Origin of the sequence: Paenibacillus lutrae, from assembly GCF_009757775.1 — a bacterium.
GTDB lineage: Bacteria > Bacillota > Bacilli > Paenibacillales > NBRC-103111 > Paenibacillus_F > Paenibacillus_F lutrae.
Window position 1 is genome coordinate 1 of the sequence record NZ_RHLK01000018.1, and the last position, 57671, is coordinate 57671.

A 57671-nucleotide genomic window follows, 5' to 3' on the forward strand; every position below is an offset into this window, starting at 1 on the left:
AACTTGAAAGCGACCTTCGTTATTGCTCTTACTCAGCATTTTTTACACCTCGGCTCACCGTTTTACTTACTAATTCGATAAAAAAGCCTGTAGACCCTGCTCCTTACGGAACTTTGTCTACAGGCTGTTTGACTGATAATATCAGTCAACGTCCTCTCTCGTCCTAGGTAAAAGCGAGTTTTCTTTTCGTTAAACTTTTCTTTTATGCAAAACTCAGCTTCCTTTTTCAGACACTCTAGCAGTTTCGCCTTGTCAACATACATTTGAACACTGATCTCCCTTCTGGCGAACAATCGTATTCATTTTGTTGTATCATTTCCGCATAGTCTGAACATGTGCTTGAATCTTTTTCGCTATCTGCTCGATTTCTACAGCGTGTTTTCCTATGTTCTCTAGTCGATTAGATGGACGTTTCCCCGATCTATTCCGGTTAATAGCATAGTGGTCTATTGACTCTTTATGTTGATCCAGGGCGTCCATTAATTCAAAAAGCTCTATGTTTTTCTTATTAGCCATGAACTCACCCTATTTCATTTTGTTGTATAACCCAACACTTTTGCGAAAGACTCTGTGACCATGATTTTTTTAGAGCCGTTGCAAAGTTTACATTTCACGGGGTCGTCGCCTTTGCAGTTATAGCAAACGATCTCTATCTTCTTGCTCATGTAAAGCCTCCTATTCATGGAATCACTTCGTCTCTGCCTCTTTGTAGTATTGAGCATGTTTTAGATAAACAGAATCTGGATTAAGCCTACTGAGAACAGATTTCGCCCCGCGAATACGCTCCTTATCAGTACTGTAAGCATCGCCTCGTAATATCCTCATACTTGCCATTGTAATTAAATCCTCAAGAGCAGTTTCGAGTGCTGCACGTTCTTCCACGTTGAATAACTCATGTTTAATTTTGTTCAAATCTAGCAAACTGCCTCACCCTTTCTATGAAGATTTGTATTCATTATGTTGCCTTACCATTTTCAAAAGCTTCTCTGATAAATCTCACTATGTGTTGGCAAGTATCTGATTCGCCAGCAGATAACCCGTTCATCGTGCGAGCTTCCGTCTTTGTAAGTTTACGCCCCATGCAACTTTCTGCAGTTTCGACTAAATCTCGATACCTTGGTATTTGCCATTCTTCCAGCTCAAAGCCTTCAAATGGACGTAATTCATCATAATAATCCTTGTCAATCCATATAACACGTTTCCGATGGTTAAGTCCTTTGTACTCCAAGTTCACCCAATACACACTCCCTTATTCATCGAATTACTTGGCTACTATAGTCTTTTTGTTATCTTAGGCATTGACAATTTCACAATATCATTAGGATCCACACCACTTGTATATACTCGGCTATAATGAAGACTACAGTAACCCCTTGCGGCGTACTTGTTTTCGCAGCCGGGAACAGAGCAAGATTTCTGTGGTACCTTGACAAGCTTACGATTGGAAGCACGACGCTGTGCGTAATGGCTTCGACATAAACCATCACTAAAAATTGGATAGTCCATTTTCTTTTCAAATAGACAAATACGACAAATACTTCCTGTCGCTATAGTGTTTAGCTTTTTAATGGCTTCAAGCTTTTCAACATCTGATAGACATGATTCTAAAATCAATGACAATTCGGCAGAAAGTGAGGAAAACCGTTTTTCAGTCTTGAATTTTTTTTTTATTTTTTTCTCATTCAATTGTTTCATTGCTCCCTCAGACCTACTTTACGTGCAACTTTTCATTCTTTTTAACCTGCCGTTTTTTCATATATTCCGCCTCCATTATCGGATGAACCGATCTGTTCATTATGATTCTTCATCGAATAACTCCACTTTAACATCACGTCCGAAAATTAGCCGCATCTTGTGCATGATCTCCGATTCGTGGCAAGAAAGTTTAAGTACAGCTCTCTCATTACCTTCTAGTTCAAATTCGTGTGTATAGGGCAAACTACTAATCATGATCCATTTCATCATGCACACTCCCTTATCCATTAACTATGCACGCTCCTTCATGCTAGTCGGGACTCAAAGGCCCCCGCCGAAATGTAACCTTACCATCAAGATGAATGTTTATATAATAAACAATCCCATATCGACAATAGTTGTATACTAGAAATTCGTTGTAGTAGTAACCCGCGCGACCAAAGAATTCTAATTCCCCTTCTGCTGCTAGGTATGCTTTGGCCTCTTGCCAGGATTTGAAATCCGGAAGATGCAACGTGTTGATTCTCATCCCCTCCTATTTAACGGAATAACTTTCACTTATAAATAAAATTTCTTTGCTTCATCTACTGTCTTTTCGTCAAACTCGCTTTTAATTGCAAGGAGAAGTTTGTTGATTTGCTCTTCTGTTAATCCTGCACGTTTTCCCCCTAGAATTGCATAGCCAAGGCAAGCATGGTTACTCCATTCGCCTGACCACATATCCCGGTTGATGAGATTACGAAGGTACTGAGATCGATTTCCATTTGCTTCTTCATCAACGTGTTTCCACAAGTCTTCAGGAAGAGTGAGCGATACTTTTTTTGTAACTCCGCCTGAAGGTCTTCCCTTCGATCCTACATTCTTCATAAGTTCACCTCTGCTCAGTTCCGATCGACACGGAGCGCATAAGGCGATCTCTACTCCATTTTTGAAAAAGTCCATGACATCATTCTTACCACCACAATTCATACAATTCATAAGTAATCACCTGAAGTTATAGGCAGGTCATAGTTCATTGGAACATGCCTCCGATATATATTTTAAGTTACTTAAATTATATCATTTAAGTAACTTAAAATATATATCCTGGCTAGTCCTTATACATAAAAATTCCATTAAATTTTTCACATAAGGCAGTAAAAAAGCGAGCATGTAAAAAAGAACCGACAGCTGCCGGTTCACTCTTAATAACGCGAAAGCGTACGTATACATCTTGCAAGATAAGGACAAAACTTAAATGTGATGAAGAGTTATCCAGTATAAAAATGTTATCAAACAAAAAAGCTGGCTTCCGATCCAAAAGCAATTTTCCAGTAACCCAACTGATCTCATCTTTCCTGCTGGCTTTTTGAATTTGGAAGTAAATTGTTCACGCTCATAGTTATTATCCATCTGTTATACCTATCTCCTTCCCGATCAATTAAACAAAATATGTAAATAATATATCATTCTGTACTTAAAAGTACAACAAAGTTTGAACTTATATTATTCTGCTATACATCTCAAGCTTGGCCTACACTTGTTATGAACGAGGTGTGAGCATATGAAATCCAGTATAACGAAATTGGTAGGTAATAAAATCAGACACTATAGACTTCAGATGAAAATGACACAAGACCAACTCGCGGAAGCTATTGATACATCTGGTACATATATAGGACGCCTGGAGCGCGGGGAACAAAATATGCAGTTACTGACACTCGAAAAAATCGCCTCCGCCTTACATATCAATGTTTCAGCTCTTTTCGACATCCAAGAATCACAAACAAGTGATCAATTTTTCGATGCAAAAGATAATCAGGTACTCTGGAATATCATTCTCCTGTTAGAAAAACATAGTAAATCCGATCAGCAACGCGCTTATCGTGTCCTCAAAGAAATGTTTACTCCGTAACGCTTGTTAACCCCTACTTACCATCTCCTTGACTTGATTCCATGGCTTCTTGTGTTTTATTTACAAGGAACCCAAGTTACAAATCCTACTCTCGTTTTACCTTTTTCTTCCCTCCCCTTTTACACAACCAAGCTTAAATGAGGCTTTAATTCCGGAAATTTGTAAAAAAATAGGTTACGATAAAAAAAGAGTCGAATCGAATATAGGGAAACGGCCTCATGGACAATCTCCTAAATAATGGATATCTTTATATGCAGCTGGCCAGCTAGTGTTGCATAATTCCTCAAATTAAAGGAGCGTTACTTCGATGAGATCGTTTAAAGTAATTAGCACTTCCGTTCTTGCACTTACTATGGCATTTACAGGTACAATTGTTTCGGCCGCAGACGCCAGCCCTGATATTCCAGTACATTTCGCTAATGGTGTGAAGAACGATTTGTCTCCGCAAGAACTTAAATCACTCACAAAAAACTTGCCTCCGACCGCGACAAACGTGACGATAATGGAATCAACGTCAAGAGTAGATAAAAAGGTATCGTCCAAAATTGCACCTTCCGGAAACGCATGTGAGCCTGGTTATTCTTATACCGACACAACTAAAACAGGCTCTTATGTTTTCAAATTAGCGGAAGCCGGTTCCCGTTATATTAATAGAACTGGATCTAACATAACCTTTACTTCAACTATCGGGACAGCAAAAACGATATCTGGAGAAGGCAGCGCAAAGGGAGAATTCGATTGGAAAGTTATTGAAGCTGAAGTGGGATTTAAAATTTCAGGATCTTACACTTGGACAACATCAGAAGGTATCTCTGTTACGGTACGTCCCCAATATCAAGGTTGGATTGATTACGGAACATCAAATGATTATTGGTCAGGTTATTATACGTACGTTAGATCAGATTGCACAGAGGGTAGCAGTTTCTTCTTAAAAGTCAATGGACCACGGTATAAAGCGACTGTAGCTCACGAAACGCGGGTTTACTAAATGATTGAAGAGACTTATTCACTCTAGTGATATAAGTCTCTTTACATCCATATTCCCAAATAATAAGGATGGTACCCGATGAAGCATGTATTACACAAACTTGTTTTTCTCCTCGCTGTATTTCTTGTTGTTTTACAAGGCTGTTATGAACCTGGTAATGAGGTCGCCCCGGTAACTCCTAATGCTACCGTGGCTCCAATACAATCTGTAATTCCTTCTCCGGAGGGCACAACTCTAAAGGAACTTGTGATAAAAGATGGATCGGCCGGTCACAACATCCTGGATACTGCATTGGAGCAAGTCGAATGGAAATTAACCAATGGAGAAGATGTTCGTCCATCTAAAGCCGATCTATTACTGCATACCGAAATCGGATCTCAGGGGATCGTAGCTTTAAAAATTCCTAAGAGTGGTCAGACCCAATACAACGTTGTAGCTCTTGCAAAGACTGACTCAAAATGGACCATTACAAGCGTCCTGGATATACCCGTTTTTAATCTTCAGAAAAATAAACAAGGATTAGCACTTCCGTTCGATCAGTTTGAAATAGGAAAGCAAAAAATTGCGGATTCGGATATCTGGGCTTTTGCTAGTGATACTAAGCTTGTTTTAATTGGTTTGTATCCAGCAAAAATATTCACTACTCCTGAAGGAGCAGAGAATATAGCAGTCAATAATCACAACGCATGGCTAACAACGACGACTGAAGGAGTCCCGGCGATTTATTATATTGAGAATGAAAAATTAGTGGGTATAACTGGAAATCTCTCTGAAGTAGAACTGAAGAAATTAGCTATGTCTCTACCATCGGCAAACGCAGCCTCTTTCCCGGCCGTTAATCCATAGAACTATTGCTTGCTACTTTCATTTCAAAAAAAATATACGATGCCTAAATCATTATCTTTAGGCATCGTATATTTTTTGGGTATTTGGAGTTTGTTGTGGAATAGCTGTAAAAGATTTTTTGAAGGTGAAAAATGCTCACACTATGGAGAAACAAGTTTGAGAAGAAATTCCTCCCCAAATAACAAAAGCCTCCATCCGAGGACAGAGGCATTTGCAAGTAACCATTTAAGGTTATTTCAATCCACGCTCTCACAAGGAAAGCGACTTTGATTTAATTATAAGGGGTTCTGGGTGGATTTGGCAAGAGGGGATTAATTAATCTTTTAAATAGAGAACAGTCATGGGGGATTTGTCGCCCGAGAAAATAGTTGCGGGTTCCCCGTGAGTCAATCCTTCCGTTTTTATTACAGACGCTGATATCTGTGTCTGTGAAATAAACTCCATGACCTTATCATAAAGCTGGTCATCTACTTTTATGGTGACCCTATGGTGAGTACGATCTTTAAAATGAAGTATGTAATCTAATACATCACCTGTAAAATCTAATTTTTCAGTTAGGTATTCGCCCTGCTCGTCAAGGCTTATACTAGGCGCAGCCGACAGAAGAGTTAAAATATTCCATCCATTGGTGTAGTCATCATATTTATGACAACTCCATCTACTTAATCGTCTGAATCGAAGTTTGTCATAAATGTCAACTTGGTAATCCATGAGCGATGATTCAGTGCCATCTATCCATGTGATTTGTGTACTCTCATCTGCGTAAGAGCCGAGTTTTATCCCGGAGAGTACTTCATGGGCTGCTGTTTTCGACCCATTAAAATCAATTGTGATTGTAAATCTCATGGATTCGTCCTCATCCTCAGAAATAGTTATAACTCGCTCTGAGGTAGGTGTAACGAACTGAATTTCCTTTATATATTCGTTCCCTTCTTCATCTTTGCCAGTAGAGTAAGTCACCTCTGCTGGCATCCAGTTGTAGTCATATTCGCCGCGTTCCCGAGCATTGTCAGCCAAGTATTGGCGGAAACGGGTTAAGTCTGTTCCGTATAATGCGCCATACATCGCTTCCTCCGCTGGGAGGCTTTCAAAAACCTTTGCGATTGCGCGGAAACAACCAGCAATTGCTATAGTTTTAACTTTTAATATTTTCATTATTCTTCATCCTTTTGGTCCTCATCCGCTGTCTGCGGCTTGTTGGATAAAGCGGGGGGGACTACTCCCCCAAGAAGAATTCCTTGCGGCGCTCAAATCGGTCCGGATCAGTAACGATAAGTTCACCATCTTGATAATAGGCAAGGACTTCCCCCATTTTCTCAGCTGCAAGTGCAATTTCCTTATTAAGTTCTTCCCAGGAATCTGTGCCATGCCAGCCGGAGAAGTATTTTCCGGCGTCAGTATCGATATAGTCCCTAAAAACGTCCTTACTAACCTGCAACCAAAACCCGTATCGCAGGAGGATGGCGTCATATCCGTTATTGCTAACATAGAAAGCATCTTTCATTATTTTTCATCCTTTCGGGCCTCATCCGCTGTCTGCGGCTTGTTGGCTGCAAGATTAACCCCTTGGGGTTGAACTGATCAGGCTAGCACCCACTCGTGTTGACACTTTTTATTGTCTGCGCTGGAAGTCCATCGTTGTAGGCAATGTTTGCAATAACGTGTATTGTCGACTGTCATTTCGATTTCATGTGGCTCAAACATATTGAAGACGTTCCAATGAACTTGGTATACATTTCCTTCTTTATCGGTAGCACCCGCATAGTAACGGAGTGCACCAGCAGAAGGTGCAAACTCAACTGGACGATTGATAATCGTTAATGCTTGCCCATTAAATTCAACCTCGCGGTCATAAGGTGCAAATTTGGTGCCGCTGAAGTAATCAATAACACTTTGCTTGCGATCATCGGCGATCTTCGAAACTGCGTGCGGGCTTGGCCACTCGAATGTCCCGGTGGATTCACTTGCAAGGAACTCGTTGAAATCCCACGTTACTGAGAAGTGATTTGGTGATTGGCTAACAGGAACTTGATTGACGTAAAACAGCGATACCTTATTATTATTCTTATCGTAGTTTTTATCACCGCCATAGCCTGCATGCGTGAGCGTCATGCCTTTGTAGTAGACTTCTTTAATACTTTCCCAACTTTTCATAATCATCGCTCCTTCATTATTTTGTGGCACTTTAATAAGCCAAGTTCCATGTTCGAGTTCAGCATCGAGATCGCCACGCTCGCATTGACGTTGTATTTTTCGTATCACCGCTCGATCTGACGGATCGAGGCCGAGGAATATGGCGTACCCGCGAACGGTTGTCACTTTGTTGAGAATAGAAATCTTGACCACTCCTTAATTGTCGCAATTGCGACTTATTAATTTAATAATATCACAATGTCGCAATTGCGTCAATATATAAATGGAAATTATTTGCGTTTCCACCAAAATCAGAAGAGCCTCTTCTCTTTCTTTTCTTTCCATTTAACCACTAGACAAGGCGAGCTCATACTGACCATTCACTTTCCAGCACGCAGTTATAGAATCCGTACGGGATTGTGCGCAAAGTTCTGGAAGATTCGATTTTACTAGATGATAAGGGATAACAGGGGAAACCGAGTTCCCACAACGTGCAACCTGGGAAGCCTTCGAGTATGCTTTTTTGCCGTTATTTACCCGGTCAATGATATAACCCTTCGGAAATCCCTGGGCCGCGAAAAGTTCGTAAGGCTCCAGCATCCGCATGCCGATGTCTACGATCTGATAAAGAACGCCATCAATAGTGATCAGACCCAGGGTTTCATCCGGCTGGCTCTCGCTGCCATACGCTTTTAAGAAGGTGCGAACCTCTCCAAAATGATTGCCTCCGGCAGTAATCGTGTGAAGAGGCTCCGTTACAGCATGTCCTAAGTTTGTTCCCCGCATTTTAATAATGTGGCTTGCTGCTAGAATATCGTCTTCAGCTGGGGCAAGCCTTGCCTCTGCAACGGCAAACTTGTTGCCACCTGCCGTAATTGTACCAATGGGTTGATGTATATCTAAAACTCGGGGCTTCTGGCCATTGGCTTCGCCGTAACCCATCTGTATAAGGGTAGGAGCAGCTAAGGTTTGACTAACCTGGGACAAGTAAGGCTGAACTAACCCCCACCCATTTTTTGTTGTAATCGTCTGTATGGGCTGGTCGATCGGTTGGCCACGGAATTGTTTGCCTCCGTGATTGACCTTTATGATAAAGGGCTTGTCATTTTTTAGAACAAAACGTTCGATTCCGTAAGCAATCCGCCGCATCGTATTTTGAGAAAGGGGCTTTTTTCTTTTGAAAATGCTCTGGCAGGGACGCGTAAAATCAAGAATTTCAGCAGCTGTTCGGTAGGGCTGCAGCTTGCCTGACTGTACAGCAAGCGAGTCCTTTTTGCCGTGCGTAGCTTTTGGCCAGGCAATCGCTTTGCCATCAGAACGAGCAATGAGGAAAAAGCGTTTGCGTGTTGTCGGTGCCCCATAATCACAGGCTTTTAATTCGCGCCATTCCACTTCATAGCCGTGAAGTTTAAGAGCATTTACAAAAGATCGGAACGTTCGGCCTTTTTGCTTGGGATCCGGTTTACCATTGGCCAGGAGTGGCCCCCATTCCTTAAATTCTTCTACATTTTCTAGCATAATGACCCGCGGTCTTACCGTTGCTGCCCATCGAACAGCTACCCACGCTAGGCCCCGTATATGCTTCTCACGGGGTTTGTCACCCTTCGCCTTACTAAAGTGCTTACAGTCAGGAGAAAACCAGCACAAAGCGATTTTTCGCCCTGCGGTTGCTTCGTAAGGATCTACTTCCCAGACCGATTCACAATAGTGCTTCGTATCCGGATAATTTTCGATATGAAGCACTAAAGCATCTTCATCATGGTTCACCGCAATATCTACGGGGCGTCCGGTAGCCATCTGGACACCTGTCGCCACGCCACCACCACCAGCAAAATGATCAACAATAAGTTCACCCGTATGTAACAATTTCACCAATTAGAAAAACCTCCCGGATATCTATATGTCATATGAACACCGTGTTCATCGGTTTGCTGCCTCCATTCGCCAGGTGTGAGAGGGGATGATGAAGCAATCACCATCCCCTCTCGCCTATCCTTCCAGCCCTAAAATAAAGAGAGCTGACCATAAGAAAATAATCAAGAACACCAGGAGCGCAAGGTACATTTCGTTTCGTTCATGTTTATTCATTCGGAGATTCCACAGGAAGAATTGTAATAAAAGGCTTTAGCAGATATCGGGTAGTAGTCAACCAGTCGATCTTTAACGAGTTCAAATCCTGAAATTTCTCTTGTACTTCTTCCGAGAATCCTACAATGACATGCTCTGGAATTTCATCGTACGTGTACATGTGCCGGATCTTATAGGACTCTTCGAAAATGTAGTCATAGAGCTCTTGGAATCTTTTTTTGATATTATCTTGGCCACACTCATCGCAATAAACGACAAGCCCTTCATGTTCTCCAATTACCTTATTTTCTTTTTTGAGTTCCGGTTCCCATTCGTCATACTGTTCTCTCGGCTCGACATAATAGCGCTTGTCTTGCCAATCCCTGATAATGCCACCTGCTAATCCGTAATCTTCATAGAGTAGAAGGTTTTTGGCGGGGATTCCCGTAAGAAAGGCAACAGCAAGTATCAATCGCGATTCCTTTTCTTCGGTTTCTTGCTCTTGCACAGAAACGGATTCTTCCTCCTGGGTAGGATCTAAAGGCTCCAGGTAATATTCAGCAAGTGATCTCCAATTCAGTAAATTGATGATTTCTTTCTGTACACTATTATCTAGGACTTCCTCCCCCTCAGTGCTGTAGTTCACAACTTCACGTTGAATATCTCGGGTAAAATCTTGTACAACGAACTCTGGTATGTTTTCATATCCATAGCGCTTCCGGAGTTTACTTGCTTTCTCCATGATGAAATCATAAAGATCTTGATTTTCGTTAATCCAATTTTTAATATGGTTGTTCATGCCCTCATCACCTTGACCTTTTCGAATGATTTTAGCGGCCGTCTATGCTTGCCACCTGGCGCAAGCGCACCATATCGAATAAGCTACGGAGGATTACTTCGCGCCCTAGTTCCTCCGGAGGCTCCGCAAAGCCGGGAACCGGCTGCCGGAGTGGAGGAACTTCCCTGTCAAAAGGAAACTGGAATACCGCACAACAAAAAGAGGCTGTTAGGCAGCGTTGTTTGCTGCCTTACAGCCTCTTTTGGTGGAGGATATGCCGGGAAAACTTTTGACGGGGATGGGCGCTATGGTAAGCTGGTACAAGGTGGCACTGTGCCAACCAGGCCGCAAGCTTCCGGCTTGCCGGAAGGTTTCCATCTTCCCTTGAAAAGCAATCAAAGAGCTTCTTTGCGAAGCCCGTTAGAAATTCAATGGAATGCCGGCTTTGGATTGCCTGGGCAAGCCAGGGCCGGTAGTCGCTTGAATTTTAGGGCTGATGAACCGGGGGATCCAAAACCACTTTATTTAAAGCAGTTACATTTTCTTCTGCCGCTTTCCGTTGCCCTAACAAAGCCTTCAAATACAAGAGCCCCGGACCGCCCGGCTAATTTACGGCCATACTCACAACGGTCATCGTGAAATACACGCGATTCCGGACTGGAATAAAAAGTGGCATGTTCACTATACACCCCTGATTGCTTAGCCTTGTTGTACTGGTACATATTTTCGATTAGTTTCTCACGGTCCCACAATTCGATGCCCAGCTGCTCAGCTGTTTCTTTTACCTGTTTGGTAAATCCGCGATTGGTAATGATCCATGCTTTATCACAGCCCCATAGCGTTTTAGCCGTAAAGATTTGCTGGACGGCCTCAAATGTTACATTCTTACTCCAACATTTTGCCTGTACGCAAATACGCATACCGGTAGAAGGTTCGATTAAAATTTTGTCAGCTCCTCTATCCCCTTTACCGCCGGTGTCTTCGACTCGATAATTCAGATCCTCGAAAAAAACCGTTAAATAGTTCTCGAATTCTGATCCCGTCATCCGATCAATCGTATAAATGCCCGACATACGTAGCTGCTTCTTTCTACGAGCTTGCTTGATACGATTCTTTATCGGGGACCAGGCAAAATAAAGGACCAACAATAGACATGGAACTAAGAAAAAAGAGCCACTTAATCGATTCAAGATTGGAAGAGACGACCCTGGATTGATTTGAGGCTGATCGACATTGTTCAGAACAGAAATAAAGAAAAGAAGAACAAGGAGAATAACATAGGTGTGATTTTTCTTCCTCTGTTTGTAAAACTTTCGTTTACTCATAGAAGCCCCCTGATCACAAATACAAATAGCCCAAGAAAATTATCGTTCATAATCGATACCTTTAGCCATCGGCTCAATTTTCCGTTGATTGGACTGATAGCATTTACTCAGATTTTCCAAGTCCTGGCCGTTTGTTTCCAGCGCTTTTTTTAAAGCACTTGAGACAGAATGAAGACGAGGAAATTCACGCTGCGCTGCCTCAATTTGGCCAGCTGAAGGCATGGAGAGCTGTTTCATTTGTATATCCGCATGCTTGATCTCTTCCCGCATCCCTTCAAGCACTTTCTTATGTAAGGATGAAAATTTTTCCAACCAGGATTTAGGCTTCATTTCTTCAAGATCATTGTTCAATTGAAAGATTTTTTCTTTCAACTGGTTAAACTGCTCCACAGGCTGCAGAATCTCCTTCGCCTTGACTAGCTCCTGATCTATGACTTTGAGTTCTTTGTAATACCGGCTTTGATCTTGCTTCAGCGTCTGGATCTGGTTTTTCTGCTCATGCACCCAACTACGAGCAATATCATTTACCCATTTAGGCAGCTGGGGCGCTGCAAAAATGATTTTCCCCTTATCGAACTCCATCATCATCTTATATCCCGTGCTATTGTCAAAAATGAAAGAACGATCCGCAAGAGAAATGGCCTTTGGCACATTCTGAAGAGATCGATCGTACCGCCGGCGAATATCTTCTTCCGGAATATGATGGCCACCTTCTTCAACGCGGCGCGCCACACGTTCAACATGGAAATCCACATTTTTAAGCCCTACATAGAACATCGTAATCGCATAACCGGATTGGGCTGCCCGTTGCATTTGCCTCATGACATTTCCGCCGGCTAATGTTGTCTCGATTGAAAAATCTCTTTTGTGATCGATACAGTTTTGTACGCGTTTGAGCGCTTCACGACCGGCAGCAATCGAAACACTTTCCGGATTCGCAGGATTCATTTGTTTGGCGATCGCATCAGCATCGATGACTTCGCCCACCCGGTCTGCAGCTACCATAACGTCTGTAAGAGTACTTTTTCCGGCTCCGTTTGTTCCCGCGAAAACCGTCATTTTGGGTTTATCGATCGAATTCAATTTCGGAACGCCGTCCTTGTTCATCGCGAACTACCTGTTTTTTAACCCCATAGGCATATTCGCGGATCATCTTTCCATCTTCTTCGTAAATCAAAGAGGTGCCGGCAGCTTTTGCCTTATTTCTCGCGTGCTGGGTTGCTTTTTGGAGGATGTGTTTAAGCTCGTCACGAGTTACGTCCTTCAAGATATTCACTCCCTTAAATCCATTTTAAATAGGCCCTGGATCTCTTCTGAACAAGTCTTTCTGTACTTGTAATTATATCACATCTAAGAAACAGCTTGGATAAGATCCGGACGCGCGCCTAGCGAGTCTGGATCCGAAAATACGTTCAAAATCAAAGACTCGTCTTTGATATCCTTTTCCGGCAGCATTTCAGTTTTCAGCCGGTGGAATACAAAAAGGCCCGAACTTTCGTCCGGGTCCCTCTTTGCTTACAACATTACGACCGACAGTGTTCAGAAACGATGGAGCCACTACGAAGATGCTGTGGCACCCAGTGTCCCCCTCTGTGATGGCCGCGTACCCAGTGGGGGCTGCGTGTATGTTCACACACATGCGTACCCTTCGGGTAACTACAAGATAGCTCATTCATTGAGGTGTCCTCCTTTTACCTTTGTAGGCTAAAGGAGGTTGAGCAGTTAATCATGTTGGTTATGTATTTTGAACGAGCCTTACCTTCAATATTCGTTCCTTTTGGAGGGCAACTTTCAATGAGGAAAGAATGAAACCTTAACTTCTTGTTGCGTTTCCCCCCTGTTATTGGTAGAATAGTGATTGTCGAAATCAATTCAGATACACGCCATCATATGATTTGCGAGATCATATTTTGGATACCAAGAGATTAAAAGCAAACGCTCCCCTAACCTCAAACCCTAGTATAGGGTTTATTTGTCATTCTGTCAACTATTATTTTGAAATAAATCACAATATACGGACAAAATTTCCTTCAATTATGACCATACATACAATATATAGTGTTTAGTGGTTTATCTTTTTCCTTCTAGTGTGTGAGTACATACCGTTTTTTTCTAATATAATATTACATTTTTCTCGTTCATCCTTCCTTCCTCTTATTTTAAGGTTCATCACTAGATATAGATTAAAAAATATTTAGCCCTGGGAACCGAATTCGGTTTCCAAGGCTTTTTTTGTGAAAATTCAAGCTGTTCTACCAATCATAAAACGGTAGTTCATTCAATAGTCTGGCGTCCCGGTCAAGACGTACCCAGTCGCATTCTTTCGCCTGGGCCAGCGTAAGAATTTCCTTCAAGTCTTCAGGAATGTTCATTAGCACAGACTCATGGCCTTCTATATCCTGCGGTACATGGATGAAATATCCGTAAGTATACCCATAGGAAGACAGCTGGCCTTTCAGTAGATCATTTGAAGCCAACCAGTTATTCGTTTCTAACGTAATATGGGCCGTAGAGATATCGAGTAATTGTAAGACAGGACTTCGGGTCTTAGTCATGGTGATTGCCTCTTTAGTCTCTCTTCGCGGTAATTCCGGATCGTTAACGCCATAAAAAAATTTTTCAGATCTGACGGCGGCAGAAAAGTCTTTACAAGAAATAGGTTTCCTTCTCTTCCATTTGGTTAACAAGTGCGTTGAATATATAAAATTCTCTGTGAGAATAGCACCCCAGGTCTTTGCTTTCTTTGTTACTCCCGGTAATACGGGCTTTGGATCACTTACATTAAAATTCATAGGAAGATTGCTGAAATCCTTGCATTCATTTTGGTTTTCAGTACCGGATGTATCATCTTCAAGATCGATTTCACCTTTTTCAGCTAAGTACCGATATTCTGCTTCAGCTTCATGTAAACAGCACCCAGGGAGAAGCCTTAAATTGGCTAAAGCTTCCCCGACTTCATCGGTCCAGCAATTGCTAAGGTCATAAAAAGCGTGACTAATTTTTTCCATAGCACTTCTTTGTTCAGCGGTCAATGTTACCTTTCTCATTTGAACAGCCCCTTTATTATGTTTATTAACTGCGCCTCGGCTGGGAGAAAATTAAAGTATGATCTTGGTAAAGCTCTATCAGATGATAGCTATTAATTCTTTAGGAGGTTATTCGGATTATCGTGTTGAACGCCGAATAACCGTTCTAAATTAGATTCACTGTTATTTGTCGAAAACGAAAAACATCCTTGAAATCTAGCCTATTCGCTCATTTGTTTTTCGTATTCAAGGATGCCTTCATACGTCAGCCATTCCGGTTTTTGCCCTTCAGGGAACGAATTGTGAAGCTCCTTCATCTTCTCAATATGCTCCTTTACGCTCTCGCCGCAAAGACGAGATATATTTCGGTTCCCATACCCAAGGTAATAGTCACAATCGCTTCGTAGCCTGCCCAGCATCATGTAGTTAAACCTAAATGGGTTCTCTTCGTGCTTCGTCTTGAAGGTTACAACCAAGTCGCTCTTGATAGGTGAACAAGGTTCGCCGTCGAAGTCGTTCCCGCAGCTATACAATAGAGGGTTATCGCTTCCCAGCGTTACGTCCTTCCACAACACCCCAGTTTCGATACACTTATAAACGGGTCTGTCCCAGTCGTCAACTCCGACATATTCCATCGTTCTTACATTTTCATTGGTTTCCATATCTCCAGCTCCATTCGTTTGTTTTAGGGGTAGGCTCCCCAATGCGATCAAACCTTTAGTTACTTGCATCCTGAATGATCTCAAGGTGATATATCATCGTTCCGGCGTAGTCCTCCCCTAAAATTTGATCGTGCGCTTCACCAGACTCCAGGCGTTCGTCAAAAAAGAGATAGTCTACATCCGTATAAATCTTAAATTGTTCTCGGGCCATTTCTTCAGCTCGTTTTCCTTCGTAAACCAAAATGTCAGAGACGACATCCTGGAACATCATAACCAGTACGTAAACTTTCATTGTTTAAACCATCCTTTCATGAGTCACAATGGAATGAATCTCTATTGCCTGTACATAGGGTCCCCGGTTAACAAAGCTGAAACAGCTGCGATCCGGACTAATAAAGAAAAGGATGCCGCTGAAGTGGCTTCCGTCCACCAATCGGAAACTTACGTAATCCCCGGTTTCGATAGGTTGAAGCAGTTTAGGAGTAATGGATTGCAAAAGTGGCATTTAGATATTCTCCTTTGGGATAGGTTTCCCGGCCGGACTTAGCCAGCCGGGAGAAATTCTTAGTCGTGCGAGTTGTAAAACGCCTTGCCTTCCTGCCGATCGTGAACCGGAATCGGATACGGGTTAGGGAACCCGGAAACAGACGAATAAATAAAATTTCCTCCGAACATCCAGCCAACATATCCCGAATCAGGAGCATGTACAGGAACGGCTATCAGATGGCCATAATGGCTCCGCAGCTGAAGAGCCGGGTTACGCTCAGAAACCGTACACGCGCGGGGTACGTTCTCCCCGACCAGGATAAAGCTGTTATGCTTTCCGGAAACGCCCCCGTTTGTGCTGTCCCATTCATTCCGAAGAACGTGAACCAGTAAGCCTTTAAGATTGTTTTGAATTTCCATGTTGTAATCACTCCCGATTAAGATTAGCGGCCGTCTATGCTTGCCACCTGGCGCAAGCGCACCATATCGAATAAGCTACAGAGGATTACTTCGCGCCTTAGTTCCTCCGGAGGCTCCGCAAAGCCGGGAACCGGCTGCCGGAGTGGAGGAACTTCCCTGTCAAAAGGAAACTGGAATACCGCACAACAAAAAGAGGCTGTTAGGCAGCGTTGTTTGCTGCCTTACAGCCTCTTTTGTTGGAGGATATGCCGGGAAAACTTTTGACGGGGATGGGCGCTATGGTAAGCTGGTACAAGGTGGCACTGTGCCAACCAGGCCGCAAGCTTCCGGCTTGCCGGAAGGTTTCCATCTTCTACGAATAAATCTTCGATATTCTTTCTTACTTTTCGAAAATAAATCAAAAACAGAGATATATGGAGAAAAGAGTGATATAAACCCGCGATAATCAGGGGAGAAGCTTAATTCACTTAGGTTGTAACAATCGGAATTTCGGTATATTATGGTCTTACACATGGGAGTATCTGGCTCTATCCTCAAAGCAAAAAAGGAGGACGAGCTATGAAAACCAACACAAACCTGCAGGTTGCTACCGTAATTATTCAGTCCTGTACGTTGTTGATTGCACTTCTCACGTTTATCTTCAAATTCAATTGAGCTAATAAACCGGCACCTTATAAACGGATAGAACCTACTCACTGGGGTCCAATCCACGAGTAGGTTCTACAATTCGCTTGGGGAAAAAGCTCAGCCCATGTGTGAAGGACAGTAAATGCTACCAACATTTACTGTTCTTTTTTTCGTTGCAGTGAACGAAACAGTGTGCTACTTGCCACTACGAAGGTAAATGTATAACGTTACTTCCTGTAACTCTTTTATACACTTCATTTACTAAAATGTCCACATGGCTTTTTTTCATATTCTATCGTTAACCTCCGTTTTTTTAAAATCTGTAGACTATTTTTTCCTTTTTCTTTCGTTTTCGCCTGATTACTATCCGATAAGGTTTTCCCGGCAGCTTGAAAAGCTGCTTGCTTTAGCTACGAAGCCAGGCCCGTAAAGAAATTCAATGGAATCTACAGAGTTCTTGGGGGCTAGCCCCCTTAGAACCTGTAAGTCGCTTGGATTTTAGGGCCGATGAACTGCGGGATCCAAAAATTATTCCAGCATGTAAAGCATTTGTCGGATTAGCTGGCTTTGATTCCCCTTTTGAATTGCGGCGATAAAATTCATAAAGAGCAGGGATAGAAGTTCTTCAACGGTCATATAAAAGGACGGATCTAGCCGGTTCAGGTCCATCAAAAAGACTTCGAAACGCAAGGCAGCCTTCCGCAGCATCTTAAAATTCAGCTTACAATACCTCATTTTCACATCCGGAATAGCATGTTCCTGAAGGGTGAGGTGATTATCGTCTATTTCATCTAACCGCTGAATTTTTTTCCGAGGCGTAAGCTCTTTCCGTATTTGCTGCAGCGTACTTATAAAATGAGTCAATTCAGATGAGGACCGGACTTTACTTAGAAAATCCATATAGATCGCACTAAGCAGCTCTTCTAGCGAAAAATCCAGGGAATCGTCTTCAGCAAGCTCCAGCATATCCTCGATAAAAACCTCCGCACGCATAAAATCCAGTTCGGATCCTCGAATGGCCAGAACGACATAGTGCTCCTTCTTTGGCCGGAGTAAAAATTTCAAAAGGGAACCTTCTTCAGCCGGCTTTCGCATGCCTGATAAATAATGACTGATCTCATTTCCCCTACTAAAACGCTTATTCATTTTCCTGTGCCCCCATTCAGATAATTCATGATGAGGCGATGCGTCATGCTTCGGATCGATCGTTCGTCATGATCGATCACCAGCTGCCGGATCTGTTCGTGATAATGTAAGGGTGGTTTTGCATGCATGTAAATACCGGTATCCTGGTAATCAAGGACCGGGAATCGTTCGGGTGAATGCTGCATGAGCTGAAGAGCCTCGATTAAAATCTTCGTGTTGGCAACCGTTTGATTTTTCGCGTCTTCTGAATGCCGGCGCAGCTGCCGCCGCAGCTCGGGCGTAATCGGAAATTTGATGTCTTTAAGCTTGTCACTCCGTTCTTTTCGTCCAGCCGGGTTTCGTTGTGGAACGAACTGTGAATTGAGTCCTAACATTGCCTCTCCCCCTTTTCATCAGCTAGAATCTTGCTTATCGCTAGGGTCAAAATTCCGTTTCGTCTAGAATTCCACGCTAGTACAAGCTATGAAGATAGGGGAGAACTTATGCAGGAGGTATAAAAAAAGAGAGGCTTGGCCAATCTGATAGTAAACAATGGGAATCGGGAGTGATCGGAGTGAATAAGGAAAAGTTGACGAAGGAAGAGGCCCGGAAACTAATTCAACTCGCACAGAAAGCCGGCAAAGAAACTGGCTTGAAACGGATCGGAACTGGGAGAAAGTAACCTCGGTTAATCAATGATTATCACAAATAAAAAAGACGCTTGGAATATATCCAGGTGTCTTTTTTCCTTTACTGCAGTTTACATGAAACCTGTCCCACGTTGTTATTTGACAAGTTGGTTCAAAATTTCATCGGGTTTAGTCACGATATATTTTGTTTCTCCCAGCTGGAATGTTACGTTTCGGCGTATCCCATTGGAAAAGGAAAATCGTAAGACGTGTTCGTTTCGATTGGTGGAACTTGAAACGATATCGATCGATTGCAAGACACCGATAGCTTGTATACTCTCTCCCCATGCTTTCACCCGGCCGTAATAATCCGGGGAACTAAGGTAATCTGAAATGCTTTCTAAATCAAATAAGGAAAACGCATTCGCGTAATCTTTTTTATAGAGAGAAACTGCAAAGGTATGAAAAATATCCTTCTCCCTCATATCCTTCATCCCTTCCCCATCATGACGATTTTCCGATACAACATCCCCGCCCGTAGGTACTTCTATCTTCGCTATGTTGGGAAGTTTCTGCAACGTAGCAGGATCAGATGATCGATCGATGAACTTGGTGTATAGGATGATCGCCAAAATCAATGCAATTATGAGCATTAATTTTCCGTTATTTTTCACGGTGCTTTTCCTCCAGGACGCGAGTTCCAGATATGAGGCAATGGATCGAGAATCTGCCCATTTTTCTTCAGCTCGAAGTGAAGATGTGAGCCAGATCCTACCCCTGTGTGGCCGACTAGGCCGATTTTTGTTCCTTGCTTTACCGTGGAACCTTTACTAATAAGATGCTCCGACATGTGGCAATAGCGAGACTGCCAGCCTTCTTTATGTTCGATACGTACATATTTTCCGCATGTACTGCTATCTTCAACGGCTGTAACAGTGCCGGCTGCCGTAGCATAAATCGGTTTTCCAAAGTCAGCTTCCCCTGGAAGATTAATATCTACGCCGTAGTGAAAATCGGGTTTACCGAAAAGAATACGGCTACCGAAACGATCGGTTACCTGGTTAAGATCCGGAACTGGCCACATAAAAAATGAATCGGTCGGCGGTACAATTTCTTCTTCGGGAGACTCTTCAAAAAACATCGGAAACTGGTCCTTAAAGTTCAGCTGGAGGTTTTTTGCCCATTCCACTTGTGATGCGTCAAAGGGATAGAGACTCATAACCTCATCTAGATCCCGCGTATGACGGACCGAATATTCGTTTCCATCTCCATCCGTGTGCGTTGTGTAATAGACGAAAAATTGAATAGCATCTTCTTTCGAGTACTTTTCTATTTCCATCTCACTACGGACATAATTAAAGATCAGCAGCTCGGACCAGTCAACGGATTGTTCAATCCCATACTTTTTATAGCTTTTTAACATCTCCGTTTCTTCAGGACTCTCTCCTATAAAGAATATGTTGGTCATAAGCGTGACAAACATAGCCGGGAGAGCAAAGAATATTAAAAGCAGCATCAGGATCCCGGAGAGAATCGCTTTTCTTAGCTTGGGATCGGTGACCAGTTTTACTGCAAAGCGAATAGCCGCTAATTTCATGCGGTGTATTCGCCTTTTTTGATGTACTTCTCTTCATGCGCCCAGCGTTTGGTCTGGAACTCTACCTTTTGTGTATCTCCCATAATCATGACGCCTTTACCACGCCCTCTGGAAGAAGACAGAAGTTTCTTTTCACGCTTAGAGAAGGAGTACAAGGAATTAAGCTCCTGCAGGTCAAGTTTACCGATCCGGAAGATCTTTTTAAACCGGCTGTTGTTAATAATGGCTTGTCCGTATTTCGTGATATTGGATTCACGGCGCTGGCCGTCAGGCGATACCGAAACGCCAAGGAAGTCCAGCAAGTTTTGCGTGGCCAGCTGCAGCGCACAAAAATATTTACGACCACGTTTATTAACGTTGTAAAGGAATTCGGCTGCTTCTTCATTCTGTGCATTCATCATCACATGGACCTCATCGGCCTTCAGACTGGTATACAGACCCTTTTGCCTACATTCCTTGATGAACTGCCACGTATGCAGAAGCAGCAAATAATAGATTGAATTCTTCATACGATTGGTTACATCATGTATATCGAACACGATGAGCCGATCGTCAAAATCCCACTGAGTCTGTCCATTCAGAAGGCTGGAATAGATGCCGTCAATGTAAGGATTCAGCGTTACCAAAATACGTTTTCTTCCGGGAATGCCCTCATTGTCGTTCGCGCCGATCTTTGATTCCGCTTTACGCTTGAAGTCCGATAAGGTAGGAAAAAATTCCGGAAAAGACGTCATATTTTCATTGAAATTGGCTTCCATGTATATTTCCCGTACATCTTCTTCTATCATAGAAGCTTCCGTAGAGGTCATTTCTGGCATCCAGAATTTAAATAATGGCAGCACGTTTTGAATATGGAGCTTCGTTGCATCCCAGAAATGTCGTTGTCCATCCACGTTTTCATTGTCAGAATCGACAATCGGGCTTCGAACATGGAATGGATTTGTGCATACCTGGGCGATATTGAATCTTTTTCCGAATGTGAAAAAATACTCGCGCTCCGGATCGAACAGGACGATGAAATCCAGCAGTGGCGCCTCTCGTATAATCTCATTGGTCATATCATAGGACTTTCCGGCTCCGGGAAGACCCAGGGAAAAGCCATGTGGATTATCATGAAGATTGGCGTCAAACCGATTGTAAATGTACGGAGATTGGTTAATCGGATTCTCAGCAAAGTAAATGCCGGATTCCTCCTGAAACTCACCGCTATCGAACGGAATCAAGCTGGCAATCGTTTTAGCCGGCATGTTCCAGGTGTAATACTGATCCGCGATATCACACCGATACAAAAGAGGCATACACGACCAGAAGGAATCAAAGATGTTCTTGCCAGGGAGCATGATTGTTCGGGCATAGCAGTCGGCGCCGCTGAGTGCGGCCTGCAGGTTGTTGAAGGTTTCCCTCATTTCTTCTTCTGTTTCTCCGCTGGCTTCGATAATAATAGTCGTATCATAAATCATTTCATTGTTACTCGTAATACGCTCATACATTTTTCGGGCAGTTAAGTACTCAGTTTCCTTATCCATCCGTTCTTTTTCGTTTCGAGCCTGATCCATTTCACGTTTTAAACGTGTAACCATTTTTCCGACCGAATCCGTTAATTCCTTGCCCTTGGGCCGAGGGTTGAGTATAAAGGATATGGTCTTATTCCCATTCACGCGAAGAAGAGGTGCAAGCCATCGGAATCGCTTATTGGGTCGGATTGGGTAACGCACGACCGCCATATGTAAGTAATAGCGTCCATCGATCTGCATCAAACCCGACGGTGAGCCGGTCATTTTACTCGGGACAAGAAGATGTTCGGGCATCCCCTCTTGGTAAGGCTGGTGAATGGATGTCTGCGGGTTTAAACGTTCGTATAGAATCCGCATGCTTTCGTCACGGGACAGTACTTTTACATCCATACCTTGTTCAAGCATTTGGTTCGTGATCGTTCCAAGGGTATTCCGTAAGTCGGACTCAATCCCTTTTCCCTTTCCTTCAAGAACAATATAAAACCGATTGATCGTCCGGATATTTCGACTCAAAACCTCGAAGGACTGCTTTTGTTCTTCGATCATGTCAATGTAAAGGTCCAGGTCTTCTTGCTGCTGCTTGTTGTTCAGCCACGCGATATTTTTCTCGACCCTTACTTTCTCGGAGTTAACCAGCCACTGCACGCGGCCGCGCCAGGACGTTAGCGATATCCGGAGGGCATCTTCAACGGATTCAAGGTCTTCGGGCTCCATTGATTCTCCGTTGATTGGCTGCACTTGAATGACAAGCTTCTGATAGCCGTCTTTTCCTTGAATTAGGTCATCGACTTTGGAGAAAGGCAGCACATTCATTTTTTGCTTAATTGTCTTGTCCTTCTTGCCTAATCCCAGAATCTCCATCACCACCGGTAATATCTGTGAAGCCAACGATATCCCCCCTTTGTTCATAGAAATAATATTCTTTTTTTGCACGGAACGTGTGATACATATCCAAGGCATATCTCCATATGACTCGGCCAAATAATTGCTGGCTGAAAATGTGACGGAGGAAAAATAGGTAGGCTGCGATAACCCCAAAGCGTATTATTCCTGCCGTATCAGCGTCTTTTGAAAAAATGTAGAAACCCAATACTCCGGCGTTGATTCCCCAAATGATGGCTTCCATCCGAGCCATGCCAAAATATTGTCCCTTGATCGGGGTATTGCGGGGGATCAAGGGATAATCCTCATCATCATAATCATGTGATCTCATGGTTTTCTCCTATATCTTTCGTAGAGAGCCGTATACAGCCATGCGTGTTGCATTTTTCACGCCACCACCGACCGATTTTGTTAATCCGGACGAATAATATGCCCAGCCTTTCAAAAATGCAGGCCCTTTACCAGCTACGATTAGAACCGCAATAGCCAGATAACGATTTAAAAGTCCGTCCCCGCAGGATAAGAAGCCGAACATTAAGTAAATGCAAGTAGCTTGCCAAACCTGGCTAAAAACAACCGCACTCAATTCCTTTGCAAAGACCGGAAATAATTCGCCCTTATAGGCCAATGATGTAGCAATGACCGGGCTAAATAAGTAGAAACCCATAATTTCCACATACCGGATCGTTGCTGTTACGCATAACCAAATAGCTGCAATTAACATGGCTATAGCCATGGCCGTTGTCCAAAGCCCACCGCCACCGGCAATAAAGCATTGCAAGGTATCCATGGGATTGTTAGTGACTTTAAGCGAAAATATGGCTTCAACGAGATAGTTATTGGCCTTGAGCCAAAGGTTATCGATCAGCCATGGAAAAAGATAAATCATTCCATAGGCAGCAATAGCTCTCTGAGCTAACTCACCAATAGATGTCTCCCCAAACACCTGGTCCAAGAAGGCACCTTGTCCTGCTTTAATGACAAGAACGAGTGTAAGCCAAGCCGCAGCAAGAATCTGAGCATAGTGAACGTAATTTGTAAGCAAGAAGACATTATTCAAATTTGTTGGAGTAAAAACCAGATCTTGAAGAGACTGATAAATATTGTTTGCGATATCATCAACCGATTTGGCTAATACTCCAAGCATTCCTTTGTACATGTACTCCGTGATTTTATCTATCATGTCCGCATGAACAACTTGCGATAAAAAAATGGATGAATAAATCATCCAAAGGAATGCTTTGATAAATTTCCTGCTTTTGTTATATAAGGAGTGCGAAATCATACCAGTTGTTCGGTGACAACGTGTGGAATGGTAGGCCCATTTGTCATATCTACATTAGTATCTGCATCGAGTACAAACCAAACGATAATCATGATACCAAAGGCTACAACAAAAGCGTTTCGGATTCTTTTCTTAACACCGTTCTGTTCATCCTCAGTCATGGTATACCAGCCTAGTGCTTGAAAAATGCTATAGATAACGGCCAGTGCTGGGAAAACAGCCATAATTGTGACTCGTTTACCTTCCAGGTACGTAATCATATTGTCTAGTGGATCGATTCCTGTTTCTTTTAAAGCTACGTATACAGCCACCGCGCTTACACTAAACATAGTATGTTGATACTTTTTACTCCAATTTAAAATAGCGTTTTTCAAATCACTTTCCTCCTATGTACTCTTTTAATACCATCCGCAATACAACGACTTCATCACAACCTAATCGACTTGCTTCCGTTCCTAACCATCTCCTCTGTTCTCCCGTGACCAAATAAACACGTTTGTTTAAATGATCACGAATGTCTTCCACTGCTTCGATCGTTGTTCGGGCTGCAACGTCTAAGGCATTACGGACATGTTCGTTTACACTTCTCCCCCCTTTTGACATGTCCAATAATTTGCGATGAAGGTCATCCGGAATATACCAATTGATCTTTGATAGCGGCTCTCTGTCGGAGGGCTTGCTTTCCAATGGTATCAATCCGAACACCTCCTTTAGACCTATAATAACGTCTGTTATCTAAACAGACAATACATTTTGAACCTTTTTCAGAGAAATAATGACATTTTTTTAGATCATTAGACCTAATATTAAAACATGTTTGAATATAAAGTCCTAAAATCAAACCAAATTAAAAAAGGGAAAAGTACTTGATAAGAAAGAGGGCGTTAAATTAGCATTTCGCGTTGAGAGTCGCGTATGGCCTTAATGAGAGAAGACAAACGAGTAGTTTGGTCAATGGTTACAGAAAAAACAGTGAAAGTTATCTTGAATAATGCTCATTTTATTCGATCTGAATCTGCACTGCTGGGCTGCGCCCGCAGGCAGCCGGTTCCCCTGCAGCTCCTTTAGCTCGACCTCCGGTATGGCCAGGCTTCCCTATTGTTCCGGATCCGCACGGTTGGGCTGCGTCCGCAGGCAGCCGGTTCCTTTGCAGCTCCTTCAACTAGCCCTTCGGTATGACCAGGCTTCCCTATTGTTCCGGACCCGCACGGATGGGCCGCGTCCGCAGGCTCCCGGTTCTTCCCGCAGCTCCTTCAGCTCGCCCTCCGGTGACCAGGCTTCCCTATTGTTCCAGACCCGCACGGATGGGCCGCGCCCGCAGGTAGCCGGTTCCCCAAAACGCTCCTGCAATTGACTCTTCGTAGCCAGTCGATCCAGATACGCAAGCCGGGCAGCATCCGCCAAAATCCGGAATTACCATAGTTCTTGCAGTTCACCCTCTATCGCCAGGATGTCAGATCAATCCGGATCTGCACAGAGAGGTTGCCCCCGCCGGCACCCGGTGTCCCAAAACGTTTCTGCAATTGACTCTTCGTGGCCAGTCGATCCAGATACGTAAGCCGGGCAGCATCCGCCAGAATCCGGAATTACCATAGTTCTTGCAGTTAACCCCTCTATCGTCAGGATGTCAGATCAATTCAGATATGCACAGAGAGGTTGCCCCCGCCGGCACCCGGTGTCCCAAAACGCTTCTGCAATTGACTCTTCGTGGCCAATCGATCCAGATACGCATGCCGGGCAGCATCCGCCAGAATCCATCAAATACCAGGCAGCCACAGTGTTCCATAACGGTGCAGCGAGGTTCGCCCCGCCAAAGCCGAACAGCATAAAAAACTCCCGCAGCTGAAAAAAGGCATAAACAACTAAAATTAACTAGAGTCAGAAATGTCCACAACCCCAGAAGCTACCTGAAGGAATCCTGTGGATATCTCTGAAAGAACCAAGGCACGCGCCTTACTAAGAGATGTATAGGAATTTGCACCATTTGCGCGGTTGGTTTCGTTTGGCCGCATTGCTGGCATATTAAGAGCATAACAGTTGATGTTCCCACGGCCATGACCTGCTTGTGTCACTTGAATGCGTTGCTCTAGGATTAATTTCTTGATAGCTGCCTTTACGGTCCGGAGAGCACCGTTAATACGCTTCGCAATATCGACTTGCGACAGCTGCAGCTTATTTTTACTCTCTTTAATGAGGTTGATGATTTTTGCTTCAATATCAGCACTTTTTTGGTATTTTACTTCTCCCTCATACTCTCGGATGATATTTAGACGAAATTCTAGTCCGGAATATCTCTCTACATGCTCTCTGCTAGGTCCACGATATTTCCCACTAAAAGCGCTTTTTACGCATTTACGGACATCTTTTTTTGTAAAGGGCTCTCCCCCTTTCTCATTACGTTCAGACCAAGAATATAGCGCCTCCAAGGTATCCTGCTCTGGCCAATGAAGGGCATAGTAAAGGAGAGCCAGCGTAAAGCAAACGTTATCGCGTTGGCCTTTTATAGTACCTCTTTGTAATTTACGAATCGCAGGATGTCCAAAAATGTCCATCTGAAGGACATTAATTTTTTTAGTGTATATGGTTTGTTCGGTGATTGGATTATCTTCTATGTATAGTTCGTACCAGGATTTGAAGTCATCGTATGTATATAGATTGCATGGGTTTGTAACTTGATAAATATCACTACGCGGGATCCCAAACCAGCGTTCCGCCCCAACGCCTTGAATATCTGCCCCCGTTGCTTTTGCCATAGCCGTAGAGATCCGATCGACATGGGCAACGACATTGGTGTAAGCTGCTATTTTCTGAATCTGCCAATAAACATGCCAGTGTCCGAATGTTTTTGATCGTACGAGAAAATGCGGCAACGGCAAGCCGGCTTCTTCGATAAGTTCAAGAAGATCCAGAGCTGAAGGAATCACAAAATCAAATTCCAGCATGAAGGTATGTATATACTGAAGGTTCCTTTTTGTCCGGCCGCACTTGGCAAGCCTGAAAATACTTGGCGTGTACCAGTTTGTAGACATACAATCGGCATGATACTTCAGCTGCTCTACAGAACGAATCACGCTTTGAGCATCGAATTTTGATCCTTTATGGTTTGTAAATAAGATTCCGTCCATTTGGGGGAATAACGCGTCAAAAAAAACATCCCTCGATACCCGTAGCACCTGTAATCACCTCGTTTGTAGTCATATTGAAGTATTGAAAGCTATGTAATTAACATGTTATAATTGGCAATAAGAAAGCAGGCCCTATACAATCCCATTTTTAAAAATGGACTGCAGAGCTATTTGTTTTATCGATTTGTTTTCGGGAGTTTTCTCGCCAAAGAAAATCCCAACCTTCGCCAAATTGTTTGGAAAAGCATTCTCCGTCAGTTTCGCCAAAAACTGATAGAGTCAAGATCAACACTCACAGACAATCTCTGTTCGCCAAGAACAGAGTTTTTTTCTTTTTTATAATCAAAAAAGAGCGGAAGACATAGAGGTATCTCTACATCACCCACTCATAGTAAACATGTCTGCCGGGGAAGCCGCGGAGCCGATCTTATAGGGCAAGTTAAATAAAACCCTCTAAGAAGGACTTACCATATAGAAATATGGCTCCCCCTATTGATATTCCGAATGAATATCAATATAATGTTTATATGAGTGGAAAGTAGTGAGTGAATTCCCATTACACTTTCAAGGGCCCGAATCCGTGAAAGAGTGTGATGGGAATTTTGCTATTCAGTTGTATTTGCTGCTTGCTACATTATATCAACACAAAGCGTCATCTAGCAACTACAAATTACTATTTTCGCAGTTGTCCACATCTGGATAATATTTTTCGATGAATGCGTTTTACATCAGAAGAACTATTGATTGTTATTCATTTTCGCTAGTCTAGGATTTGCGATAATAAATTCTAATGTACCAGATTCAAGGAAACAACTTTGAAAAATCTTCAGCACATCTTCCTCATTTAATCTTCCTGTCCCACATCCAAGTAACGGTATGGTTATCGATCGTAGCTCGTTCTTATGTGCCAGTCGTATAATATTCTTGATACACTCAGTGATATATTGAAGATCCGACCTTTGCCCAGGTTTCTTCATCGTAACTGCGTGAAAAATATACTTCGCTTTCAATGGTTCTTCACAAGGCGTGATAAAAACATCACCGGGAATGACTTGAATCCGCTTAGCTTCTTGCATGGAAAGCTTCTCTATTTTCCCACTGGTTTTATAATGAAGAGCCTCAGCGACACCTGCCATTTTTATGTACTTACCAAGCCATCCTCCCATCCAGCCTTGTCCATTGGCCGCACATACAATAACATCTGAATCTGCTTCACAAATATCCTCAATAAATCGGAACATAGAGCCCTCCTGTTATCTTATCTGGATAATAATGCCTTCAACTTTTCTGTAACATCTGCATTCGTGTACGGCCTGCTTAAATAAGAGTTGATTTGCAGCTGCTTACACTGCAAATGAAAATGCTGACGTAAAGGACCATTATATATGAAGAGATAGTTCGTATCGTTCCTCTGACCCATATGCTTTTTGATTTCGAAAGCATTAAAGTTAAAGTCCGTTTCGAAGATACAAAGAGCGATATGCTCATCCCTAAGTAACTTTTGTGCTTCCTTGAAAGACTTTACGGGGACAACGTTTAAGTCTGGAAAATCATTCAAGAGGTGTTCGATAGCCGGCTTCGACTCACGAATGAGTACGTTCAATACCCGTTCTTCACGGGGTATCCCTATAATGACCTGGTTTCTCCCCCGATTTTTCGCATCATAAACGGCTTCATCCGCCAGCTTAATAACCTCGGAGATCTGCATGCCTGGTTTCCATTCCGCAACACCCCCAGAAAAGGTTATGAAATGATTTCCTGCCTCACTTTCTGCTACAGGTACGTCATGTAAGGACTGAAGGACTCTTTGTAAGTGGTTCTGTGCCTGGGACTTATTTTCCCCAGGAAACATGACAATAAATTCCTCACCGCCAAAGCGAGCAATTTCATGATGCTTATCTAGGTTAAGTTTTAGCCGGTTATACAAGCCGATTAAGACAAGATCGCCAACCGCGTGGCCATATGTATCGTTGACTTGCTTAAACCGATCAGCATCAATAAAGGCGACAGTAAGGACGCCGCTATTATTTTCCGCTAATCTACATTCTGCAGCTAACCTTTCCAGCATGTATGCTCGGTTATAAGCTTTGGTTAAAGGGTCACGGAAAGACATCGATTCGAACTGTTTGGATCTAGCCAGGAGGTTCTTGATCCGAATGTAGGTTTCATCTGTTGCTCGGATAGCGCTTTCTACGATAATCTCCACACCTGCAAGGAGAAGATCATTTTTCTCTTCGGCTGGTAATCCTGGTGCATGGACAATAATCGGTATCCATTCAAGAAGCATGTTAGCCTTGATAACTCGTAATAATTCAAGAATATTACCTTGAAGAGTAGCCTTTTCTAAAATGATTAAATAATACGTTGATCGCGTGATGAGTTCGATCAGCTGCTGAAATGAGTCTGATTCCTTTACCTGCATGAATATTTCATCATGAAGAGAACGGTAGTATTGATGATAGGTTTCATGAGTTCCTACGTATAGAGCAGTAGATCCATCCAAATGAGGGGGCCTCCTTTCCTTAAAGGTCTTCGATTAAGCCAGCTGTTCTTTCAGCCGGTGGATTCGTGTACGTGCTGATATATCTTTTACTGCGGTGACGAAGCAGCCGCTCTAAATCTTGCTCGGTAACTCCGGGCTTTTTGGCGAGTTCATTGGCAAAAGTGTGTCTTAAATCATGTGGACGTAAAGGAGAAATATGCCTAGAAGTATCCTGAGTTTCTGAGTCGTGCCATTGCCCAATTTGTTCTAAAATCTTATTAATCGTTCGTGGATGCAACCGACCATTCTCATGTCGTTTTGGCCGTCCTGATGCGCTTAGAAAGAGCGCTGTGGTTTCTCCCTTTGCTGCATCACGTTCACGTTCATGTTGAAGGTAGTCTGCTAAAGCATTTCTGGCTTCAGCTGATAAGTACTCCGTTCCCTCAGTTTTGCCTTTACCTCGGATTTTTACAATTCGGGCACTTCTAGCCTGGCGAAGAAGCTCCGGCTCATTTGGAATCACTTGATCGATATCAAGCATGACTAGCTCTTCGCGGCGCAATCCCGTAGACAGAAATACATACACAATTGCTCGATCTCTAATGGGCCTTGCATATTTTTTAAGCTCGATCGTCTTTGTTGTTCGCCGCCGATCGGTTTTAGCATGAAAACGTTCGAGACGGTCGCAAATATTTTTGAGGGAAAGTATTTGCTGCGGCGTTAAAGTGCGTGGTTCCGGAGCCGGAAGCATAATCTCTCGGATACCCTTCATTGGGTCCTTTGGCATCAAATGCGGAGCAGCTGCACGAAGCCATTTTATAAAACCGTTTAACGCGGAATGATGGTTATTTACATAGGAGGCAGCATAGCCGGCTCCCCCATTCTTCTCTGGCTTGTATAAAAAGTTGAGCCAATCCTGAATGTCTCGTTTAACAATCCCTGTCACTTTATCATGGCCGTATCGTTCTATGTAAAAATGATAGAAACGATTTAGACATCGTTCTATTTTCTTGGGATCCTGGCTATCTTCATAAACCCTATCGATGTATGCAGGTAACCATAGACCTAGATGATCATCTTCAGATAGACTGACGACATTTCTTGTTGTTCTCATCTGCATACTTCTCCTTTTCATGGAATGGATTTTTATTGTGAATTTATCTTTTTAGGCATTTCCTTCGGCAGCTGGCTCTCTCACAGTTATTTCAGTCCCACAATTGTATCGATAATATTTTTTTTCAAAATTCATCTTCGTTTCTATTTCTGTTTCTGTTTCTGTTCCAATTAATAAAATAAACAATCGATCCGGCAAAAATAATGTACCCAAGCAAAATATAAGCCATAGCACTGTCCCCCTCATGTTCCTCGTTATTCACCGGTGTTCGTAATTTTCTCAGCCAAGCGTGCCTTAGTGTCGTCACTAACTCTTCTTGCTATTTTTAGAGCATGATGCCGACTAGACGATTCTTTCTGGCCACTGATCGTTGATTCGTCGTGAATTCCCATCATTTTTCCATCGACTTCGATCATCGGTATCCAGGCCGAATGAATTCCCTTACCTTGCTCGTCAAAGAATGATTTATACTTAGCTGTCACTTTATCGCCTATCACTTGAACTGGTTTTTCCTCTATCATCGTGGCCCCCCCCGTTCTGTTAAATTCCTCAATATTCATTTAAGTTTCCTGATAACGGATTTCACTACTATTCAATAACCCCGTAAACGAACGAGCAAATTCTTCTGCTTCTTCTTTAGAATCCTTCACATCGAGGAATTGACGCATTGGAGTGTTTTGATCTTCAAAAAGTTTATATACTAGATAAACTGCGTAATTCTCATCATCGTTTTTAATCCACATATAAGCTTCCATAATACACGCTCCTTTTCATCTTCCGGATCAGGCCGATTCCTCTATCAAATCTCTCGCTATTCTTAACCCGCGTAACCCCACCCAAATAATCGCTATAACAACACCAAACCAATTCACCGGTGGCGCTAACGTAAGCATCCATGAGATGACGCTCAAGGCTAAGGCAAACCATCCACCCCACCAGAAGGCAAACCCAATCCGTTCAGCTTTAGGCTCAGGCTTCAAGTGCAGCTGCTTTCTAAACCAGTATAGAGCACTTCCTATGATAATATAGCTTATTGCTGGTCCAATCATATATCCACACCTTTCTTCATCGGGTTGCTTTATGACAGAACCTCTATTTTTATTAAAACATCTTTATAAGTAATTTCATTTTCATGCACATTTTTGTATAAATTAAATGCTTCATCAAACTGAGCATCCGTTACTTTTATATAGCCATTATCAGTCATTTCTTGGTCCGTTTCATCTGGTTCACTTACCATCTTATATTCTTCATTGTTTATTTTTAAAAAATTTCTTCCCATGATTGGCCTCCTTATGTACGGTTTGGAAAATGACATTAGACATGTTACTACTCCTTTGAACGAGTTTATTCAATGGACTGTATTACTTAATACCAATACGGTCTAAGAGCTGCCATACTTCCTTATGTGTGTACAAGTTACTATCGCTTATCAATTCTCTATAGATGTAAAATCACCATTCAAAGCCTTATCCAAATAAAAGCCCATTCCGATTTTAGGGCGAAGTGTCCATATAAACCCATCTGCAATTAGCTTGCTAATATCATCATATTGTATAATTTCGCGCTCTGCTTGAATTACTTTGAGTTGTCCATCCACTATATCAAATCGGCGCCATTCTCTAAGCCCCATCCTTTTCCCTGGATAAAATTTAACATGAGAAGCTTCCATCAGACTTTCATTATTTTTTTCTAGGTGGAATGGATATGCTTCTTCCGCATATTCAGCAATCTGGAATGGTTCTCCATTTTGAAAGATCAGTGGATTTTTACTATTGAATTCTTCAATTACAGCCTCATCGACATTCATTAAAATTGCATAAGCCACAACTTCTTCATGCGAGTATAATTTACCATTAAAATATTTAGACATGATCCATATCCTCCTTTAATCTTCCGTGCCTTAATTTGTCATTCTTATAGCTATAGAAATGAAACCCTACAAGAATATTATAACACATTACAAGGCACAGAAGGGACATTCTGTGCCTTGTTTTGTTTTAGCTTCTTCAATCGTTACCCTGCGAATGGTATTCCGGAATGTTCCCCTTTTCTCTCACATACTTGATATCTTTTGAAGTATATGATGTCAGTTTACCGAACTCTTTGTTTGATCCTGTCTGATAGCCAACCAATGTTTTATTTAACCAGAAAAAGAACAACCAAAAAAAGATTACTAATATGGAAGACAAAAGGATGGACGAAAGTATTGTTGGCGTAATAATCGGATCATTTCCTAAATAGCTTAGTCCTACTGCAATAAGAGAGCAAAGTGAAACTCCAAGGGCAATAAGTGTTAAACCGTTTAATGTGACATAAACCAATCGAAAAAAATCGGCCAATACAGCAATCAGTGGATTAAAACTATTGATTTTTAAAAACCATTCATGATTACTGTTAGAGATACGCCGATATTCTTTTAAACGGGATTTTACCTGAGAATAAAGGTAATCGATACTAACCCAAAGATAATTATGATTATCTTCACAAGGATCTTCTTTATATTGTATATATCTCTGATCGAAATCCTGAAAGCATATGAATATCTTTGAGTTTGATCCGGTATATAAAGGAGAATAGGCACCTGAGAATTTTTTTTGAAATTTGTCTAGCGCTCTGTTCATTGACTTTCTATGACTTATCAAATTACGAATGTCTTGTATTTCCTGATACATAGGTGCCAGTATCTCTTTAATTTCATAATTAACCTTTAGCAGAAATATTTCATTTTGCTTTTGTTTTCTATTTGAAAAATAGGTCACCCCCCAACCGCATATTAATAGAATTGAAGGTAAAATAAGCAATAAATCCTTTAGATTTAATTCCAATCAATTTCTCCCCTTATAAATTTAATATACATTTCATTCCTTCTATATCGGATAATTATGTTAAGAAATATATATCTGGGCAGTAAATAAGCAAACAAAAAATCCCCTTCAATGAGGGGATTAATCCATTTCTCTAGCTGAATCTTTATCATTGATTCGTGACAGTTCTTCAACTCTTCTTTCAATGAGCTTTTGAATAGTATTTTCTAAACTTAGAACTGAAATTAACCTAAGATCCAATTGTGTCATATCTTCAGGTAACATTTCTCCGACATGCCGTTCAAGATAGTCTCTAGAAATTGTTCTAATTTGTTCTGGCTTAATCAAACTATCATTCATGATAGTTCCTTTAAAAGGAGTGCCTGCATTGTTATAGTCTGTTTTAAATAATTTCAAGTCATTCGGTAAAGTCTGTTTAGGTTGTCCTAACTTATTATTTAAAGAAGTAATCGGTACAACCGTGACTGTTTTTCTTGGGTATGTACTATCGTAAAGGACAACTACTCTATGATCCCCGTGCATAACTTTTGATGTTTCATTACCTATTTGGGGTTCTGGAGGGAGCTTTACAAAATAAACCTCGCCTCTTTTAAAACTACGGCCTTGATTCCACTCTTGTTTTCGAAACGAAGACAAAGTTTCTCCCCCTAATATCAGTTAATCCTCATCGTCATCATGAAAAACAGACTGCTGGTTCTTTAAATCATAACGTTGACGTTCTTTGGCATCACCGGTAATTAGTTTATAAAAATCGATGCCTGAAGAACGAGTTGATTTTTCAATGGCTTTATCGAATGTAACTGTTTCTTTTAAACGAGCTGCAACTCCCTGTTGTTTTAAAGGAAACGCGATTACATGCCCCACTGATATCACCCTTTTCCGTTTCTTCTTTACCATTATTATACTACAAAAGGGGGAGAATTAGTAGATAGTATGCACATAAAAGGCAATTTAGAAACCAGACTTTCTACTTCTGTCTTCCCACCGCTAAGCTTACCAAAACCTCTCTTTCCAAACATAGTTTGTCGATCGTTTGCAAGTCTTACACGGTAAAAAAGCAACAGCACGAGCTGTTGCTTAGACTATAAAATCAATGAAGACTGGTGACCGAAGGAGCCCATTTTTTGTCCAATTTCGGGTTTTAACACGTGCTTTGATAAGGGGTTCCATGTAAACAAAATTATCGTCTTCCTTATAAACTAGCCGTTGCTTAATTCCGTTGAATGCTTTTTTATGAACCGGGGATGCTCCGAGTTCGATGATACCAGCTGGTCGCTTCTGACCATCAGTTGTGTCGATAGCCGTAAGCCAACCAAAATCCTTTTTTCTGTACCCGGATATATAAACCTCCGCATGTATCCAGTTGATTACCTTTTGCCACGCATATGAGCGTCTGTCTACCTCGTAACGTGAATCCTTATCCTTGATTACGATTCCCTCTAGTCCATTTTGCTTAATGATTTTGAAATACTCAGTCGTCAATCCTCTTGCGACTTGTACCCGTTTGTAATGATTTGATTCTATAAATGCCTGTTCCAAGAGTTCCTTGCGTCTCAGTAGTGGAAGGCTAGTCACATCGATGCCGCGGTACTTAATAATGTCAAATGCCACAAACGTTACAGGCGTCTTGATACGTTTTGACTGAAAACGAGCAAGCATACCTTCAAAATCTGGCTTTCCATCCTGGTCGGTTATAATTATTTCGCCATCAAGTATTGTTCCGGCTGGGATAGGCGAATTATGGACCAATTCTGGGAACTTCAAAGTCACATCGTTATTATGACGCGTGTATAATCGAATCTCATCCATGTGAGAGATGATTAGCCGTATACCATCAAATTTAAGCTCTGCGATATGTTTAGTACTGTTGAATGCCATGTTGTCTTTGCTGTACTGCAGAAGCATTGGAGATACAAACATAATTTAATCACCCACCATAAGTATAGCAGTTACAAATGACGGTCGTTTAGTGGGAGTTAGAGGAAGTAAAATACTGCATCGGACTTTCGACGACTTTCCTTGAACGGGACATATCCGTTCGGCCGCACCGCCTGCACCGGCACCGGATCCTCCGCAGCTCCTTCAGCTCAAGTGGCAAGGCTTCCCGATCAATCCGGATACACACGGCCGGGCAGCGCTCGCCGGCAGCCGGTTCCCCTGCAACTCCTTCAGCTCAACCTCCAGTGGCCAGGTTTCCCGATCAATCCGGATACACACCCGCTGGGCCGTGCCCGCCGGCAGCCGATTCCCCCGCAGCTCCTTCAGCTCGCCCTCCGGTGGCCAGGCTTCTCGATCGATCCGGATCCGCACCGGCTGGGCCGCGCCCGCAGGCTCCCGGTTCCCCTGCAGCTCCTTCAGCTCAACCTCCGATGGCCAGGATTTCCGGTCGATCCGGATACACACGGCCGGGGCCGCGCCCGCCGGCAGCCGGTTCCCCTGCAGCTCCTTCAGCTCAGCCTTCGTTGGCCAGGCTTCCAGGTTGTTCCGGATACATACGGCTGGGCCGCGCCCGTAGCCGGTTCCCCAGCAGCTCCTTCAGCTCGCCGTCCGGTGGCCAGGTTTCCCGATCAATCCGGATACACACCGGCTGGGCCGTGCCCGCCGGCAGCCGATTCCCCCGCAGTTCCTTCAGCTCGCCCTCCGGTGGCCAGGCTTCGCGATCGATCCGGATCCGTACCGGCTGGGCCACGCCCGCCGGCTCCCGGTTACACCCCCAGCTCCTTCAGCTCAGCCTTCGTTGGCCAGAATTTCCGATCATTTCGCATCTGTCCGGCCGGGCCGCGTTAGCAGTCAGATTCCGATAGGGTCGCACTGTTCAGAACCGTCCATGTTTTTTTACTGATATAGCTTGTATCTGACCCAAATAGCCACGCTTAATTATGAAAAGCTGTCCCTGCCAAGAACCGAAATTATCTTATCCTTTAGCACTTCTAGTATTGAGCCCAAATAGCCCAATGGCGGCTTTGGGCTTTTTTTGATGCCCTAAAACAAGGCCACCCAGCTCAGGAATTCTTCCTGGGCTTTTTTTATTTCAACTAAAGGAGAGCTATTTATGAAAAAAGATATTAATTGGAGTGAAATTCCCTTCACTGAATACCCCCTTTTCACAAGTCTTTCTCTTGTTCGAACGAATTACATACAGAACAAGGAAAGAGTTTACAGGGATGCTAAAGGTCGTTATTACCATAAGGATCGGCTTCATGGAGAAGTTGAAGTCTATGATAAGAAAGGAAAGCACCTGGATGTATATACACCAGAAGGTAAGTCACATCCTAAAAAAGGAATGGTAAGAGGACGCGATCTTAAACTCTCATAGACTCACATGTAGGATGCCGGGTAACCTATCACAAATAAAAGAAAGCAATCTTGGCAGCGTGTATAGTGCCAAGATTGCTTCAGCTTAATGAGACGGTTTACTTCATTCTTATTTGAGACGGTGGTAACGGTAATAATCGGTCCAATTATCCTGAATGTAAACTTTCACCGTATCGGTTTTCACAGTCCCGTTGTTCCAACGGGCTGTGAAAACAAACGTGTATTCTCCGTCCGGAAGTGAATTGAAGTCTTCATGATACATTTCCCCACTCCATGCGGTTTGTTTCGTATTATCTGCCGTCAGAGGGGTAGAGTACAGATTGTCCATAGAAACCGTTACAGAATCGGCTTTGGTCGCTGTACCCGTATCTGTTGTTTGGGCTGTTAAAACAAATCTTTCGCCCGCCCAGAAGACACTATAAGCCCGAGGTTGTTCCGGATCACCGGACATCTTTACATTATAATTTGTCCGATTGATATTCCAAGCATCCGTGTGTTTCACTTGGCCGGTTACGATCAAAGGATTCACGACTATTTCTTTTGTGATAGATCCTGACGCACCGTAGGGATCATTCGCAGTTAGAGTAACTTGATACGTTCCCACTTTCGATCTCGGAATGAATCCATTGGTCGATGTGTCGTTCGTAATCATTCCATCGGGTGCTTTGATCGTCCACAAGTAGGTTAATTTATCTCCGTCTGGGTCACTAGACTTATTAAGGAGAGTAATATCGTCTCCCTCATACACTGGATTCGGCTGCCAAGTAAAGTCCGCGGTTGGAGCACGGTTAATCAAAAACCATGCCTGCGGCGACCAATTGGACCACACCATGCCATCAAATACCCGGACACGTACTCGTAATTTTTGGCCAGTCGGAAGATCCTTCGCTGCTTTCCAGCTGGCAGATGTGGAAGACGTATTTTGGGAGTGCTGCCCTGAATCCAAAATCATGACATCGTTAGCTTCATTTGTCACCTGGATCTGAAAATTCTTGAAGACGGTGCCAGGATCCGGGTCCGTTTGTCTCCACTGAAATACAGGCTGTACTTCTTTGATTACGGTGGGTGCTTGCTGTGTTCCGTACGGGAATGACATATAAGCTTCGGGCGGTCGATTCGTCACCATCCAGCCTATATTTGAATACGGAGACCAATCTATTCCATCGCTAACCCGTACCGTTACCTGATACTTCTTGCCAAGCTCTAAGGCAGTATCCAACTGCCATTGATTAGAGGTTGCTTTAGTTCCTTGTGGCCGGATTCCTGAATCAAGGACCACAGTCCCGGCTTCATTTTTAATGAGTATTTGGAACGCGCCGAATGTCGTATCCGGATCCGGATCGGTCTGATTCCATTTTATGATCGGGGTTAGCGTATCCACATAACTCGGATTTGATTGCGTACCATCCGGGAAAGTAAGAGCAGCTACAGGTGGCCGATTAGGTGCAGGTTGATCAATATTGATAGTTTGTTCGTACCAATCACTCCATGCTCCATACTCATCCATTACAGTTTCACTTACAGTGTAAACACCCTTTTGGGTAGGACGTGTAATTTTCCCATAAGCTATGGTTCCATCCGGAGCAACATACATATACCTTCGATCTGTGATTCCTCTTGTAGTTCTGTAATCGATTCCGGTGCCTTCTTTTGAATAGTTGTTTTCATCGATGTAGCGATCTGGATCATAACTTGATTCCAGCCAATCAATTGTAAAATCGGGATTTTGTCTTAAAGTGAACTTTGCAATGGGTCTCCGATGAACAATTAACTTTTCCTTATATGGGTCAGAGAACTTTCTGTATTTATCAAAATTTAAACTTGGATATAGGAAATTAGGTTGTGGGTCATCTTTAGTGCGATAAGTGATCTCATATTCGCCGACTCTATCAAAAATAGGAACAGGCTCTTTTAAAGACTTCTTATCGTAGTTTGATAACCCGTAGTACCCGTCTCCAATATCTAAAAACTTACTCGGGTTGATATGATTATACGTCCAGGTTGATAAATCAGCGATTTTAGGGTCATTTTCTGGATCGGTATAATTCACATTGTAGATAGTATTTTCATTTACAATAGTTACGTTATTTTTTAAACTTTTAGGCGGAAGGTCCACCGTGAATAAATCTTTGAATTCTACGTTTCCACGGGAAGAGTACAAACCATATGCTCCAGAAATAAATGTGCTATCTTCTGTTTCTATCAAAGGTACGCCGTTGATGTATACTTTTATTCGGTCTTCAGATGCCCTAACCTTAAAGCTATAAAATTTATTTGAGTCCATTGGATAATCAATCTGATTCAAAACTTTCCTTTTGCCATTTTGGTAAACCGTTAGAAAAGTTGTGAAACGATTACTTTCAAGTCGATAAAAGCTTTTGTCATCTTGCATTCTAAAAGACATTCCAGTTGTCTCTAGGGGATTATATACTCTATAATCCTTTACTCGGAACGAGTAACTAAATTCACTGTTTGTGGCTTTCAAATTGCTATTAGACAATTGGCCATAGTTTTTAAATGGTTCTTTCTTTGCAGATAAAGCCGCGGCCCCTTCTAAGACTTTTAGTTTACGGTTGTAATACCTGTCGTCATCCTCTTCTCTCGTAAATAAATAATATTCATTTAAAATTTTGTTGTCAGATACATGCTGAATAGCAGCTGTAACGAACTGATCCGAATCTAAATCATACATATTTCTCTGTAATGTATCGATTAGCTTACTTCCTAATACTTGTCCAGTTTTTACATTAATACTGGTAAAGTAGACGTCGTAAAATGAATTGTAGCCTTCATTTCTTATAACGGCATCGTTAAATTGAATTACTCCATCTTTTGTTGTTACAAGTTTATTAAATGTGGAACCAGAATTATATGTTGGTGGGCTTGCTTTTAAGGTATACTCCCAAATTTGATTTCCGGAAAAATCATATCCATACAATTTGGATGCTGCACTTTCCAAAATCAGAATTATATCATTATGGAAACCATATAATGCTGACCCTCGTGGTAAAGGCTTGTCGGAAACTATTAGATCTCCTGTGATAGCATCTCTTATTGATAAATATCGTGCCGGGACAGGATCCCATCCTCCATAACTATTATCCCTTGTTAGGTATGCTACCTTGGTTTGACTTTTATTAAAAGCAAGATTGCCGTCAAAAGAGGGCAAGTTCATAAACACTTTCCAGGTCGGGCTTATATTTCTTCTCATAAAACTTTTGTTCATTTGGTCAGCTGGAATCCACTCAGCACCAAAAGTATAAGGTGGGTTGGAATCATAAGGCACTGATTTCGCAATCCGGTCTTTTTCATAATAATCGTCTTCCTCTATACAAACATATGTACTTCCAATATTTGCATTCGGATTAGATATATTATCCACGCCGATAATAAAATAATAATTGGCCCATCCTCCGTTAGGGCTTTCTCTTGTACAGTTACCACTATGGGCAGAACCTTTGTACATTTTTAAATTTCCGCCGTCTACGAACCAGTATCTTCCCGTCCAACCATCGTTAGTATTTCCCGTTTCTTTAATAATTTTCCCGTTTGATTTAATCTGATATTTATCTTTTGCTATTTCAATTTTAATATCCGGTCCTAAGATATCTTTGGAAATATCATCTTTATTTGCATCTCTGATGGTAAAAGTATTAGGATCTATTGCATTATACCCTGACGTTGGACCATCAAGTGTAGGCCAGGGATCCGCCATGGTTTGCAAGTTATTATCAGCATTGACTAACCACAATTTAGGGGCTGCGCCATCTAAATTTGTTGCCTTCCAAAGATCAGTAAGCATCTCAGTTCCGGATATCTTTTTTGGCAAAGCCATTGGGGGTTGAGGTATTTCGCCTTGAACCGCAAACTTTGCTTCAGGGCTTTCATTGAGGACATCTAACTCAAATGTCCCTGTAGCATTACGACCCCAGTCCTCTTTAACGAAAACACTAAATTGATACTTTCCAACTTTAGGCGGATTAAAATCAAATTCGTTATTCGCCATATTTATTGGATACGATTTCTCGCCAGCAAATGAGCCATCATTATTCGAGTCGTATTTATAAGTCACCACATTTTCAACTATCACGTCTCCATCCGGAGAAGAGGAAGTATTTTTTACATTTACATTGACGTTACGAATTGCTTTATCAATAAATTCCAAATTCGGAATTGGGGGAAGATCCGGTTTAACGGTTATTTCCTTTACTGCTTTGTTTAGTGATTTTAGTCCTCTATCATCTATTACTTCAAGAGTGACAATTTCTTTACCAGGAGTAGGGTACATGTCCCTTTTATTTTCCCAAATATACTGACTAATTTTTCCGTACCTATAGGGCGAATAACTTTGATCGCCAGAAATAGGCGGCTTCACTGGTCGGCCTTCAATAACTGTATCCCCCCCTGAGATAATTGGCACTGGATTTGGGTGAACAACTTGTACATTTACCGTTTGACTCGACGATGCTCCCCTGTAATCAATGGCCGTTACATTAATTTGTGCTGGTCCAATCATGTCCGGTGTGAAGTAGGAATGTTTCTCATCGTATTCCCAAAAGCCCTTATCCTCATATGCTTTCTTTATCCAATCATTAATACTGGAACTCCCTTGAAAGTCCCACGAATAGATGAATGGATCACCTTCTGGATCATATGGGGTGTTGGGTACTTTTATGGTGTTGTTGATAATCCGAAGATCGTACATTTCATCCACTACAAGATATGGAAGTGGATCAATAGCAAAGTTATTACCTCGTTCAAAAAAACCGGCTTCAAATACTGGAGGGCTATTGGGTTTGCTACTATCCACATAAATTTCAAATGGTTTTGGCCCCACATCTTTTGTAGTCCCGCAGGTTGATACAATGGTCATCGTTACATATACCGTACCTATCCCCATGGCTTTAGGATATGGCAGCCCCTGAAATCCATATGGGCTCTCTGGGTGATATGACTTCCCGTTTGAAATTTTAGTATCTTGTGTAATTTTCCAACGGGTTTCTTGATAAGCACAACCATTCCCGCCTGTAACTGAAACCTTCTGAGGTTTAAAGGAATTATTTTTTCCATAGGCTAGTCGCGGCGATTCAACTATAAAGTCACCTTTAATTGTTTCTGGCCCACCATTTCCGTTACAGTCTAATTGGGGTTTGAACGTTTTATTAATAGTGTTATTGGTTTCATTTGCCTCATGTATAATATCTTCAGAATCAAGAGAAATAGTAAAACTCTTTTCAGTGGCAGATGTAAATTTATAATCAAATGTACGCCCTAGACCAATATTTGATAAGGCTCCATCCCAAATATCGGTTTTAATAATTTGGCCATCAACACGTATTTCTACCTTGAATGGGGTCTGAATAGAAGTCTGGCCATTGTTTCTAAAAGTATATTCAAAATTAACAGTATCGCCCTCTTTAAAGCACGCAGGAGTAGGAATGATATCTGATGGGGTTAAATCCGCAGGAATGATTTTCTTGTATTCTATATCAATGTAACCTTTGTATAAATTCGTTGTCCCTTCCCAGATCGTATCAATAGTCATGTAATAATTCCGATCTACAGCTGTTGGCTCAGGTTTCCCAGCTGGAGCATCGGTTACATAATCAATACCTTCAATCAAGCTTTCGTCTAAATTTCGAAACATTTTTACCATGCCATAATCAGGATTAGAGCTTGGACCCCAGTCATAAGCAAATACATCGGGAAATTCGCCTTGTTTAGTGCCTGTAATTCGGACGTTTGTGACTTTATCAGTAAATAGAATTTCATCACCATTTCCACCTGTTTTAGAAACTTTAGATTTATCATAAAAAAATTTAAAAGGAGGCTCAGCCTCATAAGCAGCTGTAACAGCTGCTCCAACAAAATTATAGTTAGGTGCTAAACCACTTATACCATCGTATCTTAAATCTCCGGGATAAGTGACTAGATTTTTATCAGAATCAGATTTATCGGCTTGCCTCTCATAGCCCTGTGATGGTATTAAACCTGGATATTGAGATATTCCCTTAGAAAATGTTGAGGCATCTGGTTTAAACTGCATAATGGCAGTTTTTGCACCCTTGTGTTCCCATCTGGATCCAGAAGGTAGTCTGTAAATGTGATGTCCTGGATTTGTGTCTTTTATTCCGTATACAATTGTTTTTTGTCCCTTAACATCAAGTGATAATAAGTTGCCACTTAGTTTGCTCGACAGGACTTGTCCATTAGACATAGTAATTTGATGTGAAGTGATTTCGCCATTAACAAAATTACTAAGATCTAAATTGTCTAAAGATTTCAGATCATCTTTTGTAGCATATAGTTTAGGTTCTTGTAGCGAGACAGTATCACTGCTGAAATCAAAGTACACACGAACAATATCTTTCGCGAAGACTTCTTTCAATCCGTATAAAGGAATAATTAACTCAAAAATCATTAAAAATAAAAAGATTCGCGAGAATCTTTTTAAGTGAACCTTTTTCATTTAATTTTCACCCTTCTCTTCGTTCATGTTAATGAATGATTGAGGAATGTTTAAATCGATACGTGGAACATCATTCCGAGAAAGAATTTCTTCAATATCTTTTTTCGGGACGCAAAATGCTATCCATCCACTATGTAATCCCGTATCATTACCATTGAATATTTGAATATCGTCTGTTCTCGTTAAAGCTCTTGGAAGACTTGTCATTGACATCATAAATGTTGGATAAATAGTGTAATCTCCTTTTTTTGCTAAGTTGTTTATAGTGATATGATAGGCAATAACATAAATATCTGTTCCGGCTTTTGGGTTGGGATCATAGTACAATTCATTGAATGCTGAGTCAGACTTTGTTTTATCAACGATAATCATTTTGTTTATTTGAAGATCTAATCCATCACCTAATTTGTCTTTAATGGGAAATTGTTTTGTTCTCATTCCCCAAACTGTTTCAGCATTCGTTCCCCGCATTTCAACTTCGGCGTAAGCCATCGCATTCTTATCAACTGGCAGCTTCTCACCCTTGTTAATCTTTAAGATGCGCTCGATCATAGTAATAGCCTGGGCACGAGTGGTCGGTTCATCTTTCCCCAGCTGCCCATTGGATAGTCCTTGCATAATTCCGGTCTTTGTCGCGTTAAAGAGAAAACCACTATCCGGCATTTGATATTTTGGATCTTGTAGTTCCTTTTGAGTAGCACGGACAACGATCCTTGACATTTCCATCCGAGTGAGTGAAGTATTCCAGTCTCCGGACGTGAAATCAGACCAGCGGTGCAGACCGCCGTTTACAGCCGTATTAATATAAGGGATATACCATTCGCCTTCGACTTGAGTTGTGGGTAGTTTTAAGGATGTCGTAATCATTTTTACAAATTCTGCCCTACTGATTTTTTGATCCGGACGGAACGTTTGATCATCATAACCGTCTACGTAGCCGGTAGAAACAGCAGCTTTAATGCTCTTTTCTGCCCAATGGTAGGAAATATCGGAAAATGAAATTTGAGCCGCTGCTGCAGTTGCACTTGCTTTCGAAACGGTGTCAATTTCTTCTGCTTTACAACCGGTGGATAACAGAAAGCTCATAGATAAAAATAATGAGATAGATTTTTTAATCATTTAGCTACTCCCCTTGTGGTATAAATTTGGTCAGGCATGCCGAGAAAATATCCTTGTCCAATCGTAATACCAATTTCTCTGCATTGTTCAAGCTGGTTAGCTGTTTCAATACCTTCAGCTATAATCTCAGCTCCATATTGCCGACCCCAGATTACAGTGAAATGGACAAAATCCCGTATGATAGGTGACCGAAGGGACTGAATTAGGGTTTTATCGATTTTGATAAAATTGGGGCTCACGACATCCAAGAGGTTTATTCGGTTATAGCCGTTCCCAAAATCATCAAGCGCTATGTTAATTCCTGATCTTCTCCATCCTTCTATACTTCGGCTTAAATCGAATTGAAATTCAGACTGCTCGGTGATTTCAAAAACGATATCTCCCTCTATATGGAGATATTTGCTCCGATCCACGATAGCTAAATCGGGAACAGAATGTGGATGCACATTGAGGAATATTTTTTTCTCTTTTTCTAGATGTGGCAGGCTTTTTAAAGCCAAATCATGTATGCTGTGGTCCATATCGGCCACAATATTGTTCTTCACTGCATCGGCAATGATTTCAGAAGGCGACTTATTTCCTCTTAGAAGTGCTTCATACCCGTAAAGGCCGCCTGTTTTTAGGTGACGGATAGGTTGATATACTACATAGCAATCGGATAACAAAAAGCCACCTCCTGTTGATTGGTTATCTGTCGGATATCCATATCCATATTATACAATATAATATTATATTATACAATACGGTATTATATTTTTTATATTTTGTTCGGTTTGTATTCATAGATGGCTGGAATCCTCATCGGTTCTGGAACAACAGGTCGATTAATCATTACAGGATGCGGTGTTTCAATGACGGCCACAATTGCTGGACCACTCAAATATTTAGATATTTTGTATGTGGGATTGTCGTACAGATAAGGAAATGAAACATCATCTTCATCGATCTTTTCATAGTAGATAATTTTCACCGGATGCCGCATATGACTGCCGGCTCTGGGGTTAAGGGAAGCATCTAAACCAAGGTTGTCTTGAAGAGATTTTGTGAAGGTAGACCAGGCAATTGCATCTTGTATGATGAGACGACCTTTGCTCTTTTCGATATCATCGATTTCAAGGGCAGCATCATGCACTGCGCTATTAACGGCTCCCTTCATAAAATTCCGCTGCAGATCCCACTGTTGATTTTGTTCCTGAAATAGCCAGGTCATAATGAAAATGATCAAGGCAAATGCTACCTTTATTATAAAATCCATAGGCCCATTCCCCTAATCAAGGTATTCCGACATCGTGTAACTGTGGGCGTAATAATATTTGGGTTGTTCCAGCGATGAAAAATTATATAAAAACATTGGAGGACGATCAGCTTTCACAGTGACATCCAGTCTTTGTTTGCGATTAGCCACAGCGTTTGAATAAGTAATAGATATCTGACTATGAGTGAATCCAACCTTGGTCAAATTAGTAATTAATTCTTGCCGAAGAGAAGGTGTTACCATCCCTTCGGGCGCAGCCTTTTCCGTAATATAGGCGGTATTTTCTTTCACCAACATTTCGAGTAAATAATCTTTATAGCTTATCAGCGGTTGCGCTATGATGATTAAAGCCAGCCACAGATACAAGGCCCGAAGGGTGGTATCTTTCACCTGAGCAATCTCCTTTCAGATTAATAGTTCTCAGATTTTTTTGATACGGTTATGATACCGTCCTGTGTGTAAGTAAATATTGCGACCGCAGTCGTGGTAAGAATACTTGCTGCTAATAAACCAACCGCAAACCACATGGTGATTGCCATTGTCTTATCCTTCATACCGTGAAAGACTGGCCAAGCGAAGTTTTTTCAATATCGATTTCCTGCTGAATGAACGACGTTGGGATTGTTGGTTTTTTCAGATTAGTATCATTTAATGCCCCCTGGAATATGGGCCATAATTTTGTGATCCCCAAACCTAATGCAACTAAACCTAATGCGAGCCAAACTAAATAAGCCATCGTCTTGTCCTTCATGTATGTACCTCTCTCCTTTTATAAAATACTCGGTTTTTTAAATTCCACTGAATCGATAATTCCACTGATAATGGGCCATAAAATTAATGATGCTGTAACAATTACAATGATCCCGATACAAATCCAAAATGCATATGCATAGCCTTCTTGCCCTCGTCCGAATTTCATTTTTAAACCTTCTTTACCAAGTAAGGTTGGTACGAATTATGTTTACGTAAAGCATGATGAGTACTATCATCATCAAAAAGGTTAAAGCTGACGGTAAGGCATTAAAAACATTTGCAATATCCCCTATAAACCCCCACCTCCTTAAATATTGATCGCTTGAAATTTTGGTAATGATCTTCCCTTGTTCCTTCAGAAAATGTACGGCACTTTCGCTATCCAGACCCTCAGTTGTTAAAATAATCGTTCGTACATCGGAAATGAAAAGGTGATCCTCTGGGAATTGTTGAACGAGCCAGGTTAACCCATTTTCAAGGCTTTCTTCATTCGTTCTTTGTCCCAAAATCAAAATTTCCTTTTCAAGATACTGAAAATGACTAGATACTTGATTACAAAAGGCCCAAAACTGGACATGAGCAGATTTTTTCATACGATTGTTCTCGTATAACCGAAGAAAAGAAATAAGTTCACCGTCTTTTCTTATCATCCGCCTCTCATGTAATTTTTTAAGCAGCCAACCACTCGGTAAGTATCTTGATGGGCTAGTTAAGAGCAACGCAACAAGTGCATATATGACAGGTCCTATCGTTATCTCTTCCAACCGTACGTAGTTAGAGATGTACGTCAAAAATAAAAATAGGATAGGAACACCATACCGAAGCATATTGAAGATCTTAGAAGGGATTTTCCACCCTGCGTCTTCTAACAGCTGCTGAAGTCGTTCATCATGAAGTGTGTTGACTAACTTATTGGGATCAAACCGTTGCCTAAATCGGAGTTTCGCTTTAAGAGGATCATCCGAAACGGCGATCAGGATTACCAGGTAAACCAAGCCGGTTAAAGCAGTAATTAATGAAATGGTTTCCATATATAAGCTCCTAATGGTAGTCTAATTTCGGCCTGGACAAGATCGTACTTATCACAAATGAAATAAAGATCCCTAAGAATATCGTTGTAATAAAAGATAAGCCGACCTTTGTCTGGAATTGAAGTTGGATATAAACATTAGGTTTCAGGAGAAATGCCATTGATGCACTCATAATTCCCAGTACAAGAATATTTCCATAACTTCCAAGTGCTATTGCGTCACGTATCCCAGATTTCACCTGCATAATGACGGAGCGTTGTTGCTCCATTGCATCGTTCAAAAATAGAAGAGATTCCCTTAAAAAGCTCCCGCCTTCCCTTTCCAGATATAAGAGATCTGAAGCTAAATTTGCTGCGAAAGTTGTTCCCACAGTTCGGCTGAAACGGTGTACTTCTTGCTGAAGCTCCTTTTCGTTAGCGTAATTGGCAAACGCGTTACTGAGCAGTTCTATAGGACGCTTCAGTACATTTTCAGCGGGTAGTAAATTGGCTGTATAGGTTAGAGCTACATCAATCTGGAAATTGGTGTGTTTAGAAAGAACCTTTACTACATCTAGAAGATCATAGCTACCTTTTATAACGCGCTTTTCATACCTATAACGTAGAAACAAATATGGCACGACAGATAAACAAAGGGCTAAAACCAACGGAAAGATAACAATTAATTTATCGGATGATGTATCGATCGTAACGCCGCCTTGAAAAGGATTATTAAAAGTAACTTTATTAGGGACTTCACCAATGCTTAACAGGCTCACACCAAAAATTGAAATAAATACGATAAGAGTTTGGACAACAAACTTGATAAAACTTATTCCAGGTTCGTAATCTCTTTTGACAATGTATAGAAGATCGTCAATGTGTTGATAAAAACGGCTTTTTTTCCTACGAGTTGCTTGAATTTCAATCTTTCGCATTCTGAGCCTAACTTGGTTATCAAATGCTTTACCTGTTTGTCTTATTGCGGGCTCAATCACCGGACTGATCAATAGCCACAATCCATAAAGCACTATCATATGAAGGGCGGATCTGATAATGAAATTCAGAACAATAATCAAGATAACACCCCTATTCTTTTAAGGCCATTTTAGCCTTCATGCTTTCTTTTATTGGGTTCTGGATTCTCCGAATACTCGCAAGCCGGGTTAACTCGCTTAAAAGCCCTTTAGTAGCCTCGCTGTTTTTTCGGTCCATTTTTTCAAGTAGATCGGCCGACATGAACTGATCATTGTATGCCCACGAGCTCTGATCTTTGTCCCAGCGCATAAGATCGTTCGCATAGACGCTCTCTTTCACTGGATCGTAATAGATCTCAGAAACCTTTGTGAGCTTTTTGGCACCGCCCTTCATCGGCTCCATTACAAAGACCAGTTGACAAGCTTTCAGCGTTGAGATCAGATGACCTTTAAGACTTCCACCTTGCCTCGTGTAGACAGCAAATGCGCCCTGATAAGGGATGTCTTCCGGATCTGTCGTATGGTACGTACCGATAAGACCATCATGGCCTTTTTCCCCTGAATAGTTGTAGAATTCCCACTCGTGATAGCGCATTTCCGTCATGAAAATGATGTTCGGGTCATGCCGCAGAGAGTCGATCCCTACGTTCATCAATTCTTCATTCTGCGCGATAATGGGAATAATTCGATGTCCTTTAACTATGTAGGGCAGGATAGATTCCGGATGTTTTTCAATCATAATAACCCCAGTGGATTGCCGTGCTGATTCCAACTGCTCACCTACGATGGTATTCGCAAACGTTGATTTACCGGAGTCTACCTGGCCGGCTACGATTGTATTCCGATATGTATTAATAAGGTGTTTCAGAGCAGATATAGCTTCTGATGGAATTGCTCCTGTTCCTTCCTGGTCTTCAAGAGATAAATATTCAACGATTTGCCGTCTCATTGTGATGGTCGTAAAACCCTCCCAAACTCTAGGTGGCACCCATACCGCAACCCGGATAAAGCGACCTGGCCACAGGGGATCGTTCATATTCAGCTCAGCAGATGGATGCTCTGCATCAACGTGGATTCTTGGTGCATTCCTCAATATTTGCCGTTGCAGCTGCTCAACGCGTTCTAATGATGACATCGGGTGAGGGAACAACTTGTAGCTGCCTTTGGTTTTAATGAAGATCTGCTGGCCAATAATTTGTAGACCGCTAGAGTTACTATAAGATCGGTCTGAAAACCATTTATACGCGGGTCCATATCCTTTCCACTCCTGATAGATAGCCTCAGTACGGTTTTGGTAAACTTCGGGTAGTTCACCGGAATATAGTTTCGTACGTTGGTACTTTTCAATTTCATTCATGAAGTAGGAAACAGAAACCGGATCTCCGAGCAGAGCATTACTATTTAATTTTAGATAGGCCGAATCTTGTCTTTCTAAGTTGCGTGTCATGTCTTCTCTCATGACTCGGATGTAATCATAAAAATTAGTATTGGAGTAACTTTGGTTTTTTTGTATTCTTGCTTTTAAGGAAAAGGGAGGCTGATTAAACATCAAAATAACATCCCTTTCTTTTTACTTTCTTCATTGATTTTGATTCCAAGACCTGATAGTAAATTATTGGTTTGCTTGTCATAGTCAAGCTGATCCTTTTTCCCAAGAGGGATGGGCAGCTGTGTAAAGTAATCGATCTTTGGAATCTCCATAAGCAGATGCGTACCGATCTGACTTGCAAATGCTTTAGGTGTAAATGAACTCGGTATGGTTGAAAAGTTCATGATGGTCAGAAATTCGATTGGTGAGAGATCCAAATGAGAAACCACGCCCATAATTTGTTCCATTCGGTGAATATGATTTGGCTGGGTAACAAATATACGTGTATTTGCCTTTTGCATCCCTACATACCAGGCAGCACTTTCAGGAATGGCTCCAAAATCAGCTACGATTATATCTGCTTTTTTACTTGCTTCCTGCAGCAAGTATTCAATCTCTTCCTCCTGATAATCTTGAGCATCTAAAAAATCGAAACTACCAGGTAGATAATGGAAATTCTCGATTTTTATAAGCGCTTGAAAGTCTGAGTCTTGCAAGACCTTCCCTGTAAGCCTTGGGCGCCAAAGATCCAGGCTAACCGTTGGCTGTTGATTGTATCCTGGATCGTAAAGGTTAAGGCCGAGCATAATGACGTTTAGTCCTTTATGGGCAAGACTCCGCGCTGTCGTGGCTGCTAGTGTAGTTGTACCGACTCCTGGGGCACTTCCAAAAAAACCAATAATGTTACCAACTGAAACATGTTCGTCTTGGAAAATGAACTTGATTTTGTCCGTAATGGTCGAAGCAGTAGCGCGGGGAGAAATAAAATGTATCCCTTTACTCAGACAAATGGTTTCTACATGTTGGTAACCCCGGACTCCTTTTTCCTTGTACTGGTACAAGACGGTGCAGTCTGTAACATCAATATCATCGATATTTTCGAGTGAAAGAAATTCACTAGTCAAAATTACAACATTTCCGGACCTCTGGTCTCTATCTGGATAAGTAGTTTGTACGATCGCACTATAACCAGCATCTTTTAATGCACTAACGGTAAGCTGATCGATTCCTATACAATAAACTTTCACTGGTCCCCCCCCTATTCCACACGAACTATCCAAAATTTATTTCCATTTTCGATTTCAGTAAGAAGTGCCTGTCCCTGCTCATTTGTTAATTTCAACTCTGGTGAAGAAACACGTCCTGTCGATGTCATACGCTTATTGTTGTTTCCCTTGTCCGAATCCGTGACATCATTGTTATCTTCTGTTCTCACGAAATTGACAGGTGCTTTTTCTATGATTGGTTTCCCTAAACTTTCAAGATCCACCATTTCCGCATCGATCTTTACTTCTGCTTTTGTTGTAGTAGATGTACTTTGCGTTGCAGTAACTTCGCCAGTTACCTTCATTTTCTTGTTGTCTTTGGACTTTACAACATATACATTCACTTTATCCTTTGCACGCAAACTCCCATTGATGGCATAAATTGAATCTTTTGAAATCGCAAAAATACCCTCATTTTCGCCGGGCTCGATTAAATCGGTATCTACGAGATAGCCGGTCAAGATTACCCCATTGGTGATGTTTACATTTGCCTTCTTTCCGATCGCGTCTTCAAGATTAGTCAATGCTGCTTTTGGGACATCCTCACGAGATACCTTATCTAAATAGACATCTGCTTCAGTTAAGGTATAATTCTTGGCCAGATAATCAGTAGATGTTTTTACTTTTACGACTGATTTGGAAAAAATGAATGGTTTTGCGTAGAGATCATAGCCTAGCAAGAGTGTGACACCCATAACCAATACGGATCCTGCCACAATATAGTTTTTTTTAATCTTCATGCTGAGCCTCCCGTTTCCTTCTAAAGAATGAGCTAATTTTCGCTGCCATACTAATCTTTTTATCTGGTTCATCCATTTTTATATCTGGAAACCAACCGTTCATAATTTGATGTAAAGCTACCTTTAATTCTTCATGTTCCTCAACTTCTGCTGTTCCATAAAAAGCAGCACTGCTCATAATTTCGCGTTCGACTTGGGGTAAGAAACTATGTTCCTTAATAGCATCAGCATCAAACGTTTTTCGCAAAAAGTCTTTTGGTGGATGTTCATAGTATTGGTTAAAAATCATGTGTACGGGTTTCTTGATTCCAAGAAGATAATTGTACAAACGACTTGGCTGATAATTGGGATTAAACATTCTTTCAAGCCTTGCCGGCTCACTGGACTGTACCAGGATTAGCTCATCGGCTTCATAATACAATTCATTCACAGCCGGGTTCTTCCAATGTGTACCGACATCTATAATCGTTAAAACAGCCTTCCGTGCGGCTGAAATGAGTTTCCTCGTATGGTCCTTATTCCAGCCTTTAATCTTAATGTCTGGATGAGGGATGTAATACTGAATGCCTTCCTTATATAACGGCTCTTTCGTCAGCATGCCTCCTTCTTTAATAATGTAAGGAATATTTACAAAAGATTGATGAAAATCTTCTTCCTCTTGCTCTGTCATATCTTCTAATATGCCAGGAGTTATTAAAGATCGATCAAAATGATAGGGCTGGTTAATCGGCAACTCAATAAGTGCAGTAAGATTGCCGGTACTCGCTACTGCTGCCGCAAGATTTCTTACTACAAAACTTGCCCCAGCCGATCGATCACAGCTCCCAACCAAAATTAGCTTGCGGTCCATACTAACTGTAGTCGGGCTCATTACTTTTTTTGTATGGTAGACAGTTTCAGTAATTAGCGTTTCTTTAGTAATGATTTGCGGAGCAATTTTAATTTTTGGTTTGGAAAATGCGTCCTTATCTTGTAATCCAAGCAATTTAGGACCTAAAAATGCCCTTATCTCAGAATAATTACCGGAAAAGGGTATTAGAGAATCCCCTAATTGCTCAGATATCTCGGCGAAATCTTCAAAATCGTCATCAACAATAAAATAATCAAGCTCATACTCTACACCGGTTATGAATTGGGCGAAATGATCACTTGTAGAACCGTAGAAGACAACCTCAATATCAACCGGTAATCGGTCTAAAAAACGCTCCTTCTCACTCTTTGAAAAAATCGCTATTCGTAACAATTGCGAACACTCCCTACAGGACTTATTGCCTATGACAATTATACCATGATACAATCATAAATAAAGGGAAATATATGAAATCAGGTATTTAATATATGTAGAAACCCTTTTAAATGGAGTATTTTTGTGTTTTAATAGGTAAAAAAGCGCATCATTAGTAAAACATCTTTGATTTTACACATAGGAAATAAGACCTATTTAAAAGGAGGTGTATTAGTTGCTAGCTGATAATGAAGAAATTAATTTGCTCGTTAATAAATTGAATGAAACAATGTCTAAAGAACGATCGTCAGGGAATTTTTATCTACATAATGCTGTGATGCCTGGGATTCATGCTCTAGCAGCAATTGAACGCATGCAAAAAAATGATTACGTTACCAAAATATTTGTTTTTTGGTTAAAGGAACATCTTCCCTCTTATTACCAAACTCACTTGATTCCTTACATAAAAGATAATCAGACATAAAAAAGAGTCCTAGCGGACTCTTTTTACTTGGTTCAAAGTTTAGGCAGCATTACCTTTAACCTCAAAGTTATGACACCCAGAAAAGTATTCCTTTCTGCGTTTAGAAGGATGAAGATTTTTTAATCAGCGATTGATAACTCGCTGCGTTCTATGACTTTGGACTCTGCTTTAACAAAGCGTTGAATCTCATCCTTAGCTCCTTGCTTCTCCAGCTTATCCTCATCGTATAAAGCTCTCTGCATAGTAGAGTCACGCTCTTCAGGTGTGTAAGGACCATCATAGAGTTTGATTGCTTTAAAATCGTGCTCATTTTTATACCAAAGAGTATCACCTTTAATTCTGAAATCCGAAACCGTGCTGTTTAGTTCTTGATCTGAAGGAAATTTACCTGGTATTTTATCACCGATTTCTTTAAAAAGGACATCTTTTAACGACTGTTTGGAAGAATCGGCAATTCGCTCCTTTTGGATCTCTTGGACCAGCTCAAAGCTTCCTCGGGATGTAGCCCCGATCAGGTTCCTTTTTTCACCAAAACTCATTTCTTCATCCATTACATAAGCCGTGGTTGCCCCTTTAGCAAAATTCTCTATGGCTGATGGGCTCAGCTGGTATTCTCCAAGCTGCTCTTTGAATTGATTCATATAAGCAATATTATTCTCAGGTTCCGGATCTGCTTGCAGCTCATTCACTTGGGCCTTCAGATTAGGCGTCAGACGATTTTCAACCTCTTGTCCAACACTCTCCAGCAACCTGCTATGGTATTGGTTATAAGCTGCATTCTGCTCTTTAGCCGGCTGCTGCAACTCAGGATGCTGACGGTCTTGGCCAATGACAAATTCTTTCAGTTTGACAAGCATTTCAGCCAGGTACTTTATCAGTTTTTCAACGATATCGGAGGTTTCCCGGTCTCTTTTGTGAAGAATTTTTTCAATACCCATTTCTTTGAGTAAGCTGCTGGATTGCTGTCGCAGCTCGTCTGTTACCGGCCCTTTATGATCCAAAATGCGAGTAACGGATTTAAAAAGCTCGGGGCTCATTTTCATTACATGATTAGCATCGTTACCGTTCGCATGATAGTTCTTAAACAAAGTACTGGCCATGTTTGAAATGCTTTTCGTATTTTCGTCTTCCTTACCTTCAGCAAGATCTCCAAGAACTTTATCAATAGCCTGGACATCCATTTCGTTCATACCGATTTTTATAACATCGGCATGGATCTCATCCCAACCGATTTCTTTAAGCTCTTTCATTTCCCAATTAGGCGATTCATGCACACGATGATTTTCTAAGTGCCGAAGTACATTTCCAGCCTCTCTACTTGTAAGCCTGCTGATATCTTGGTTGGCAACCTTATCTAATACAGTCGCCAAACGCAGTGAGTCCTCCGCTTTCAGCGTGATCCCGTTGCTGACCGGTTGTCCCCCTCGTAAATCTCTTAACTGTTTCAAGTTATCTTCAGCTATACGTTGGACGTGTTTAGGGGCTTTACCGATTTGGATATCACGTAACAGTTTTGCGATACCTTGATATGCTTGTTCGTTTAAGTTGATTTGCATGAATGAAGCAGCTCCTTTGATTGGTTATTTGTCGGATTTTTCTCTCTCTATTTCTTTCCTAATAGTTCATCCCAGCTGATATCGTTTTCTGTTTTCACCTCCTTGTCAGAATCTACAGAACTGTCCTTGATCTCTGTATCCAACATAATAGCATCTACCTTATTCGTCTCCTCGGTTTTCATGCTTTCTTCATCAAACTGGATGAGAATCGGTTCTTCAGGAATTTTCTCATGGGCAACATTGGTATCATCCACAATGAAAACTTCATCCTCTTCATAAGCGTCAGGATTAAGTTGATCTTCACGAGCTGCAGCAAGGATTTTCCCCATTATGTTCCCTTCTGTTTCTGTCTCCTGTTCACTCACAAGGATCGGCATCTCAGTCTTCACTTCCTCATTGAAAGGGATGGAAGAATGATCGTTATTTACTTGTTCTCTCAGACCGTTTAATAAAGGGAGATCAAAATACGGGGATGAATCACAAAAACGATATTTCCAATGCTGGTATTGTATTTTGTAAAGGAATACAGGATTCATTCCATTAGGTAATACAATGAGCCTGTCTTTGCCAAAGCGCTGAACCTCATCTGGAGTAAGGAGTTCTCTCTGTTGATATGAATAACTTTCCGTAGAGGATTTTTTTTCAAGTAGCTGGTCCCCATCTTTAGAATGTGAGGTATTCTGTACTTTGACTGTAGTTTTACCAATTTTCTTTGACAAATAGTCAGCTGAAGTATTATCATTGCAACCCAGTACTATCCAGGTATCGCAGTTTCCAGCCAATGTCTCCCAACCTTCACCATATTGATCTTTAGGTTGATTAATATCTTGGTAAACAATATTTATTTTGAGTCCCAAGCTACGCGATGTCGAAAGAACCTCTTTCAATGTACCTATCTTTCCGATGTTAGCCTTTTCCTCAAGAATACATCGTACTTTTGTAGGTAAAGATCCGCTGTGTTCAAATGCGAAATTATAAAGTTTGTCAAACATTTGCTGCCAGAACACGGTTATAAAAGAGGCAAATGTTTTATCGTTAGGTGGTATCATGATAAAAATAGCTGTCTTCTGCTTAGCTAAGTCCTCAAAAGCAAAATCATTCTTGGAGATCATAGCCTTTAATCCCTTTGAAGCAAGCTTACTGAGATTGGTTGCTAGGCTCCCAATGATGCTTGCCCGCATTTTATCCGAATCTGCAGTTAACAGAAAATCATTGTACCAAGAAAGAGGGGCCCCCGTTACACCGTTCATTTCAAATAAATCCTCACTCAACTCAGCGTCTTTAAGAGAATGAAGAACTTTAATGACATTTTCAAATGTATGTTCTTCTTTTGGATATAATTGCAACACATACCCCATAAGAGCAGCTAAAATATTTTCCTCTGCTTCTTCCCAAAGAGGATCACTACTTCCCGATTTTCCCTTTGCAACTTTTGAACCCTGAACGAATGCGTTAGCTGTCTTTCGAATATCGTCTTCTTCATCAGCATGAAGAGACATAATTGCATTCCAATGATTTCCACGCATTCTCTTAATGAAATCAAGGACAAAAACCCGGTATCCATTTTTCTCCAGATCCTTACGTGTCATATCATGCAGCTCACCTTTTAAATCAGTCACTACAATAGATTCACCAAGCATCATCGCCTTCGTTATCATTGGCAGAACAATAGAAACAGTTTTATTACTGCCGGAAGGACCTAATATAAAGACATTCTCATTTTTCCCCTCTTCAGGCGAGAGAGTTGCATATTTCCCTTCTTTCTTGAAGGGTATAAATCGAGTACCTTTTTTGTCTTTAGGTCCCGGTTCGATTGATCCCAATGGTATTCCGCTTTGGGACTGATAATACATATCCTTAATTTCTTCCTTAGTCATCCATCTTGCAGTTCCTCCGGAACCAAACTCAGGTGCTTCCTCATAATTTTCTTGAACGCTTATACGCCCCGACAGGGCATACTTAATTCCACTGAGAGCTGTCCAGCCCATGAGGCCGTAAAGGAGAGCGTTCAGAGGATCTACCTGGAACGTATCTTTATAGTGATCCAACGATAATCCTATCATTGGATCATTTAGTAGATCGCTGAGCTTAGTATCACCATATCTAACGCTGCGGATCATGCCGGCAAGTTGTGCGCCAATTGCAAATTCGAAACTTAAAAAAGCTCCAAGTTGTATCCAACGATGTTTTGACATGCTATTTCTCCTTTACTGATTGAATCGGAGACTTGATTTTACAATCACAGTCAGAGCCGGCGTTAGGGTAGATCAAATCATATACAAAGAAAATGACGAACAAGCCAACAAACGCAAATATCTTGTAACGTAGTGGAATGTTTTTTACCCATTGGATCAAATTCCTATCTCCCCCTATCAGTCTTCTTCTTAATTTTAGATTTTCTTTTCTTCAAAAATTCATCTTCATTTTCATATTGATTTCTCATTTTTTCCAACTCATAACCAAAACTATTGATCGCATTAGCAAGATATTTTAATGCGCCGCTATAACTAGAAGCATAGTCACGCTCCTTGATATTCTCATTATCCAAGTGTGGCTCTACTTCTCTGCTCATCGACTCCTTTATAAAATCAATATCTTCTTGCTCTA

Annotated in this window: 59 protein-coding genes (1 of these 59 running past the window's edge); 5 read left to right on the forward strand and 54 right to left on the reverse strand. The window is 41.6% G+C overall.

Translation table 11 applies throughout. The features are described from left to right. Positions 1-687: 687 nt before the first annotated feature. From EDM21_RS21600 to EDM21_RS21615, 4 genes are all read right to left on the reverse strand, one after another. Complete coding sequence (locus EDM21_RS21600) at positions 688-912, reverse strand: hypothetical protein (RefSeq protein WP_157338508.1); 225 nt, start codon at positions 910-912, stop codon at positions 688-690. 43 nt (positions 913-955) lie between these two features. Beyond that, positions 956-1234 (reverse strand): hypothetical protein, encoded by a 279-nt coding sequence (locus EDM21_RS21605; RefSeq protein ID WP_157338509.1) that lies wholly within the window; start codon positions 1232-1234, stop codon positions 956-958. A 38-nt stretch (positions 1235-1272) separates the two neighbouring features. After that, the gene (locus tag EDM21_RS21610; RefSeq protein ID WP_157338510.1) at positions 1273-1686 is read right to left on the reverse strand and encodes a hypothetical protein; all 414 of its coding nucleotides are present in this window, start codon (positions 1684-1686) and stop codon (positions 1273-1275) included. A gap of 567 nt (positions 1687-2253) precedes the next feature. Then, positions 2254-2562, reverse strand: a complete 309-nt coding sequence (locus EDM21_RS21615) for a hypothetical protein (protein ID WP_157338511.1) — start codon at positions 2560-2562, stop codon at positions 2254-2256. Positions 2563-3238: 676 nt separating this feature from the next. Here EDM21_RS21615 and EDM21_RS21620 point away from each other — a divergent pair. From EDM21_RS21620 to EDM21_RS21630, 3 genes are all read left to right on the forward strand, one after another. After that, positions 3239-3589 (forward strand): helix-turn-helix domain-containing protein, encoded by a 351-nt coding sequence (locus EDM21_RS21620; RefSeq protein WP_157338512.1) that lies wholly within the window; start codon positions 3239-3241, stop codon positions 3587-3589. A 307-nt stretch (positions 3590-3896) separates the two neighbouring features. Then, positions 3897-4577, forward strand: a complete 681-nt coding sequence (locus EDM21_RS21625; protein WP_157338513.1) for a hypothetical protein — start codon at positions 3897-3899, stop codon at positions 4575-4577. Positions 4578-4655: 78 nt separating this feature from the next. Continuing rightward, entirely contained in the window at positions 4656-5423 is a 768-nt protein-coding gene (locus tag EDM21_RS21630) for a hypothetical protein (protein WP_157338514.1), read from the forward strand. A gap of 315 nt (positions 5424-5738) precedes the next feature. Here the strand turns inward: EDM21_RS21630 and EDM21_RS21635 are convergent, their stop codons facing one another. The 35 genes from EDM21_RS21635 to EDM21_RS21805 all read right to left on the reverse strand — a co-directional run bounded on the left by EDM21_RS21635 (position 5739) and on the right by EDM21_RS21805 (position 36217). Beyond that, positions 5739-6578 carry a hypothetical protein gene (locus EDM21_RS21635; protein WP_157338515.1) on the reverse strand — a complete coding sequence of 280 codons (840 nt, stop codon included), beginning with the start codon at positions 6576-6578 and terminating at the stop codon, positions 5739-5741. A 61-nt stretch (positions 6579-6639) separates the two neighbouring features. Next, positions 6640-6927, reverse strand: coding sequence for a hypothetical protein (locus EDM21_RS21640; protein ID WP_157338516.1), 288 nt, complete (start codon positions 6925-6927; stop codon positions 6640-6642). A 77-nt stretch (positions 6928-7004) separates the two neighbouring features. Beyond that, positions 7005-7577: a hypothetical protein gene (locus EDM21_RS21645; protein WP_201280823.1), complete on the reverse strand. Its 573-nt coding sequence runs from the start codon at positions 7575-7577 to the stop codon at positions 7005-7007. Between the two features lie 324 nt (positions 7578-7901). Then, positions 7902-9428: a DNA cytosine methyltransferase gene (locus EDM21_RS21650; RefSeq protein WP_420850687.1), complete on the reverse strand. Its 1527-nt coding sequence runs from the start codon at positions 9426-9428 to the stop codon at positions 7902-7904. A 208-nt stretch (positions 9429-9636) separates the two neighbouring features. Next, entirely contained in the window at positions 9637-10422 is a 786-nt protein-coding gene (locus tag EDM21_RS21655; RefSeq protein WP_157338517.1) for a hypothetical protein, read from the reverse strand. Positions 10423-10922: 500 nt separating this feature from the next. Then, on the reverse strand, positions 10923-11726 hold the full coding sequence (locus EDM21_RS21660) for a restriction endonuclease (protein ID WP_157338518.1): 804 nt from the start codon (positions 11724-11726) through the stop codon (positions 10923-10925). Between the two features lie 39 nt (positions 11727-11765). Continuing rightward, positions 11766-12809, reverse strand: coding sequence for a zeta toxin family protein (locus EDM21_RS21665; protein WP_235918319.1), 1044 nt, complete (start codon positions 12807-12809; stop codon positions 11766-11768). After that, positions 12793-12993, reverse strand: a complete 201-nt coding sequence (locus tag EDM21_RS21670; protein WP_157338520.1) for a hypothetical protein — start codon at positions 12991-12993, stop codon at positions 12793-12795. The genes EDM21_RS21665 and EDM21_RS21670 overlap by 17 nt, the downstream gene beginning before the upstream one ends. Before the next feature lie 985 nt (positions 12994-13978). Next, a complete protein-coding gene (locus tag EDM21_RS21675; RefSeq protein WP_157338521.1) occupies positions 13979-14773 on the reverse strand; it encodes a DUF5983 family protein in 795 nt (264 codons plus the stop codon). A 200-nt stretch (positions 14774-14973) separates the two neighbouring features. Next, entirely contained in the window at positions 14974-15414 is a 441-nt protein-coding gene (locus tag EDM21_RS21680) for an LPD11 domain-containing protein (RefSeq protein ID WP_157338522.1), read from the reverse strand. 55 nt (positions 15415-15469) lie between these two features. Continuing rightward, positions 15470-15706, reverse strand: a complete 237-nt coding sequence (locus EDM21_RS21685) for a hypothetical protein (RefSeq protein WP_157338523.1) — start codon at positions 15704-15706, stop codon at positions 15470-15472. Between the two features lie 3 nt (positions 15707-15709). Continuing rightward, a complete protein-coding gene (locus tag EDM21_RS21690) occupies positions 15710-15919 on the reverse strand; it encodes a hypothetical protein (protein ID WP_157338524.1) in 210 nt (69 codons plus the stop codon). 59 nt (positions 15920-15978) lie between these two features. Next, positions 15979-16320 carry a hypothetical protein gene (locus EDM21_RS21695; RefSeq protein WP_157338525.1) on the reverse strand — a complete coding sequence of 114 codons (342 nt, stop codon included), beginning with the start codon at positions 16318-16320 and terminating at the stop codon, positions 15979-15981. 1155 nt (positions 16321-17475) lie between these two features. Then, a complete protein-coding gene (locus EDM21_RS21700; protein ID WP_157338526.1) occupies positions 17476-18012 on the reverse strand; it encodes a hypothetical protein in 537 nt (178 codons plus the stop codon). Positions 18013-18089: 77 nt separating this feature from the next. Then, entirely contained in the window at positions 18090-18467 is a 378-nt protein-coding gene (locus tag EDM21_RS21705; protein ID WP_157338527.1) for a hypothetical protein, read from the reverse strand. Between the two features lie 389 nt (positions 18468-18856). Beyond that, positions 18857-19375, reverse strand: a complete 519-nt coding sequence (locus tag EDM21_RS21710) for a hypothetical protein (protein WP_157338528.1) — start codon at positions 19373-19375, stop codon at positions 18857-18859. After that, the gene (locus EDM21_RS21715) at positions 19372-20298 is read right to left on the reverse strand and encodes a M23 family metallopeptidase (RefSeq protein ID WP_157338529.1); all 927 of its coding nucleotides are present in this window, start codon (positions 20296-20298) and stop codon (positions 19372-19374) included. Before EDM21_RS21715 ends, EDM21_RS21710 begins: the two co-directional genes overlap by 4 nt. Next, positions 20295-22700: a VirB4 family type IV secretion system protein gene (locus tag EDM21_RS21720; protein WP_157338530.1), complete on the reverse strand. Its 2406-nt coding sequence runs from the start codon at positions 22698-22700 to the stop codon at positions 20295-20297. The genes EDM21_RS21715 and EDM21_RS21720 overlap by 4 nt, the downstream gene beginning before the upstream one ends. Next, positions 22633-23025, reverse strand: a complete 393-nt coding sequence (locus EDM21_RS21725; protein ID WP_157338531.1) for a hypothetical protein — start codon at positions 23023-23025, stop codon at positions 22633-22635. The genes EDM21_RS21720 and EDM21_RS21725 overlap by 68 nt, the downstream gene beginning before the upstream one ends. 9 nt (positions 23026-23034) lie before the next feature. Further along, a complete protein-coding gene (locus EDM21_RS21730; protein WP_157338532.1) occupies positions 23035-23853 on the reverse strand; it encodes a conjugal transfer protein TrbL family protein in 819 nt (272 codons plus the stop codon). Between the two features lie 122 nt (positions 23854-23975). Beyond that, positions 23976-24353, reverse strand: coding sequence for a hypothetical protein (locus tag EDM21_RS21735; protein WP_157338533.1), 378 nt, complete (start codon positions 24351-24353; stop codon positions 23976-23978). Between the two features lies 1 nt (position 24354). After that, complete coding sequence (locus EDM21_RS21740) at positions 24355-24675, reverse strand: hypothetical protein (protein ID WP_157338534.1); 321 nt, start codon at positions 24673-24675, stop codon at positions 24355-24357. A 1172-nt stretch (positions 24676-25847) separates the two neighbouring features. Continuing rightward, positions 25848-27152, reverse strand: a complete 1305-nt coding sequence (locus tag EDM21_RS25415; protein WP_157338535.1) for a primase C-terminal domain-containing protein — start codon at positions 27150-27152, stop codon at positions 25848-25850. A gap of 689 nt (positions 27153-27841) precedes the next feature. After that, positions 27842-28345: a macro domain-containing protein gene (locus EDM21_RS21750; RefSeq protein WP_157338536.1), complete on the reverse strand. Its 504-nt coding sequence runs from the start codon at positions 28343-28345 to the stop codon at positions 27842-27844. Positions 28346-28362: 17 nt separating this feature from the next. Beyond that, the gene (locus tag EDM21_RS21755) at positions 28363-29607 is read right to left on the reverse strand and encodes a GGDEF domain-containing protein (protein ID WP_157338537.1); all 1245 of its coding nucleotides are present in this window, start codon (positions 29605-29607) and stop codon (positions 28363-28365) included. A 19-nt stretch (positions 29608-29626) separates the two neighbouring features. Further along, on the reverse strand, positions 29627-30700 hold the full coding sequence (locus EDM21_RS21760; protein ID WP_235918320.1) for a tyrosine-type recombinase/integrase: 1074 nt from the start codon (positions 30698-30700) through the stop codon (positions 29627-29629). A gap of 254 nt (positions 30701-30954) precedes the next feature. Next, a complete protein-coding gene (locus EDM21_RS21765; RefSeq protein WP_157338539.1) occupies positions 30955-31221 on the reverse strand; it encodes a hypothetical protein in 267 nt (88 codons plus the stop codon). A 39-nt stretch (positions 31222-31260) separates the two neighbouring features. Beyond that, complete coding sequence (locus tag EDM21_RS21770) at positions 31261-31455, reverse strand: hypothetical protein (protein ID WP_157338540.1); 195 nt, start codon at positions 31453-31455, stop codon at positions 31261-31263. Positions 31456-31778: 323 nt separating this feature from the next. After that, positions 31779-31982 carry a hypothetical protein gene (locus EDM21_RS21775; protein ID WP_157338541.1) on the reverse strand — a complete coding sequence of 68 codons (204 nt, stop codon included), beginning with the start codon at positions 31980-31982 and terminating at the stop codon, positions 31779-31781. 150 nt (positions 31983-32132) lie between these two features. Beyond that, positions 32133-32573: a hypothetical protein gene (locus EDM21_RS21780; protein WP_157338542.1), complete on the reverse strand. Its 441-nt coding sequence runs from the start codon at positions 32571-32573 to the stop codon at positions 32133-32135. Between the two features lie 136 nt (positions 32574-32709). Then, complete coding sequence (locus EDM21_RS21785; protein WP_157338543.1) at positions 32710-33528, reverse strand: hypothetical protein; 819 nt, start codon at positions 33526-33528, stop codon at positions 32710-32712. Between the two features lie 120 nt (positions 33529-33648). Continuing rightward, positions 33649-34164 carry a type II toxin-antitoxin system PemK/MazF family toxin gene (locus tag EDM21_RS21790; protein ID WP_157338544.1) on the reverse strand — a complete coding sequence of 172 codons (516 nt, stop codon included), beginning with the start codon at positions 34162-34164 and terminating at the stop codon, positions 33649-33651. A 21-nt stretch (positions 34165-34185) separates the two neighbouring features. Beyond that, positions 34186-34392 (reverse strand): hypothetical protein, encoded by a 207-nt coding sequence (locus EDM21_RS21795; protein WP_157338545.1) that lies wholly within the window; start codon positions 34390-34392, stop codon positions 34186-34188. A gap of 213 nt (positions 34393-34605) precedes the next feature. After that, positions 34606-35448, reverse strand: a complete 843-nt coding sequence (locus EDM21_RS21800; RefSeq protein WP_235918321.1) for an ATP-dependent DNA ligase — start codon at positions 35446-35448, stop codon at positions 34606-34608. A gap of 532 nt (positions 35449-35980) precedes the next feature. Continuing rightward, positions 35981-36217, reverse strand: coding sequence for a hypothetical protein (locus EDM21_RS21805; protein WP_157338546.1), 237 nt, complete (start codon positions 36215-36217; stop codon positions 35981-35983). 363 nt (positions 36218-36580) lie between these two features. Here EDM21_RS21805 and EDM21_RS21810 point away from each other — a divergent pair, with 363 nt between their 5' ends. Beyond that, complete coding sequence (locus tag EDM21_RS21810; protein ID WP_157338547.1) at positions 36581-36844, forward strand: colicin E3/pyocin S6 family cytotoxin; 264 nt, start codon at positions 36581-36583, stop codon at positions 36842-36844. A gap of 108 nt (positions 36845-36952) precedes the next feature. Here the strand turns inward: EDM21_RS21810 and EDM21_RS21815 are convergent, their stop codons facing one another. From EDM21_RS21815 to EDM21_RS21875, 12 genes are all read right to left on the reverse strand, one after another. Further along, entirely contained in the window at positions 36953-43312 is a 6360-nt protein-coding gene (locus tag EDM21_RS21815) for a glycoside hydrolase family 78 protein (RefSeq protein WP_157338548.1), read from the reverse strand. Then, positions 43313-44431 (reverse strand): S-layer homology domain-containing protein, encoded by a 1119-nt coding sequence (locus EDM21_RS21820; protein ID WP_157338549.1) that lies wholly within the window; start codon positions 44429-44431, stop codon positions 43313-43315. Further along, positions 44428-45096, reverse strand: a complete 669-nt coding sequence (locus tag EDM21_RS21825; RefSeq protein ID WP_157338550.1) for an EAL domain-containing protein — start codon at positions 45094-45096, stop codon at positions 44428-44430. Before EDM21_RS21825 ends, EDM21_RS21820 begins: the two co-directional genes overlap by 4 nt. Positions 45097-45188: 92 nt before the next feature. After that, positions 45189-45686 (reverse strand): hypothetical protein, encoded by a 498-nt coding sequence (locus tag EDM21_RS21830; RefSeq protein ID WP_157338551.1) that lies wholly within the window; start codon positions 45684-45686, stop codon positions 45189-45191. A gap of 12 nt (positions 45687-45698) precedes the next feature. Beyond that, a complete protein-coding gene (locus EDM21_RS21835; RefSeq protein WP_157338552.1) occupies positions 45699-46076 on the reverse strand; it encodes a hypothetical protein in 378 nt (125 codons plus the stop codon). 160 nt (positions 46077-46236) lie between these two features. Beyond that, positions 46237-46437, reverse strand: coding sequence for a hypothetical protein (locus EDM21_RS21840; RefSeq protein WP_157338553.1), 201 nt, complete (start codon positions 46435-46437; stop codon positions 46237-46239). Positions 46438-46618: 181 nt separating this feature from the next. Continuing rightward, the gene (locus EDM21_RS21850; RefSeq protein WP_157338555.1) at positions 46619-47470 is read right to left on the reverse strand and encodes a hypothetical protein; all 852 of its coding nucleotides are present in this window, start codon (positions 47468-47470) and stop codon (positions 46619-46621) included. 10 nt (positions 47471-47480) lie between these two features. Continuing rightward, positions 47481-48527, reverse strand: coding sequence for a hypothetical protein (locus EDM21_RS21855; RefSeq protein ID WP_157338556.1), 1047 nt, complete (start codon positions 48525-48527; stop codon positions 47481-47483). 10 nt (positions 48528-48537) lie between these two features. Beyond that, complete coding sequence (locus EDM21_RS21860; protein ID WP_157338557.1) at positions 48538-49974, reverse strand: P-loop NTPase family protein; 1437 nt, start codon at positions 49972-49974, stop codon at positions 48538-48540. Further along, complete coding sequence (locus tag EDM21_RS21865) at positions 49974-51041, reverse strand: P-loop NTPase family protein (RefSeq protein ID WP_157338558.1); 1068 nt, start codon at positions 51039-51041, stop codon at positions 49974-49976. Before EDM21_RS21865 ends, EDM21_RS21860 begins: the two co-directional genes overlap by 1 nt. Positions 51042-51052: 11 nt before the next feature. Then, positions 51053-51799 carry a CpaB family protein gene (locus EDM21_RS21870; protein WP_157338559.1) on the reverse strand — a complete coding sequence of 249 codons (747 nt, stop codon included), beginning with the start codon at positions 51797-51799 and terminating at the stop codon, positions 51053-51055. Continuing rightward, positions 51789-53042: a P-loop NTPase family protein gene (locus tag EDM21_RS21875; RefSeq protein WP_157338560.1), complete on the reverse strand. Its 1254-nt coding sequence runs from the start codon at positions 53040-53042 to the stop codon at positions 51789-51791. Before EDM21_RS21875 ends, EDM21_RS21870 begins: the two co-directional genes overlap by 11 nt. A 217-nt stretch (positions 53043-53259) precedes the next feature. Here EDM21_RS21875 and EDM21_RS21880 point away from each other — a divergent pair, with 217 nt between their 5' ends. Next, on the forward strand, positions 53260-53508 hold the full coding sequence (locus EDM21_RS21880) for a hypothetical protein (RefSeq protein ID WP_157338561.1): 249 nt from the start codon (positions 53260-53262) through the stop codon (positions 53506-53508). A 119-nt stretch (positions 53509-53627) separates the two neighbouring features. On the opposite strand, the gene EDM21_RS21885 is transcribed toward EDM21_RS21880, so the two are convergent. From EDM21_RS21885 to EDM21_RS21895, 3 genes are all read right to left on the reverse strand, one after another. Beyond that, positions 53628-55064: a hypothetical protein gene (locus tag EDM21_RS21885; protein WP_157338562.1), complete on the reverse strand. Its 1437-nt coding sequence runs from the start codon at positions 55062-55064 to the stop codon at positions 53628-53630. A gap of 47 nt (positions 55065-55111) precedes the next feature. After that, entirely contained in the window at positions 55112-57259 is a 2148-nt protein-coding gene (locus EDM21_RS21890) for a VirD4-like conjugal transfer protein, CD1115 family (RefSeq protein WP_157338563.1), read from the reverse strand. Positions 57260-57423: 164 nt separating this feature from the next. Further along, positions 57424-57671, reverse strand: partial view of a hypothetical protein gene (locus EDM21_RS21895; protein ID WP_157338564.1) — the 3' portion only. 478 nt of this gene lie beyond the right edge of the window; the window shows 248 of its 726 coding nt (coding positions 479-726); the start codon falls outside the window, past its right edge — the gene reads right to left on this strand; its stop codon occupies positions 57424-57426.

Coding starts and splice junctions, on each gene's coding strand:
- EDM21_RS21615 (WP_157338511.1), bottom strand. CDS start 2,562: ATGAAGAATGTAGGATCGAAGGGAAGACCTTCAGGCGGAGTTACAAAA.
- EDM21_RS21620 (WP_157338512.1), top strand. CDS start 3,239: ATGAAATCCAGTATAACGAAATTGGTAGGTAATAAAATCAGACACTAT.
- EDM21_RS21625 (WP_157338513.1), top strand. CDS start 3,897: ATGAGATCGTTTAAAGTAATTAGCACTTCCGTTCTTGCACTTACTATG.
- EDM21_RS21630 (WP_157338514.1), top strand. CDS start 4,656: ATGAAGCATGTATTACACAAACTTGTTTTTCTCCTCGCTGTATTTCTT.
- EDM21_RS21635 (WP_157338515.1), bottom strand. CDS start 6,578: ATGAAAATATTAAAAGTTAAAACTATAGCAATTGCTGGTTGTTTCCGC.
- EDM21_RS21640 (WP_157338516.1), bottom strand. CDS start 6,927: ATGAAAGATGCTTTCTATGTTAGCAATAACGGATATGACGCCATCCTC.
- EDM21_RS21645 (WP_201280823.1), bottom strand. CDS start 7,577: ATGAAAAGTTGGGAAAGTATTAAAGAAGTCTACTACAAAGGCATGACG.
- EDM21_RS21655 (WP_157338517.1), bottom strand. CDS start 10,422: ATGAACAACCATATTAAAAATTGGATTAACGAAAATCAAGATCTTTAT.
- EDM21_RS21660 (WP_157338518.1), bottom strand. CDS start 11,726: ATGAGTAAACGAAAGTTTTACAAACAGAGGAAGAAAAATCACACCTAT.
- EDM21_RS21675 (WP_157338521.1), bottom strand. CDS start 14,773: ATGAGAAAGGTAACATTGACCGCTGAACAAAGAAGTGCTATGGAAAAA.
- EDM21_RS21680 (WP_157338522.1), bottom strand. CDS start 15,414: ATGGAAACCAATGAAAATGTAAGAACGATGGAATATGTCGGAGTTGAC.
- EDM21_RS21685 (WP_157338523.1), bottom strand. CDS start 15,706: ATGAAAGTTTACGTACTGGTTATGATGTTCCAGGATGTCGTCTCTGAC.
- EDM21_RS21690 (WP_157338524.1), bottom strand. CDS start 15,919: ATGCCACTTTTGCAATCCATTACTCCTAAACTGCTTCAACCTATCGAA.
- EDM21_RS21695 (WP_157338525.1), bottom strand. CDS start 16,320: ATGGAAATTCAAAACAATCTTAAAGGCTTACTGGTTCACGTTCTTCGG.
- EDM21_RS21705 (WP_157338527.1), bottom strand. CDS start 18,467: ATGTTAGGACTCAATTCACAGTTCGTTCCACAACGAAACCCGGCTGGA.
- EDM21_RS21715 (WP_157338529.1), bottom strand. CDS start 20,298: ATGAAATTAGCGGCTATTCGCTTTGCAGTAAAACTGGTCACCGATCCC.
- EDM21_RS21725 (WP_157338531.1), bottom strand. CDS start 23,025: ATGAGATCACATGATTATGATGATGAGGATTATCCCTTGATCCCCCGC.
- EDM21_RS21730 (WP_157338532.1), bottom strand. CDS start 23,853: ATGTACAAAGGAATGCTTGGAGTATTAGCCAAATCGGTTGATGATATC.
- EDM21_RS21750 (WP_157338536.1), bottom strand. CDS start 28,345: ATGTTCCGATTTATTGAGGATATTTGTGAAGCAGATTCAGATGTTATT.
- EDM21_RS21760 (WP_235918320.1), bottom strand. CDS start 30,700: ATGAGAACAACAAGAAATGTCGTCAGTCTATCTGAAGATGATCATCTA.
- EDM21_RS21765 (WP_157338539.1), bottom strand. CDS start 31,221: ATGATAGAGGAAAAACCAGTTCAAGTGATAGGCGATAAAGTGACAGCT.
- EDM21_RS21770 (WP_157338540.1), bottom strand. CDS start 31,455: ATGGAAGCTTATATGTGGATTAAAAACGATGATGAGAATTACGCAGTT.
- EDM21_RS21775 (WP_157338541.1), bottom strand. CDS start 31,982: ATGGGAAGAAATTTTTTAAAAATAAACAATGAAGAATATAAGATGGTA.
- EDM21_RS21780 (WP_157338542.1), bottom strand. CDS start 32,573: ATGTCTAAATATTTTAATGGTAAATTATACTCGCATGAAGAAGTTGTG.
- EDM21_RS21800 (WP_235918321.1), bottom strand. CDS start 35,448: ATGTTTGTATCTCCAATGCTTCTGCAGTACAGCAAAGACAACATGGCA.
- EDM21_RS21810 (WP_157338547.1), top strand. CDS start 36,581: ATGAAAAAAGATATTAATTGGAGTGAAATTCCCTTCACTGAATACCCC.
- EDM21_RS21815 (WP_157338548.1), bottom strand. CDS start 43,312: ATGAAAAAGGTTCACTTAAAAAGATTCTCGCGAATCTTTTTATTTTTA.
- EDM21_RS21820 (WP_157338549.1), bottom strand. CDS start 44,431: ATGATTAAAAAATCTATCTCATTATTTTTATCTATGAGCTTTCTGTTA.
- EDM21_RS21830 (WP_157338551.1), bottom strand. CDS start 45,686: ATGGATTTTATAATAAAGGTAGCATTTGCCTTGATCATTTTCATTATG.
- EDM21_RS21840 (WP_157338553.1), bottom strand. CDS start 46,437: ATGAAGGACAAGACGATGGCTTATTTAGTTTGGCTCGCATTAGGTTTA.
- EDM21_RS21850 (WP_157338555.1), bottom strand. CDS start 47,470: ATGGAAACCATTTCATTAATTACTGCTTTAACCGGCTTGGTTTACCTG.
- EDM21_RS21860 (WP_157338557.1), bottom strand. CDS start 49,974: ATGTTTAATCAGCCTCCCTTTTCCTTAAAAGCAAGAATACAAAAAAAC.
- EDM21_RS21870 (WP_157338559.1), bottom strand. CDS start 51,799: ATGAAGATTAAAAAAAACTATATTGTGGCAGGATCCGTATTGGTTATG.
- EDM21_RS21885 (WP_157338562.1), bottom strand. CDS start 55,064: ATGCAAATCAACTTAAACGAACAAGCATATCAAGGTATCGCAAAACTG.
- EDM21_RS21890 (WP_157338563.1), bottom strand. CDS start 57,259: ATGTCAAAACATCGTTGGATACAACTTGGAGCTTTTTTAAGTTTCGAA.